The organism is Marinobacter sp., assembly GCF_033722195.1.
Lineage (GTDB): Bacteria > Pseudomonadota > Gammaproteobacteria > Pseudomonadales > Oleiphilaceae > Marinobacter.
Genome location: NZ_JAWVZL010000014.1, coordinates 1 through 53,469, shown reverse-complemented (window position 1 = coordinate 53,469; position 53,469 = coordinate 1). Strand labels below are relative to the sequence as shown.

At 63.4% G+C, this 53,469-nt stretch carries 48 protein-coding genes; 25 read left to right on the top strand and 23 right to left on the bottom strand.

Annotated features, from left to right (window positions below; all coding sequences use genetic code 11):
• The first annotated feature begins 157 nt into the window (after positions 1 to 157).
• Positions 158 to 874 carry a tRNA (guanosine(18)-2'-O)-methyltransferase TrmH gene (gene trmH / locus R3280_RS04570; RefSeq protein ID WP_318997397.1) on the top strand — a complete coding sequence of 239 codons (717 nt, stop codon included), beginning with the start codon at positions 158 to 160 and terminating at the stop codon, positions 872 to 874.
• A gap of 28 nt (positions 875 to 902) precedes the next feature.
• On the opposite strand, the gene R3280_RS04565 is transcribed toward trmH, so the two are convergent.
• From R3280_RS04565 to R3280_RS04540, 6 genes are all read right to left on the bottom strand, one after another.
• Positions 903 to 1,922 (bottom strand): nucleoid-associated protein, encoded by a 1,020-nt coding sequence (locus R3280_RS04565; protein WP_318997396.1) that lies wholly within the window; start codon positions 1,920 to 1,922, stop codon positions 903 to 905.
• A 3-nt stretch (positions 1,923 to 1,925) separates the two neighbouring features.
• The gene (gene cysN, locus R3280_RS04560) at positions 1,926 to 3,587 is read right to left on the bottom strand and encodes a sulfate adenylyltransferase subunit CysN (protein ID WP_318997395.1); all 1,662 of its coding nucleotides are present in this window, start codon (positions 3,585 to 3,587) and stop codon (positions 1,926 to 1,928) included.
• A gap of 105 nt (positions 3,588 to 3,692) precedes the next feature.
• Complete coding sequence (gene cysD / locus R3280_RS04555) at positions 3,693 to 4,601, bottom strand: sulfate adenylyltransferase subunit CysD (RefSeq protein WP_318997394.1); 909 nt, start codon at positions 4,599 to 4,601, stop codon at positions 3,693 to 3,695.
• Positions 4,602 to 4,794: 193 nt separating this feature from the next.
• A complete protein-coding gene (locus tag R3280_RS04550) occupies positions 4,795 to 5,196 on the bottom strand; it encodes a PilZ domain-containing protein (RefSeq protein WP_318997393.1) in 402 nt (133 codons plus the stop codon).
• Positions 5,197 to 5,542: 346 nt separating this feature from the next.
• Positions 5,543 to 7,933 (bottom strand): EAL domain-containing protein, encoded by a 2,391-nt coding sequence (locus R3280_RS04545; RefSeq protein WP_318997392.1) that lies wholly within the window; start codon positions 7,931 to 7,933, stop codon positions 5,543 to 5,545.
• A 58-nt stretch (positions 7,934 to 7,991) separates the two neighbouring features.
• The gene (locus R3280_RS04540; protein WP_318997391.1) at positions 7,992 to 9,545 is read right to left on the bottom strand and encodes a PAS domain-containing methyl-accepting chemotaxis protein; all 1,554 of its coding nucleotides are present in this window, start codon (positions 9,543 to 9,545) and stop codon (positions 7,992 to 7,994) included.
• Positions 9,546 to 9,984: 439 nt separating this feature from the next.
• Between R3280_RS04540 and rimO the strand changes: the two genes are divergently transcribed.
• On the top strand, positions 9,985 to 11,331 hold the full coding sequence (gene rimO / locus R3280_RS04535) for a 30S ribosomal protein S12 methylthiotransferase RimO (protein ID WP_318997390.1): 1,347 nt from the start codon (positions 9,985 to 9,987) through the stop codon (positions 11,329 to 11,331).
• Between the two features lie 443 nt (positions 11,332 to 11,774).
• Here the strand turns inward: rimO and gatB are convergent, their stop codons facing one another.
• The 3 genes from gatB to gatC all read right to left on the bottom strand — a co-directional run bounded on the left by gatB (position 11,775) and on the right by gatC (position 15,071).
• A complete protein-coding gene (gene gatB / locus R3280_RS04530) occupies positions 11,775 to 13,223 on the bottom strand; it encodes an Asp-tRNA(Asn)/Glu-tRNA(Gln) amidotransferase subunit GatB (protein ID WP_318997389.1) in 1,449 nt (482 codons plus the stop codon).
• A gap of 66 nt (positions 13,224 to 13,289) precedes the next feature.
• The gene (gene gatA / locus R3280_RS04525) at positions 13,290 to 14,738 is read right to left on the bottom strand and encodes an Asp-tRNA(Asn)/Glu-tRNA(Gln) amidotransferase subunit GatA (RefSeq protein WP_318997388.1); all 1,449 of its coding nucleotides are present in this window, start codon (positions 14,736 to 14,738) and stop codon (positions 13,290 to 13,292) included.
• A 45-nt stretch (positions 14,739 to 14,783) separates the two neighbouring features.
• Complete coding sequence (gatC, locus tag R3280_RS04520; RefSeq protein WP_318997387.1) at positions 14,784 to 15,071, bottom strand: Asp-tRNA(Asn)/Glu-tRNA(Gln) amidotransferase subunit GatC; 288 nt, start codon at positions 15,069 to 15,071, stop codon at positions 14,784 to 14,786.
• A gap of 259 nt (positions 15,072 to 15,330) precedes the next feature.
• Between gatC and R3280_RS04515 the strand changes: the two genes are divergently transcribed.
• The 7 genes from R3280_RS04515 to R3280_RS04485 all read left to right on the top strand — a co-directional run bounded on the left by R3280_RS04515 (position 15,331) and on the right by R3280_RS04485 (position 24,748).
• The gene (locus R3280_RS04515; RefSeq protein WP_318997386.1) at positions 15,331 to 16,374 is read left to right on the top strand and encodes a rod shape-determining protein; all 1,044 of its coding nucleotides are present in this window, start codon (positions 15,331 to 15,333) and stop codon (positions 16,372 to 16,374) included.
• A 132-nt stretch (positions 16,375 to 16,506) separates the two neighbouring features.
• On the top strand, positions 16,507 to 17,376 hold the full coding sequence (gene mreC, locus R3280_RS04510) for a rod shape-determining protein MreC (protein WP_318997399.1): 870 nt from the start codon (positions 16,507 to 16,509) through the stop codon (positions 17,374 to 17,376).
• Positions 17,376 to 17,852, top strand: coding sequence for a rod shape-determining protein MreD (gene mreD / locus R3280_RS04505; protein ID WP_318997385.1), 477 nt, complete (start codon positions 17,376 to 17,378; stop codon positions 17,850 to 17,852). The genes mreC and mreD overlap by 1 nt, the downstream gene beginning before the upstream one ends.
• An 8-nt stretch (positions 17,853 to 17,860) precedes the next feature.
• Positions 17,861 to 18,475, top strand: coding sequence for a nucleoside triphosphate pyrophosphatase (locus R3280_RS04500; RefSeq protein ID WP_318997384.1), 615 nt, complete (start codon positions 17,861 to 17,863; stop codon positions 18,473 to 18,475).
• Positions 18,468 to 19,949: a ribonuclease G gene (gene rng / locus R3280_RS04495; RefSeq protein ID WP_318997383.1), complete on the top strand. Its 1,482-nt coding sequence runs from the start codon at positions 18,468 to 18,470 to the stop codon at positions 19,947 to 19,949. Before R3280_RS04500 ends, rng begins: the two co-directional genes overlap by 8 nt.
• Positions 19,950 to 20,006: 57 nt before the next feature.
• Complete coding sequence (locus R3280_RS04490; protein ID WP_318997382.1) at positions 20,007 to 23,861, top strand: YhdP family protein; 3,855 nt, start codon at positions 20,007 to 20,009, stop codon at positions 23,859 to 23,861.
• Between the two features lie 47 nt (positions 23,862 to 23,908).
• Entirely contained in the window at positions 23,909 to 24,748 is an 840-nt protein-coding gene (locus R3280_RS04485) for a carbon-nitrogen hydrolase family protein (RefSeq protein ID WP_318997381.1), read from the top strand.
• 154 nt (positions 24,749 to 24,902) lie between these two features.
• On the opposite strand, the gene yjgA is transcribed toward R3280_RS04485, so the two are convergent.
• From yjgA to R3280_RS04420, 13 genes are all read right to left on the bottom strand, one after another.
• On the bottom strand, positions 24,903 to 25,427 hold the full coding sequence (gene yjgA / locus R3280_RS04480; RefSeq protein ID WP_318997380.1) for a ribosome biogenesis factor YjgA: 525 nt from the start codon (positions 25,425 to 25,427) through the stop codon (positions 24,903 to 24,905).
• Positions 25,428 to 25,470: 43 nt separating this feature from the next.
• Complete coding sequence (gene mgtE, locus R3280_RS04475; RefSeq protein WP_318997379.1) at positions 25,471 to 26,832, bottom strand: magnesium transporter; 1,362 nt, start codon at positions 26,830 to 26,832, stop codon at positions 25,471 to 25,473.
• A 184-nt stretch (positions 26,833 to 27,016) separates the two neighbouring features.
• Entirely contained in the window at positions 27,017 to 27,286 is a 270-nt protein-coding gene (locus R3280_RS04470; RefSeq protein WP_318997378.1) for an HPr family phosphocarrier protein, read from the bottom strand.
• A gap of 8 nt (positions 27,287 to 27,294) precedes the next feature.
• Positions 27,295 to 28,176: an RNase adapter RapZ gene (gene rapZ, locus R3280_RS04465; RefSeq protein WP_318997377.1), complete on the bottom strand. Its 882-nt coding sequence runs from the start codon at positions 28,174 to 28,176 to the stop codon at positions 27,295 to 27,297.
• Between the two features lie 54 nt (positions 28,177 to 28,230).
• Complete coding sequence (gene ptsN / locus R3280_RS04460; RefSeq protein WP_318997376.1) at positions 28,231 to 28,698, bottom strand: PTS IIA-like nitrogen regulatory protein PtsN; 468 nt, start codon at positions 28,696 to 28,698, stop codon at positions 28,231 to 28,233.
• An 81-nt stretch (positions 28,699 to 28,779) separates the two neighbouring features.
• Positions 28,780 to 29,088 (bottom strand): ribosome hibernation promoting factor, encoded by a 309-nt coding sequence (gene hpf, locus R3280_RS04455; RefSeq protein ID WP_318997375.1) that lies wholly within the window; start codon positions 29,086 to 29,088, stop codon positions 28,780 to 28,782.
• 141 nt (positions 29,089 to 29,229) lie between these two features.
• Positions 29,230 to 30,750 carry an RNA polymerase factor sigma-54 gene (locus tag R3280_RS04450; protein ID WP_318997374.1) on the bottom strand — a complete coding sequence of 507 codons (1,521 nt, stop codon included), beginning with the start codon at positions 30,748 to 30,750 and terminating at the stop codon, positions 29,230 to 29,232.
• Positions 30,751 to 30,889: 139 nt separating this feature from the next.
• Entirely contained in the window at positions 30,890 to 31,615 is a 726-nt protein-coding gene (gene lptB / locus R3280_RS04445) for an LPS export ABC transporter ATP-binding protein (RefSeq protein ID WP_318997373.1), read from the bottom strand.
• Positions 31,615 to 32,136, bottom strand: a complete 522-nt coding sequence (lptA, locus tag R3280_RS04440) for a lipopolysaccharide transport periplasmic protein LptA (RefSeq protein WP_318997372.1) — start codon at positions 32,134 to 32,136, stop codon at positions 31,615 to 31,617. The genes lptB and lptA overlap by 1 nt, the downstream gene beginning before the upstream one ends.
• Before the next feature lie 4 nt (positions 32,137 to 32,140).
• A complete protein-coding gene (gene lptC / locus R3280_RS04435) occupies positions 32,141 to 32,743 on the bottom strand; it encodes an LPS export ABC transporter periplasmic protein LptC (RefSeq protein WP_318997371.1) in 603 nt (200 codons plus the stop codon).
• A complete protein-coding gene (locus R3280_RS04430; RefSeq protein WP_318997370.1) occupies positions 32,740 to 33,321 on the bottom strand; it encodes a KdsC family phosphatase in 582 nt (193 codons plus the stop codon). Before R3280_RS04430 ends, lptC begins: the two co-directional genes overlap by 4 nt.
• Before the next feature lie 12 nt (positions 33,322 to 33,333).
• Positions 33,334 to 34,302, bottom strand: a complete 969-nt coding sequence (locus tag R3280_RS04425; protein ID WP_318997369.1) for a KpsF/GutQ family sugar-phosphate isomerase — start codon at positions 34,300 to 34,302, stop codon at positions 33,334 to 33,336.
• Positions 34,303 to 34,346: 44 nt separating this feature from the next.
• The gene (locus R3280_RS04420; protein ID WP_318997368.1) at positions 34,347 to 35,309 is read right to left on the bottom strand and encodes a calcium/sodium antiporter; all 963 of its coding nucleotides are present in this window, start codon (positions 35,307 to 35,309) and stop codon (positions 34,347 to 34,349) included.
• Positions 35,310 to 35,511: 202 nt separating this feature from the next.
• Here R3280_RS04420 and R3280_RS04415 point away from each other — a divergent pair, with 202 nt between their 5' ends.
• The 11 genes from R3280_RS04415 to R3280_RS04365 all read left to right on the top strand — a co-directional run bounded on the left by R3280_RS04415 (position 35,512) and on the right by R3280_RS04365 (position 44,174).
• The gene (locus tag R3280_RS04415; RefSeq protein ID WP_318997367.1) at positions 35,512 to 36,324 is read left to right on the top strand and encodes an ABC transporter ATP-binding protein; all 813 of its coding nucleotides are present in this window, start codon (positions 35,512 to 35,514) and stop codon (positions 36,322 to 36,324) included.
• Positions 36,321 to 37,115 (top strand): lipid asymmetry maintenance ABC transporter permease subunit MlaE, encoded by a 795-nt coding sequence (gene mlaE / locus R3280_RS04410; RefSeq protein ID WP_318997366.1) that lies wholly within the window; start codon positions 36,321 to 36,323, stop codon positions 37,113 to 37,115. The genes R3280_RS04415 and mlaE overlap by 4 nt, the downstream gene beginning before the upstream one ends.
• A 2-nt stretch (positions 37,116 to 37,117) precedes the next feature.
• Positions 37,118 to 37,567, top strand: coding sequence for an outer membrane lipid asymmetry maintenance protein MlaD (mlaD, locus tag R3280_RS04405; RefSeq protein ID WP_318997365.1), 450 nt, complete (start codon positions 37,118 to 37,120; stop codon positions 37,565 to 37,567).
• A 70-nt stretch (positions 37,568 to 37,637) separates the two neighbouring features.
• The gene (locus R3280_RS04400) at positions 37,638 to 38,294 is read left to right on the top strand and encodes an ABC transporter substrate-binding protein (RefSeq protein WP_318997364.1); all 657 of its coding nucleotides are present in this window, start codon (positions 37,638 to 37,640) and stop codon (positions 38,292 to 38,294) included.
• On the top strand, positions 38,291 to 38,620 hold the full coding sequence (locus R3280_RS04395) for a lipid asymmetry maintenance protein MlaB (RefSeq protein ID WP_318997363.1): 330 nt from the start codon (positions 38,291 to 38,293) through the stop codon (positions 38,618 to 38,620). Before R3280_RS04400 ends, R3280_RS04395 begins: the two co-directional genes overlap by 4 nt.
• Before the next feature lie 73 nt (positions 38,621 to 38,693).
• Positions 38,694 to 38,939, top strand: coding sequence for a BolA family protein (locus R3280_RS04390; RefSeq protein WP_318997362.1), 246 nt, complete (start codon positions 38,694 to 38,696; stop codon positions 38,937 to 38,939).
• A gap of 66 nt (positions 38,940 to 39,005) precedes the next feature.
• Positions 39,006 to 40,268 carry a UDP-N-acetylglucosamine 1-carboxyvinyltransferase gene (gene murA, locus R3280_RS04385; protein WP_318997361.1) on the top strand — a complete coding sequence of 421 codons (1,263 nt, stop codon included), beginning with the start codon at positions 39,006 to 39,008 and terminating at the stop codon, positions 40,266 to 40,268.
• A gap of 14 nt (positions 40,269 to 40,282) precedes the next feature.
• Positions 40,283 to 40,921 carry an ATP phosphoribosyltransferase gene (hisG, locus tag R3280_RS04380; RefSeq protein ID WP_318997360.1) on the top strand — a complete coding sequence of 213 codons (639 nt, stop codon included), beginning with the start codon at positions 40,283 to 40,285 and terminating at the stop codon, positions 40,919 to 40,921.
• Positions 40,922 to 40,993: 72 nt separating this feature from the next.
• Entirely contained in the window at positions 40,994 to 42,313 is a 1,320-nt protein-coding gene (gene hisD, locus R3280_RS04375) for a histidinol dehydrogenase (protein WP_318997359.1), read from the top strand.
• A complete protein-coding gene (hisC, locus tag R3280_RS04370) occupies positions 42,310 to 43,371 on the top strand; it encodes a histidinol-phosphate transaminase (RefSeq protein WP_318997358.1) in 1,062 nt (353 codons plus the stop codon). The genes hisD and hisC overlap by 4 nt, the downstream gene beginning before the upstream one ends.
• A gap of 59 nt (positions 43,372 to 43,430) precedes the next feature.
• Positions 43,431 to 44,174: a Nif3-like dinuclear metal center hexameric protein gene (locus tag R3280_RS04365; protein WP_318997398.1), complete on the top strand. Its 744-nt coding sequence runs from the start codon at positions 43,431 to 43,433 to the stop codon at positions 44,172 to 44,174.
• Positions 44,175 to 44,243: 69 nt separating this feature from the next.
• Here the strand turns inward: R3280_RS04365 and R3280_RS04360 are convergent, their stop codons facing one another.
• Positions 44,244 to 44,681, bottom strand: a complete 438-nt coding sequence (locus R3280_RS04360) for a YhcB family protein (RefSeq protein ID WP_318997357.1) — start codon at positions 44,679 to 44,681, stop codon at positions 44,244 to 44,246.
• Positions 44,682 to 44,876: 195 nt separating this feature from the next.
• Between R3280_RS04360 and zapE the strand changes: the two genes are divergently transcribed.
• The 5 genes from zapE to R3280_RS04335 all read left to right on the top strand — a co-directional run.
• Complete coding sequence (zapE, locus tag R3280_RS04355; RefSeq protein ID WP_318997356.1) at positions 44,877 to 45,974, top strand: cell division protein ZapE; 1,098 nt, start codon at positions 44,877 to 44,879, stop codon at positions 45,972 to 45,974.
• A 67-nt stretch (positions 45,975 to 46,041) separates the two neighbouring features.
• A complete protein-coding gene (locus tag R3280_RS04350; protein WP_318997355.1) occupies positions 46,042 to 47,226 on the top strand; it encodes a thiolase family protein in 1,185 nt (394 codons plus the stop codon).
• A 320-nt stretch (positions 47,227 to 47,546) separates the two neighbouring features.
• A complete protein-coding gene (locus R3280_RS04345) occupies positions 47,547 to 49,448 on the top strand; it encodes a DUF1302 domain-containing protein (protein WP_318997354.1) in 1,902 nt (633 codons plus the stop codon).
• 34 nt (positions 49,449 to 49,482) lie between these two features.
• Positions 49,483 to 50,844 (top strand): DUF1329 domain-containing protein, encoded by a 1,362-nt coding sequence (locus R3280_RS04340; protein WP_318997353.1) that lies wholly within the window; start codon positions 49,483 to 49,485, stop codon positions 50,842 to 50,844.
• A 276-nt stretch (positions 50,845 to 51,120) separates the two neighbouring features.
• The coding region (locus R3280_RS04335) for a helix-turn-helix transcriptional regulator (protein WP_318997352.1) at positions 51,121 to 53,469 on the top strand (2,349 nt) is incomplete at its 3' end.

Genomic DNA, 53,469 nt, shown 5'->3' with positions numbered 1-53,469 from the left:
GGTGTGGGATAGGCCTTCCAAAACACGCCCGTAAATACGTCCATGTAGGGCTCGATTCGCGCCGTCCATGGCGCTCAACGGTTTTGGAAGGCCTATCCCACACCCTTTGCAATCATCGGTGCCAGCCTCCGTTAGCTTTCGATTTCCAGTGACGTTTATGACCCCAGAACGCCTTGCCCGTATCAAGCAGACCCTGGATCGCCGTCAGCCGGACCTGTCCGTGCTGACCGACCAGGTTCACAAGCCCCGCAATCTGTCCGCCATCCTGCGCTCCTGTGACGCCTTCGGCCTGGCTCATATGCACGTGGTCTGGCCCCGGGAGGGCTTCCGGGCCTTTCGCAAGACCGCCGGCGGCAGCTACAACTGGGTCACCACCCACACCCATCGCACCATGACTGAGGCCACTACCGCGCTGAAAGCGCAGGGCCACAAGCTCTATGCCGCCCAGCTTTCGGAACGGGCCATCGATTACCGGGACGCGGACTTTACGGCGCCCTGCACGGTGATTCTGGGCAACGAGGTGGACGGGGTGAGTCCTGAGGCGGCGGCCGAGGCGGATGAGCACATCGTGATTCCGATGATGGGGATGGTGGAGTCGCTGAACGTCTCGGCGGCCTGTGCGATCATTCTCTCGGAGGCCCAGCGCCAGCGCTCGGAGGCAGGTCTCTACGATCAGCGGCGGTTGCCGGATGAGGATTACCAGCGGCTGCTGTTCTGCTGGTGCAACCCCCAGATCAAGCGCTACTGCGATGACCGAAGGCTGCCGTACCCGCCCTTTGATCCGGAGACCGGGGAGCTGATCGATGGGGTGGCCTGGATGGAGTCGGTGCGACGCCTGCGGCATCCCGATGCCAACTTTGATTTCAGCGACTGAGTGATTTCCGCCGCTGGGTCCCGCGACGCTATTCGCTGTCGCGGGTTTCCAGGTAGCGCTGCAGCTGTTCCCGCAGGGCCTTGGGCAGGCGGGTGATGGTGAGGGCGTCCTTGTCCCGGTCGTAATAGATCGCCTGGTTCACCAGGTCCGAGGAGAAGGAGACGCTCATGCCACCCCCGGAGCCGGCGATGCGTACGAGTTTCTTGACCTTACGGTGGTCCGGGTGCAGGACGGTGTCCTCGGGCAATTCCTGGTGCTGGGCGGCGAACTGCTTGAAGCGCTCGGGCCGGTCTTCATCCAGATACCCCGAGAGCGCTTCCAGGGCCACCGGTTCCCCCAGGGCATGCTGTTCCTTGCAGAATTCGTAGGCGCGGTGGCGGACCTTGCCGGCGTCCTCCGGTTCGGAGGTCTTGGCGAAGGCCTCGACGGCGTCCAGGAAGGTGAGGGTTTCCTTTTCCACGTCCACCTGGTTGGTGAAGCCGGCCAGCTTGATGAACAGCTCACCGATTTCGCCGGTACCGCGGGCATGCACTAGGGTCAGGTAGTTCTGCGCCGGGGTGTCTCCCAGCCAGTCGTCCAGCTCCACCCTCAAAGCCAGGTTCAGCCGTGACAGGCTGAGGACGTCGGTGGCGTCCAGGGCCTGATCCTGGTCGAAGCGCAGGGCACTGTCGCTCTCAAGGATCAGCAGATAGACCACGTCGCTGTCGGCCAGGGCTTCGTGTACCAGCATCAGGTGGCCCTGGTGCTCTTCCTGGCTGGCATTGAGCAGCTCCTGCCACTGGCCGAACACCCGCTCGGTCAGGGAGGCGAAACTCTGCCGGTCCGCCAGGTAGTCCTTCAGCCAGGCGCTGAAAGGCTGCTCTCCGATGTCTTCGGAGAAGCGGCCGTATTTCTTGCCGGGCTTGGCGTTGAACAGGCGCTTCATCTGTTTGTGGAGCGCCTCGTAGTCGCCGCCGGGCTCCGCCAGGGCGGCGCCGGCTTTGACCCGGGCCGGCTGGCCCGGTTGCATCTGGCTGGCGAACAGCGTCCGCAGTTGCTTTATGGCCATGGTTTAGATGCGCTTGTCCCGGTTCAGGGTCTGGACCAGATCGTGAGCGATCTTGACGACGTCCTGCTCGGCGTTCGCCTCGGCATTGGCGCTGGCCACGTCGGAGCCGATGTTGACGGCGATGGCAATCAGGCCGTGGGCCGTCAGCAGCTGGGCGGCGCGGCGGCGGTCATCGGCCTGGCCGGCATTGTCCTCATTGAGCACCACTGACGTTTTGCCCAGGTCGAACAGCGCGCGCTCCAGGGCGACCGCCAATTCTTCAGCACCCGTACCGGTGCAGCCGATAATCAGCGGCTTCTGCGCCAGCCGGCGGCTGCGTTCTTCGCTGGAGACCGGCTCCAGGGTGTCCTTGCCGGCGTCCGCCAGGCCGCTGATCATGCCCGCGCCCACGGTCACGTTGGTGAGCCGGTCGATGACGATGAAGCCCCCGGTGGCGCGGTTGCGCGGGTAGGGGTCAAAGGCCACCGGCTGGCTCAGGGTGAGTTCGCACAGGCCGATCTCATTGAGCTGCAGGGCACTGACGTCGGCCTGCTGTTCCAGGGTGTTGACGTCGGTGCGGTAGGCGATGCGGCGCACCGAGCCCGAGGTGAAGGTGGGGCCCAGCTTGATGTCGTACAGCCGGCCGGTTTCCAGCGGCTTGTCGGTCATCCACACCACGTTGGCGTTGAAACGGTTGCTGACCAGCGGCTCGTCCTCGGGCTTGACCAGCATGTCGCCGCGGCTGACGTCGATCTCGTCGTTCAGGGTCAGGGTGACGGCCTGGTCGATGTAGGCCTCTTCCAGCTTGCCTTCAAAAGTGACGATTTCCTTGACCGTGCTGGTACGCCGGGACGGCAGCGCCATCACCGCGTCGCCCGGGCGGATCACGCCGGAGGCAATGGTGCCGCAGAAGCCCCGGAAATTCAGGTTGGGGCGGTTGACGTACTGCACCGGGAAGCGGAAATGCTCCAGGTTCTTGTCCCGCGCCACTTCCACGGTTTCCAGGATTTCCATCATGGGCTGGCCGGTGAACCAGGGGGTGTTCTCGCTCCGGTTCACCACGTTGTCGCCTTCCAGTGCCGAGATGGGCACGAAACGGATGTCCCGCAGCCCCAGCTTGTCGGCAAACGCCAGGTAATCCTTCTTGATCTGCTCGAAGCGCTCCTCGCTGAAGTCCACCAGGTCCATCTTGTTGATCGCCACGATAACGTGGCGGATGCCCAGCAGGGAGGCAATGAACGAATGCCGGCGGGTCTGGGTCAGCACGCCGTGGCGGGCATCGATCATCATTATGGCCAGCTGCGCGGTGGAGGCGCCGGTGGCCATGTTGCGGGTGTACTGCTCGTGGCCCGGGGTGTCGGCGATGATGAACTTACGCTTGTCGGTGGAGAAGTAGCGGTAGGCCACATCAATGGTGATGCCCTGTTCCCGCTCCGCCTGCAGGCCGTCCACCAGCAGCGCCAGGTCCAGCTTCTCACCGGTGGTGCCCAGCTTGGCGCTGTCGGTCTTGAGGCTGGCCATGTGATCTTCGTAGATCATCTTGGTGTCGTGCAGCAGGCGCCCGATCAGGGTGCTCTTGCCATCGTCGACGCTGCCACAGGTCAGCAGGCGCAGCAGTTCCTTGTCCTCATGCTGCTTGAGGTAGGCGGTAATATCTTCGGCAATCAGGTCTGACTGGTGAGACATCTTTGCAACCCTTGCGAAATCGGGGTCAGAGGAAAACGTCGTCTGGCCCCGTTAAAACGGTAAAGTCAGAGTCGGAAGAGGTTCTCTCCCGACCCCAGGTTCAGATCAGAAGTACCCTTCGCGCTTCTTCTGCTCCATGGAGCCGGCGGAATCGTGGTCGATGACCCGGCCCTGGCGCTCGGAGCTCTTTGCCAGCAGCATCTCCTGGATGATGTCGGTGAGGGTGTCGGCCTCGGACTCGATGGCGCCGGTGAGCGGATAGCAGCCCAGGGTCCGGAAGCGCACCGATTTCATCATCGGCTTCTCGCCTTCTTTCAGGGGCATGCGGTCGTCGTCCACCATGATCAGGGTGCCGTCCCGCTCAACCACCGGGCGCTTGGCGGCGTAGTACAGCGGCACGATCTCGATGTTCTCCAGGTAGATGTATTGCCAGATGTCCAGTTCGGTCCAGTTGGACAGCGGGAATACCCGGATGCTCTCGCCCTTGTTGATCTTGCCGTTGTAGGTGTTCCAGAGCTCCGGACGCTGGTTCTTGGGATCCCAGCGGTGATACTGGTCCCGGAAGGAGTAGACCCGTTCCTTGGCGCGGGACTTCTCCTCGTCGCGGCGGGCGCCCCCGAAGGCGGCATCGAACTTGTACTTGTTCAGGGCCTGCTTGAGGGACTGGGTCTTCATGATGTCGGTGTGCTTGGCGCTGCCGTGGGTGAACGGCCCCACGCCCTGGTCAACACCTTCCTGATTGATGTGCACCAGCAGATCCAGGCCGTATTTCTTGGCCGTCTCTTCCCGGAACTTGATCATTTCCTTGAATTTCCAGGTGGTGTCCACGTGCAGCAGCGGGAACGGCAGCTTACCCGGGTAGAAGGCCTTGCGGGCCAGGTGCAGCATCACCGAGGAGTCCTTGCCGATGGAGTAGAGCATCACCGGGTTGTCGAACTCGGCCGCCACTTCCCGGATGATGTGGATGCTTTCCGCTTCCAGCTGTTTGAGGTGCGTCAGGTTATAGGTGGTCATCGTATCCTGTTACCGCTTGCCATGTGCCCGTGGTCTGGCGTCAGAAGGGGCGGCCCCGGTCAGGGGCGTGATACCGACTTCGGACGAATTTGAGGTGAGCTACTATAACAGAGGGGCGGAGTGCATAAGAAGGCGATGCGCTAGAGTTTGGCGCTATAACAATATGCCAACCCCACCCGGGAGGCGGGGTGAATCAGAAGGAGCGGCCCAGCTGTCGGCTGACGTACTGGTTGACGTAGTCGTGGCCGTTGTCCGCGAAGCGGCTGAACCGGATGCCCACGTGGAAGGTGTCCCGGGAGACCCGGCGCAGGTGCACAACCAGCCCCTCGGCATAGACATCAACATTCTGGGACGCCACCACGGGCAGGGAGAAGTCGGTGGCCACCTCGATGAACTCGCCGGGCGCCGGCGAGCGCAGGCCGGGGACCAGGTCCTTCACGGTGGCGCTGTCGCAGGCCACCATCATGCCCGCGCGGGACAGGTTGGTGCACTGGCAGGTGATGTCCGGCCCATCGGGGCGGCTGACGGTGACCTCAAGGGCGGCTTCCACCCGCTGTTGGTCCCGAAGATTCGGTTTCGAGGACACTGGTTTCATGGTCACCCACCGTGGTCCGGAGGACGCAGTGTTATGAGTCGGTTGCCGGGGGGCCGTGTCAGCCTTGAGCATCGTCAGAGCAGCCTTGCTGGTGGTGCGGGTTTTCCCGGAAATTGCTTTACCCATAATCAACTCAATGTTTACCGCGGGAGCCCCGTTCCTGGCGCGTTGCAGTACGCCCGAAAGCGTGGCACCGGCGTCGAAGGCTCTCCTAAAGGGGCGTCATTTTACAGACAGTTTACAGTCTGTCGCTAACCGACTGAAAGCTTAGCTGTTTGTTAAATGAACAGCAAGAAACCTGTCGCCCGGACAGGCGGGTTTGTGGTTTTGGTCCCAGTTTCGGGGGTTAGACGGGTTGATCGAACCTTTGTGCGGGTGGCTCCGGTCGCTTGCCGGCATGCCACGTACGTGCCCATTCCAGGGCGACCTCCACCGGTGCCGGCTTCATATAGTGATAGCCCTGGCCCAAATCGCATCCCAGGCAGATTAGGTCAGCGGCCAGTTCCTCTGATTCTATTCCCTCCGCCACAACCCTTCGCCCGAAGCCTTGGGCCATATTGATGATGGAGGACACCAGCCGGCGGTCCTCTATGGTGCTGAGCATGTCGGTCACGAAGGTTCGATCGATCTTTATTTCTTCCACCGGCAGCTTGCGAAAATAACTTAATGAAGAAAAGCCAGTGCCGAAATCATCGAGAGAGAAGGAAACCCCCAGCTTCTTCACGTCTTCAATGATATTTACTGCCCGACAGAGATCGTCAATAGCGGTGGACTCGACGATCTCGAGGATCAGGTTGCGCCGGACCCTGTTCGAGCAGGGAGTAAGCTGTTTGGTCAGAGTGACCACAAAACTGTCCGACAAAAAATGGCGAGGTGAGATGTTGATACTCAGGCAGTAATCCAGTCCCTGCGCCTCAAACGTTTGCAGAATGATAATGGCCTGGCCAAGAACATACTCGCCCAGCCAGGTCTCATCCTCCAGGGTGTCGAGAGCGGGAAGGAACTGGTCTGGAGTCAGGAGGCCGCGCAGTGGATGGTGCCAGCGGATCAGGGCCTCGAAGCCTTCGACTTTCCGGTTACAGAGCTGTACTTTTGGTTGCAGGAAAAGTTCAAGCTGCTGTGTTTTGAGGCCGGCTCGAAGCTCGTCCAGTATTTGTAATCGCTCTTGCCGGGAGTGGTGCATGGCGAGATCGAAAATTACATAACAGTTTCGCCCGGCCTCTTTCGCGGCGTACATTGCCTGATCCGCGTGCCTGATCAGAATGTCGCGGTCTGAGTGGTCCTGTGGAAACCGGGTGACGCCCATGCTGCCTGAGAGCCTCAACAGCCTGCCCTCGTGACTTATGGGTCTGGCGAGTGCGTCCACGAGGCGCTGATAGACCCGGTCTGACTCCACATTCCTGAGCACTGCAATGAATTCGTCGCCGCTCAGCCTGGCAATGATGTCGCCTTCGCGAACGAGTCTTCCAAGCCTTCGCCCGATATGCGCCAGTACCGCATCCCCGACGGTGTGACCATAGCGGTCGTTAACCTCTTTGAATCCGTCGAGGTCAATGAAGCAGATGGAAAGCTGATGGCCGAGGCACTCGGCTTCCTGCAATGCTCTGTCCAGCAGATCGTTGAGCAGCCGCCGATTGGGTAACTCGGTGAGGCTGTCATAGTTGGCCGCGTGCTCTATGACAGCTCTTGTCTGGGCGCGCTCAAGATGGAGGCGTTGACGCTCCATCAACACACCCACGGTCCGGCACAGTGGTTCAAGGCTGCGGCCGAACGCTTCACTGTATCCGCCCGCCCGGTTTGCCAGGCCGATGATGCCCACAATGTCGGTGCCGACAACGACTGGCATACCCAGATAGGTTCGAAGTGGGGGATGACCCTCAGGCGTGCCCCCGCTGCGTGGGTCTGCGCCCAGATCGTTTGACACCACAACCCCGCTCGAGAGGATCGTCTGGCCGAGAAGGTTATCCAGGTCTTCGAAGATCATGCCGTCGCCGTCGTTCTGGCGATATCTGTCGTCGGTTTCCTTGTTCCAGGCCAGATTTGTGATGGCCCGCATCCGAAGAAACGGGCGCCCGTCAGGCTGGTGCTTGAGTTCGCCGATCAGGCCAAATGGGCTCTCTGTGAGTTTCAGCAGATCTTCCAGCAAAACGGTGAAAGCGGCGCGGTCGCTTTCGGTAGTCAGAAAGATATTCTGGGCGCGAGCGATCGTCTGGCTGAGTGATGCCACGTCCACACCGTCCTCAGGCGCCCGCAAGCGGCGGTCGCTCTCTAGCTCCCGCTCCACCATCTCTGCCATCAGTTTGAGGGCGTCCAGTTCCTCGGGGCTAAACGGCCGGGGCTCGTCATGGAGGAGGCAGAGTGCGCCGACCTTGAATCCGGTAGGTTCTCTAATCGGATAGCCGGCGTAGAAACGAATGCCAGGGTCGGCCGTAACCAGCGGATTGTCGGCAAATCGAAGGTCTGTGGAGAGGTCATTCACTACCAGCGCATCATCCTGGCGGATGGTGTGGTCACAGAAGGCCCAGCGTCGGTCTATATCCTCGACGTCTGCTCCGCAGCAGGACTTGCACCATAGCCGATGCTCGTCAATAAAGTTTAGCAGTGCCGCTTCCACGCCAAAGTGGAGCTTTGCCAGCCGGGTAATGCGGTCGAAACGGGGCTCGACCGGCGAGCCCAGTATTTCCATCTCATACAATGCATTGAGGCGAAGCGCCTCGTAATTACGACTCTGTGACATGCTGATCAACCAACCCCATGCGGGGCCCGTGGCCGATTAAACGCCTGCCGCAGCAGGCTTATTTGAACCTGACAACGAGTTCGTGCATGTCCTTTGCAGTCTGTCCCAACCTTTGTACGCTATCGGCCGACTCCTGGCCTTTGCCGAGATTCTTCTGGGCAAGCATCGAGATGGTTTCCACCTGTTCGTTGATCTGGTCGGACACCTGAGCCTGCTCTTCCACCGCCGCAGCCATCTGCATGGCCATCTCGGCAATATTAGCCACAGCATCAGTGATACTGGCAAGGGTTTCTTCCGCTTCGAACACTTTACCCAAACCCTGCTCGGCCTCTTTGGCGCCGGCCTGGGCCACCGCAACCGATTCCCGGGAGCGGCTGGTCAGGGCGTCCACGATCTCGTGGATCTGGCCGGTGGACTCCTGGGTCCGGCGCGCCAGGGAGCGTACCTCCTCGGCCACCACGGCGAAGCCGCGGCCATGTTCGCCGGCCCGGGCCGCTTCAATGGCCGCGTTCAGCGCCAGCAGGTTGGTCTGGTCGGCAATCTGGGTGATGGTTTCCGCCGCCGAAGCAATGCGCTGGGTCTGCTCGGACACCACGCTGACGGTCTTGCTGATCTGGTCCACCGTGCCCTTGAGCTGCTCGATGGCCTTGCGGGTTGAAGAGATAACGGCCTTTCCGTTGATGGAAAGCTGCCGGCTCTCATCGGCCTGATCCGCGGTCACCTGAACATTTTTTGCCACTTCACCAATGGTGGTGGACATTTCATGCACCGCCGCCGCCACCTGCTCGATTTCGCCCTGCTGCTTGACCAGTGACTGCTGGGCCTCGTGGGTGATATTGAGGCCATTCATGGATTCGGTGGCCACGTCGGAGGCCGAATCCTCGAGCCGGGTCAGCACCGTATCCAGATGAGAGTGTTGGGCCATAATGGCCACTTTGATACGACCGAGTTCGAGATCGTCGTCGGTGTAGGTTTTTGCAGCCAGGTCTGAGGAAAAGTTGTTTTCCAGAAGTTTGCTGATGGAAATTAGTACATGCTTGTGAGCAAGCTGGGTCCAGACGGCATAGGTCAGGATACTGGCCACCAGGATGACTTTTGACACACCCGGAAAGCCGGTCAGAAACAGGCCGCCGGCGACCAAGAGCGCGATCGCCAGAAAAACGTTTCGCCAGGAGAGCAAGTCGGTCAACTTGCGTCCAGTCTTGCCTGCGTTCACCTGTCGGTAATAGCGGTCCGCCCGCGCCACATCCTCCCGGGAAGGGCAGGAACGCACGGACTCATAGCCGACCACGTGGCCCTGCTCGGTGATGGGCGTCACATAGGCATTGACCCAGTAGTAATCCCCGGTTTTGGTGCGGTTCTTTACCAGGCCCATCCAGGGCTTGCCGGCCTTGAGATGATTCCACATGGACTCGTAGGCGGCCGGCGGCATGTCCGGATGGCGGACGATGTTGTGGGGCTGGCCCAGCAGCTCTTCACGGGTGAAACCACTGATTTCAACAAAGGCATCGTTGCAGTGTTTGATCTTGCCTTTGAGGTCGGTGGAGGAAATCAGTTTCTGGTGTGGCGGAAACGTACGTTCGTGGTCGGTGACTGGAAGGTTCTTGCGCATGAATTCAGCTCGCCTTAGAGCAAAGGGCCGGTAACTGCGTGCCTCTTTTTTTGTTCAGTAAGGCTTTGCAGACACTGCCGGATTTTAACAAGCTCTCTCTCCCGGCAATGCTGAACCACAATGCCGGAAGTACTAAGGCGAAGAGTAAATCAGCACCCTGGAATAGGACAGGGGCTGCAAATAGGTAGAAATCGCACATTTTTAAAATATGCTTTAAAAACAGTTTTTAAGCATGTAATAAGCATCTTATTAAATTGTGAATAATCGTAACCAGTCAGTGTCTTATGGGCGCCGCGCGCGGTTTCTTGTCAGCTTGGGCCATCAAGCGAGATGTATAGCAGATATTACTGAGGCATCTTGCCGGGCGGCCCACTGCTCATGGCCTGCCCGAGCATGGTAGACTGCGCGCTTTCTAGAGCCTTGCGCGGAATCGAAGACCATGACAGAAACCAAATCCTCCACCGTCAGCCAGTCATCAGGGCGCGTCGGCATGATCAGCCTGGGCTGCCCCAAGGCCCTGGTAGACTCGGAGCGAATCCTCACCCAGCTTCGCCTGGACGGCTACGAGGTGGTGCCCACTTACACCGACGCGGACGTGGTGGTGGTCAATACCTGTGGTTTCATCGATGCCGCCAAGCAGGAGTCCCTGGACGCCATCGGCGAGGCCCTGTCTGAGAATGGCCGGGTCATCGTTACCGGCTGCATGGGCGTCGAAGCGGACCGTATCCGCGAGACCCATCCCGGCGTGCTGGCGGTGTCCGGCCCCCATGCCTATGAGGAAGTGGTTGGTGCGGTGCACCAGCATGTTCCGCCGAAGAAAAGCCACGATCCCTTTATCGACCTGGTGCCGCCCCAGGGCATCAAACTGACTCCCCGGCACTATGCCTACCTGAAGATATCCGAGGGCTGCAATCACCGCTGCACTTTCTGCATCATTCCCTCCATGCGGGGCGACCTGGTAAGCCGCCCGGTAGGCGATGTCATGGACGAGGCCCAGCGCCTGGTGGATGCCGGCGTCAAGGAGTTGCTGGTGATCTCCCAGGACACCAGCGCCTACGGTGTCGACGTGAAATACCGCACCGGCTTCTGGCAGGGCCGTCCGCTCAAGACAAAAATGCAGGCGCTTTGCGAGGCGCTGGGGTCGCTGGGGGTGTGGGTCCGGCTGCACTACGTCTACCCCTATCCCCACGTGGATGACGTGATTCCGCTGATGGCAGAAGGCAAGGTCCTGCCCTACCTGGACATTCCCTTCCAGCACGCCAGCCCGCGGGTTCTCAAGGCCATGAAGCGGCCAGCCCACGACAGCAAGACCCTCGAGAGGATCCGTCGCTGGCGGGAGATCTGCCCGGAGCTGACTATTCGTTCCACCTTTATTGTGGGTTTCCCCGGCGAGACCGAGGAAGATTTCCAGTACCTGCTGGACTGGCTCGATGAGGCCCAGCTGGACCGTGTCGGTGCCTTCAAGTACAGCGCGGTCGAGGGTGCCCGTGCCAATGAGCTGGAAGGTGCGGTGCCGGAGGAAATGAAAGAGGAGCGCCTGGCGCGGTTTATGGCGAAACAGGCGGAGATCAGCGCGGCGCGGCTGCAGGCCAAGATCGGCAAGACCATCGAGGTGTTGATTGATGAAGTCGACGAGGAGGGGGCCATCGGCCGCTCCAAGGCGGATGCGCCTGAGATCGACGGCATGGTTTATCTGAATGACGAAACCGACCTGGTGCCGGGGCAGATCGTGACGGTGGTGGTGGAGCATGCCGATGAGCATGATCTTTGGGCGGTTCTGGCCTAGTACCGACTGTTACCCCGGGGCAGTGCTGCGGCGTGGTACGGTTTAGAAAAAAACTGCGGGAAACTTCGGGTCTCGTGGAGGCCTGAGGTGGGGACCCCCTTCCAAAACACGCTCCTTGCGGCACATCCCTGTGACGCTTGGGCTCCGCCATCCCTGGCTCCGCACAGTTTTGGAAGGGGGTCCCCACCCCAGGCCTGCCCAGCCTGGGAGTTATGCCAAGCAAAAACAGCCGATCAGATGTGGATCGTTGCGTCGGCGATCTCTCCGTAAGTTCGTGCGATGTGGTGGGGTACCCCTTCCCAAAAACGTAGAGCGCCAGGGATGGCGCGACCGAGCCCTACATGGACGTATTTACGGGCGTTTTTTGGGAAGGGGTACCCCATTGCAGCGCCGGCTCCCAATTTCCAGGCTGGGCATCAGCCCGAGCCGAGGCCACTCCTAAGTCAGCCTTCCAGCTTCTTCTTCAATAATTCGTTGAACACCTTCGGGTTGCCCTGGCCTCTGGAGGCCTTCATCAGGGGCCCCATGAAGCCGCCCATCAGTTTCTTGCGCTTCTTCTCGTCGGCTTCCTGGTACTGGGCGATCTGCTCGCCCATGCCAGCAAGAACCTCATCCACGATTTGCTCCAGGGCCGCGGTATCGGAGACCTGCTTCAGGCCCTTGGTCTCGATGAGGGCGTCCACGTCGTCGCCTTCGCCTTCCCAAAGGCCCTCGAAGACCTTCTTCGCCCCGGTGGAGGAAATGGTGCCGTCGCTGATGCGCAGGATCAGGGCGCCCAGCTGGCGACCGGTCACCGGGCAATCGGTAATGTTCCTGCCCTCGGCGTTCAGGCGCGCGGTGAGTTCGCCCAGGATCCAGTTGGCTGCCAATTTGGCGTCCTTGCCGTGTTCGACGGTTTCCTCGAACAGCCAGGCCATCTGGGAATTGCTGGCCAGCTGGCTGGCGTCGTAGTCGGTGAGGCCGTAGTCGGACTGGAAGCGGGCCTTGCGGGCGTCCGGCAGCTCCGGCAGGCTGCGGCGTACTTCCTCGATGAAGTCGTCGGCGATCACCACCGGCAGCAGGTCCGGGCAGGGGAAGTAACGGTAGTCGTTGGCTTCCTCCTTGGTGCGCATGGAGCGGGAGGTGTTGGTGTCGCCGTTGTAGAGCCGGGTCTCCTGCACGATGGTGCCGCCGTCCATCAGCACGTCGATCTGACGATCCACCTCCTGGTGGATGGCCTGCTCCATGAACCGGAAGGAATTCAGGTTCTTGGTCTCGGTCCGGGTGCCCAGCTTTTCCTCGCCCATGGGACGCACCGACACGTTGACGTCAAAGCGCATGGAGCCCTGGGACATGTCGCCGTCGCAGATGCCCAGGGAGGTGACGATGCCGTGCAGTTTGCGGGCGAAGGCCACGGCTTCTTCCGAGCTGCGCATGTCCGGCTCGGTGACGATCTCGATCAGCGGCGTGCCGGCCCGATTGAGGTCGATGCCGGACATGCCATGGTAGTCCTCGTGCAGGGACTTGCCGGCGTCCTCTTCCAGATGGGCGTGGTGGATGCGCACCCGCTTGCTGGTGCCGTCTTCCAGCTCGATGTCCACATGGCCGCGGCCGACGATGGGCTGGGCCAGCTGGGTGGTCTGGTAGCCCTTGGGCAGGTCCGGGTAGAAGTAGTTCTTGCGCTCGAACACCGAGCGCCGGGCGATTTCGGCATCGATCGCCAGGCCAAACATCACCGCGTAGCGGAAGGCCTGCTCGTTGGCCACCGGCAGAGTACCCGGCATGGCCAGGTCGACGGCGCTGGCCTGGGTGTTGGGCTCAGCGCCGTAGGCGGTGCTGGTGCCGGAGAAGATCTTGGTCTGGGTGGCGAGCTGAACATGGATTTCCAGCCCGATCACAACGTCCCATTGCATGCTCTGTATCCTCCTGGTGGGGCGAGCGGCTAGCCGGCCGCCCCGATGAACCGGTTGTGAACTGCCTCAGCCTTCGGGTGCCAGCCTGTGCCAGTCGGTGGCCTGCTGGAACTGGTGGGCGGCGTTGAGCAGCCGGGCCTCGTCAAAGTAGTTGCCGATGATCTGCAGCCCCACCGGCATGCCGTCCACCTGGCCGGCGGGCAGCGACATGGCCGGCAGGCCCGCCAGGTTGGTGGAGATGGTGAAGATGTCTTCCAGGTACATGGTGACCGGGTCGTCGGTCTTCTCGCCCTTGACGAACGCTGGTGATGGCGTGGTGGGGCTCATGATGACGTCCACTTCCCTGAAGGCATCGATGAAGTCCTGCTGGATCAGCCGGCGCACTTTCTGGGCCTTGAGGTAATAGGCGTCGTAGTAGCCGGCGGAGAGGGCGTAGGTGCCCACCAGTATGCGGCGCTTCACCTCGCTGCCAAAACCTTCGGCCCGGGTGCGGGTGTACATGTCCAGCAGGTCCTTGGGGTTATCGCAGCGGTAGCCGTAACGCACGCCGTCGAACCGGGACAGGTTGGCGGAGGCCTCCGCCGGGGCAATCACGTAATAAGCGGCAATGGCCAGGTTGGCGTGGGGCAGGGAGATGTCCTTCACCGTGGCGCCCAGGGCCTCGTATTCCCTGATCGCATCCCGGACCGCTTTCTCCATGGCCGGGTCCAGCTGCTCGGTGAAGTACTCCTTCGGCAGGCCGATGCGCAGGCCTTTCAACGGCTCGTTCAGGCTGGCGGTGTAGTCCGGCACTTCCCGGTCGAGGCTGGTGGAATCTCTGGGGTCGAAGCCGGCCATGACGTTGAGCATCAGGGCGTTGTCCTCGGCGCTGCGGGCCATGGTGCCGCCCTGGTCCAGGCTGGAGGCGAAGGCGATCATGCCGTAGCGGGACACCCGGCCGTAGGTGGGCTTGAGGCCGGTGATGCCGCACATGGCCGCCGGCTGGCGGATGGAGCCGCCGGTGTCGGTGGCGGTGGCGGCCGGCACCAGGCGGGCGGCCACGGCGGCGGCGGAACCGCCGGAGGAGCCGCCCGGTACCCGGTTCTCACCCCACGGATTGGTGGTGGCGCCGAAGTAGCTGGACTCGGTGGAGGAGCCCATGGCGAACTCATCCATGTTGGTCTTGCCCAGGCAGACCGCGCCGGCATCCCGGAAACGCTGACTCACGGTGGCGTTATAGGGCGGTACGAAGTTCTCCAGCATCCGCGAGCCGCAGGTGGTGCGGACACCCTCGGTGCAGAAGATGTCCTTGTGGGCAAAGGGGATGCCGGTCCAGGGGGTGGCGTCACCGCGCTGGCGGCGCTCGTCGGCAGCCCGGGCATCGGCGAGGGCCTGGTCGGCGGTCACGGTAATGAAACTGTTGAGCTCGCCGTCCCGGGCTTCGATCCGGTCGAGGAAATGCTGGGTCAGCTCTACGCTGGACACCCGGCCCTCGGCCAGGTCGCGGGACAGTTCGGCTACGGTCTTGTCGTGCATGGAGGGCTTCCTGGAAAGTGTCCTGAATGCTGAAAAGGGATCGCGTTACTCGATCACCCTGGGGACCAGGTAAAGGCCATCTTCGGTGGCCGGGGCGATGGCCTGGAAGGCCTCCCGCTGGCTGGTCTCGGTGATGGTGTCCGGGCGCAGCCGCTGGACCGCGTCCAGCGGATGGGCCATGGGCTCGGTCTGACTGGTGTCGGCAACCTGGAGCTGGTCCACCAGCAGCAGGATATTGCCCAGGTCCTTTTCCAGCGCGGTCACCTGTTCATCATCAACGCGGATTCGCGCAAGAACGGCGACTTTTTCGATGTCATCACGGGAAATTGCCACGACTTGCCTCCCAGATATATGAAATAACCGTAACCGCCGGAGTCATGGCCGACCCCGGCGTGGCGGTGACTCGGGCCACCGGCTCCACGGATGGTACGAAAGCAGGCCGGTATGGTAACAGATTCACCTCTGTTCGGGAGGGGTAATCGCCTGATCTGGCAGCGGTCGGGGCCTGATCGTGCCTTGCCTGTGGGGGTGCTCGCTGCTAAAGTTGCCGCAACCATTCCCCGACTGCTTTTCTCAGGTTGAAATAACACGAATGTTCATCAAACGAATCCGAGGTCTTTTCTCCAGCGATCTGTCTATCGATCTGGGTACGGCAAACACGCTGATCTATGTCCGGGGCCGTGGCATTGTCCTGAACGAGCCGTCCGTGGTGGCGATCCGTTCCACCAATTCCCAGAAGACCGTAGCCGCCGTGGGTGGGGAAGCCAAGCGGATGCTGGGTCGTACGCCCGGTAACATCACCGCGATCCGCCCCCTGAAGGACGGCGTGATTGCGGACTTCGTGGTCACCGAGAAAATGCTCCAGCACTTTATTCACAAGGTGCATGAGAACAGCTTCATTACCCCCAGCCCCCGGGTGCTGGTGTGTGTGCCCAGCAAATCCACCCAGGTGGAGCGCAAGGCCATCCGGGAATCGGCCCTGGGTGCCGGTGCCCGCGAGGTGTTCCTGATCGAGGAGCCCATGGCCGCGGCCATCGGTGCCGGTCTGCCGGTGGAGGAGGCCAGCGGCTCGATGATTGTTGATATCGGTGGCGGTACCACCGAGATTGCCATCATCTCCCTGAACGGTATTGTCTATGCCGAGTCGGTGCGGGTTGGCGGTGACAAGTTCGACGAGGCCATCGTCACCTACGTGCGCCGCAACTACGGCAGCCTGATCGGTGACTCCACCGCCGAGCGCATCAAGCACGAAATCGGCTGCGCCTATGAGGGCGTGGAGATCCGCGAGATAGACGTTCGTGGTCGCAACCTGGCCGAGGGCGTGCCCCGGGCCTTCACCCTGAACAGCGAAGAGATTCTCGACGCCCTGCAGGAATCCCTCGCGCAGATCGTCCAGACCGTCAAGAGCGCGCTGGAGCAGTCACCGCCGGAGCTGGCGTCCGACATCGCCGAGCGCGGCATCGTGCTGACCGGTGGTGGCGCCCTGCTGCGGGGTCTCGACAAGCTGCTGAGCGAAGAGACCGGCCTGCCGGTCATCATTGCTGAAGATCCGCTCACCTGCGTTGCGCGCGGGGGTGGTAAAGCCCTGGAAGTCATCGACCGCGGTGGCATTGGTATGTTTTCCCAGGAGGGCTGAGTGTGGTGGCAACACCGGCCAGCCTGATGTTTGACCGGAGACAACCGCCGCCTGTGGCCAGGAACCCGATAGGGACCCTGGGTCGCGGCGGCGGTTTTTGCTTGCGGTGCCCGGAGGTGGGCCATTAAGACCATCTTCGTCCAGGGCCCAATCCCTGCCTTTCGACTGATCCTGGTGATTTTGCTGTCGGCGGCTCTGATCGTGGCGGATGCCCGTTTCCAGAAGCTCGAGAATGTCCGCAGTGTGCTGGGCACCGGCCTGGCGCCGGTGGTCTGGTTGGGCAACGCCCCGGACCAGCTCGGCGACTGGATTGCCAGCCTGTTCACCTCCCGTGACGACCTGCAGGAAATCAATGAAGAGCTGGAGGCCCGGCTTCTGATCCTCGAACGCCGGGCGCTGAAATATGCGGCCCTGGCCCAGGAGAACAACGAACTGCGCCGCCGGCTCAATGCGGCGGCCGCGGTGGACGACCGGGTGATCCTGGCGGAAATCGTCGGGGTGTCGCCGGATCCTTTCTCCCACGAGGTCATCATCAACAAGGGCAGCCGTCACGGCGTCACCGTGGGCCAGGCAATCCTGGATGCGGACGGTCTGATGGGCCAGGTGCGCCACACCAGCAGCTTCACCTCCCGGGTGCTGCTGGTGTCCGACAGCAGTCACGCGGTGCCGGTGGAGGTCAACCGCAACGGCCTGCGGGCAGTGCTGCTGGGCAACGGCAAGACCGATCGCCTGGAGTTGGTGCACGTGCCAGACACCGCCGATATCCGCGAAGGCGACATGCTCATCAGTTCCGGCCTGGGCGGCCGCTTTCCCCGGGGCTATCCGGTGGCGGAGGTGGTGTCCATTACCAAGGAGCCAGGGGAGCCGTTCATGCAGATCGAGGCCAGACCGCTGGCGCGACTGAACCGCAGCCACATGGTGCTGGTGGTGTTCCAGGGCGCGCAGGAGCCGCTTGAGGACGAGGCCGTCGAGACCCCGCCGGACACCGGGGAGGCGCCCTGATGCTGTCGGTCATCAGCTATCCGGTCTTTGCCCTCAGCATCCTGCTGTCGCTTGTGCTCAGCATTTCACTGTTTCCGGTCAATTACCTGGAGTTCCGGCCCGAGTGGCTGGGCCTGATGGTGTTCTACTGGACCTTCCGGGCGCCGGCGCAGTTTGGCATCCTGCTGGCCTGGTGCCTGGGTCTGCTGCTGGATGTGCTGGAAGCAACGCCGCTGGGGGTCAACGCCCTTGCCATGGCGCTGGTGGCCTTCCTGGTACTGACCATCCACCAGCGCCTGCGGATGTTCCCGCTGCCGCAGCAGTGCCTGATGGTGTTTTTGCTGCTGGGTATCAACCAGATGCTGGTGCACTTCATCAAGCAGCTGCTGGGGGCGGACAACGCCGGCTTCGGTTATCTCTGGCCGGCCCTCACCAGCGCCCTGATCTGGCCGGTGGTCTGTGTGCTGCTGGACAACCTGAACCGGAAACTGGGGTAGGATAGCCCGTGCGACCCATCATCCTTGCCTCCGCTTCGCCGCGCCGGGCCGAACTGCTCAGCCAGATCGGCCTGCCGTTTACCGTGGCGCCGGTGGATATCGACGAAACACCCGGTGCCGACGAGCTGCCGGCGCATTATGTGGAGCGCCTGGCCCGGCAGAAGGCCGCCGCCGGTCTGGCGCACGCCGCCAGCCCCGACAGCCTGGTGCTGGGCTCGGACACGACCGTGGTGTGCGACGAGCGCATTCTGGCCAAGCCCGCCACTGTGGAGGAGGCGGCCGCCATGCTGGCGTCCCTCTCCGGCCGCAGTCACCGGGTGATGACCGCGGTTGCCCTGGCCGGAGAGCACGGCTGTTACGCCCGCCTGGTCATCACCGAGGTGCGCTTCCGGAATCTGGAGGAGGCGGAAATCCTGGCCTATTGCGCCACCGGCGAGCCCATGGACAAGGCCGGTGGTTACGGCATCCAGGGTCGGGGTGGCCTGTTCGTGGCGGGGCTTTGGGGCAGTTACAGTGCCGTGGTGGGCTTGCCCCTGGAGGAGACCGGTCAGCTGCTGGCCGAGGCCGGACAGCCGGTCTGGAGTTACTGGAACCGGCCCAAGGAGACCCGCCGAGATGAGTGAAGAAATCCTGATCAACGTGACGCCGGTGGAAACCCGCGTGGCTCTGGTTGAGAACGGCATGCTCCAGGAGGCCTACATCGAGCGCACCAGCCGCAAGGGCATCGTCGGCAACATCTACAAGGGCAAGGTGGTGCGGGTGCTGCCGGGTATGGAGGCCGCCTTCGTTGATATCGGCCTGGAGCGGGCCGCTTTTATCCACGCTTCCGATGTGGTCAACGGCAACAGCCAGGCGGAGGACCGGAGCGAGGCCCCGAAGTCGGTACCGGATATCCGCTCACTGCTGCGGGAGGGCCAGTCACTGGTGGTGCAGGTCACCAAGGATCCCATCGGCACCAAGGGCGCCCGGCTGACCACCCAGCTGTCCATCCCTTCCCGCTACCTGGTGTTCATGCCGGAGGTCCCCCATGTCGGCATCTCCCAGCGCATCGAGGACGAAGCCGAGCGGGCGCGGCTGAAGGAGATCGTGGAGCGGGGCGCGGCGGAACTGGGTGACGACGGCTTCGGCTACATCATCCGCACCGCCGCCGAGGCCGCCTCCGCGGAGGATCTGCTGGCGGATATGGCCTACCTGCACCGGCTCAACCAGTCCATCCACGAGCGCATCAACAACGCTCCGCTGCCTTCGGTGATCTACCAGGATCTGCCCCTGTTCATCCGCACCATCCGGGACCTGATCCGGCCTGCAACCGAGAAGGTGAGGATCGATTCCCGGGAGAGCTACCAGCGGGTCATCGAGTTTGTCAGCGAGTTCGTGGCGGAGTTCTCCGACAAGGTCGAGTACTACCCCGGTGAGCGCCCCATCTTCGATCTCTACAGTGTCGAGGACGAGATCCAGAAAGCCTTGAGCCGCAAGGTGCAGCTCAAGTCCGGTGGTTACGTGATCATTGACCAGACCGAGGCGATGACCACCATTGACATCAACACCGGGGCGTTTGTTGGCCACCGCAACCTGGAAGAGACCATCTTCAAGACCAACCTGGAAGCGGCCCGGGCCATCAGCCGCCAACTTCGGCTGCGCAACCTGGGCGGCATCATCATCATCGACTTCATCGACATGGAGGACCCGGAGCACCAGCGCCAGGTTCACCGCATGCTGGAGAAGATGCTGGAGCGGGATCACGCCAAGACCAAGATCACCGGTGTGTCCGAGCTGGGCCTGGTGGAAATGACCCGCAAACGCACCACCGAGAGCCTGGGCCAGATCCTCTGTGAGCCCTGTCCCATCTGCGATGGCCGCGGCTTCCTCAAAACCAGCGAGACGGTGTGCTACGAGATCTTCCGGGAGATCCTGCGGGTCAACCGGGCCTATGACGCCGAGAGCTACCTGGTAATGGCCTCCCAGAGCGTGGTGGACCGGCTGCTGGATGAGGAGTCCGACAACGTGGCCGATCTTGAGACCTTTATCGGTAAATCCATCAAGTTCCAGGTTGAGGCCTTTTACAGCCAGGAACAGTATGATGTGGTATTACTCTGATCGGCGCTGAGCCAATACAGCGCTGAACGTTCATCATGACCGGGGTTCGTGTCTTCCATGCCAAACCCACCAGCCGAGTCCGGGGCGGGGCGTCCATTTTCCCGGGTACTGCTGCGCATCGCCAATCTGGTCTGGTGGCTTGTACTGGTGGTGCTGGTATTGCTGGCACTCTACGCCGGTATCGGCCGGCAACTGACCCAGAACATCGACAGCCACCGCCAGGACATTGAGCAGATCCTCAGCCGCGAGCTTGGCCGGCCGGTGGCCATCGAAAGCCTCCAGGCCAGCTGGCAGTGGCTCGACCCGGTGCTGCAGGCCAGCGGCCTGAGGGTTCACCACCAGGACGACCCCGACCGCATCATTGCCGAACTGCAACACCTGCGTATCCGGCTCGACAGCCTGTCCTCGCTGCTGCGCCTGCGCATCGTATTCCGGGAGTTCGTGGCGGACGGTCTCGACCTGACCGTGACCCGGTCCGAATCCGGCACTGTTGGGGTCGGCGGGCTTAAAGTGATGGAGCGGGCCGAGACCGCTAACTGGTTCGAACGGGCCGGACGGCTGCTGTCAGATCCCTACGTCCGCCTCACCCGCATCAACCTGGGCCTGAACATGCCCGGCGAGCCCACCCGGCATGTGGATATTCCCCAGCTGGACCTGATCTACGAGCGCGGCGTCTTCACCGCCACCGGCCGCGCCATGCGCTCAGGCACCACCGAACAGATCGCCAGTTTCAGCCTGCAGGGCCAGCATTTCTTCCGCGGCGGTTTTGACGGCCAGCTATACCTGGACCTGGATTCCGGCCGGCTCTTTGACGGCCTGGTCCGCGGCCTGTCCTGGCAGGGGCTCGACCTGCAGGCCTTTGACCTCAAGGGCCAGGGCTGGCTCACTTTCCGGGGCGGCGAGCTGGTGCAGGGCACAGGCCGGGTGCGGCTGCCGTACCTGCTGCTGGCCACCGAGCACCAGACCCTGGCCCCTGTGGAAGGCCTCAGCGCCCGGGTGGGCTGGCGTCAGGGCCAGGGTCAGGGCGGCAGTGGCGGCGAGATTCATCTGAGAAATCTGCGCTGGCGCTGGAATGGTGTCGGTCTGCCGCCGTTCGATCTGCGCCTGTCCCGGGAGGCCGGGCAGGACCTGGTGATTGCCGATGGTGTCTCGGTGGCGCCGCTGCGACGCCTGGCGGACGCCCTGCAGCTGCTGCCGGAGAGCGCCGGCCGCGCCCTGGCCGGCTACAGCCCGGCCGGCCAGCTGAACGGCCTGCGGCTGGTGCTGCCCCATGACGACCTGTCCGCTTTCGAGATCAGCACCTCCCTGCAGAATGTCGAGGTGGCCGCCTACGGTGGCGCCCCCTCCGCTAGTGGCGTCAGCGGACGCTTGTGGGCGCGGGCGGACACCGGCTGGGTCGAAGTGGACAGTGGGGGAGTCAATCTGGGCTTTCCCGAGCTGTTCCTGTCGTCCTGGCCGCTCAACCGGCTCCAGGCTCGGGTCAACTGGCTGATCGAGGACCCGGTCATCCGTGTGTTCTCCGACGACATCCGCATGGATTATCAGACCAATACCGAATTCACCGGGGCCTTCGATCTCAAGCTGGTGTCGGGCGGTGACGACACCCTGGGGCTGCAGGTGCAGCTTCGCAATGGCGATGCCGGCATGCTGGCGGACTTTGTGCCGGCCAAAGTGGTGAGCGAGGAGCTCTACAGCTGGCTCACCACCGCGGTAGAGTCCGCCGCTATCCCCGAAGGCGAGTTTTACGGCCATGGCAGCATCTCGGCAAACGCGCCGGAGAATTCCTTCTCAACCGCCATGCGTTACCGCTTCCAGGATGCCACCGTTCGCTATGACGCGGACTGGCCGGAAGTCACCGGGGCTGTCGGCACGGTATTGGTGCATGACGCCGCCGCCAGGGTGGAACTGGAGCAGGGCGAGAGCCGGGGTATCGATCTGGCCGGCGCCACCGTCGAGGTGAACTCCGGCCCGGTGGTCTCGGTGGCCGCCGAGACCGCGCTCACCGGCGCCACTGCCCAGCAGTGGCTGACCGGCACGCCGCTGCAGGCCATGACCGGTGACCTGGGCAGTGCCCTGGCGTTTGCCGGAGATTACCGGCTGGGGCTGGACCTGGCCATACCCCTGAGTGAGGGCGGCGAGGTGAGTGTGGATGCCCGGCTGGCAACGGATGGGGGCAGCGTCCGCTTTGCCGACGCGGGCCTGGCTTGGCAGCAGATCGCCGGCGAGCTGCGTTACCGGTCTGACCAGGGCTTCTCCCAGGAGCCCCTGACAGCGCGCTTCCTCGACCAGCCGGTTTCGGTCCGGTTCGCCCGACCGGACAGCGGCAAGGGTATCCGGATCACCCAGCGTGGCCGGCTCACAGTGGCGGACCTGTTCAACGGCTTTGACATTGGTCTTGGCCCGGACCCGGGGCTGCGGGGGGCCTTCAACTATCATGCGGATCTGGACCTGGCCCCCGATGAGGCCATCCTGCTGGCGGTGGAATCCAGTCTCCAGGGCGTCGCGGTGGACTGGCCGGAGCCTCTGGCCAAGCCGGCGGACGCCGCCGCACCGCTCAAGCTCTGGGTGGAGTGGCAGAACAATGAAATCCTGCTTTCCGGCAACTGGCAGCAGCGCCTGGGGGCCCGGATGCAGTGGCTCCAGGGGGAGCTGCAACGGGGTGAGCTGGCACTGGGTTCAGGCAGCGCCTCCCTGCCCAAGGCCGAGGGCCTTCGCATTGTGGGGGAACTGGCCCGCCTGGATGTGAGTACCTGGCAACAGCGCCTCGAAACCGCGCTGGTGACAGCGGATACCAGAGTCACCGAGCAGCCCGGCAGCTGGCTCAGTGGCGTGGACCTGCAGGCCGATATCCTGACCGTGGCCGGGGAAACCTTCGAGGCCATCCAGGTCACGGCAACGCCCCGCGCCGGACAGTGGGACCTGGCGCTGGAATCCGACCAGATTGCCGGCGAAATCATCATACCCGAGGCGGACAGCGAGCCGGTAATCGTGCGCCTGCAGGAGCTGGTGCTGGATGAAGCGGAGGAAACCGAGGCCGGCCCCGAGGGCGGCAACCGTTTCCAGTCCTGGCAGGTGGCCCAGTGGCCGCCCGTGGACGTGCGCATCGACAGTCTCAAGCGGGGTGAGCGGGTTCTTGGCGCCTGGTCGTTCCAGCTGCAGCCCTCTGCGGACGCCCTGCGGGTGGCAGACCTTCAGGGTCAGATGAACGATCTCACCTTCGACGGCGAGCTGAACTGGCGGGCCGGTGGAGCCGGTCAGGCCCGCACACAACTGACCGGTGAGCTCAGCGGCGGCAGCCTGGAAGGGCTGTCCGGGGTCTTCAGCGGCCAGGTGCCGTTTCGTAATGCCAACAGCGAGGTCATCCTGGACCTGGCCTGGCCGGGGTCGCCGGACCAGGTCAGCGCCGGCGCCATGGATGGCCAGATCAGCATGCGCTTTGACGACGGCGTGATCCTGGAGAGCAACAACACCGCCCAGCTGTTCCGTGTCTTTAACCTGCTCAACTCCGATACCCTTTGGCGGCGGCTGCGGCTGGACTTTTCCGATCTCTACGAGGCCGGCGTGTCGTTCGACGCCATTTCCGGCAAGGCCCTGCTGGACAACGGGGTGCTGACCTGGGATCCGGAGCTGCAGATCGTCGGTCCTTCCGGCGCGTTCAAGCTTTCCGGCAGCAGCGATCTGCAGCGGGAAACCCTGGATATGCGGCTGGTGGTGGTGCTGCCGCTGACCCAGAACCTGCCCCTGGCGGCCTTGCTGATGGGGGCCTCGGCGCCCATCGGCGGCGCCCTGTTCGTGCTGGACAAAGTGTTGGGGGACCCGTTGAGCAAACTCACCAGCGCCACCTATAGTGTAGGGGGCACCTGGGATAATCCCGAGGTAAGCCTGCGGAACGTATTCGACACCGGTCAGTAGGCGGCCAAAGGCTCCCCGGCCCGGAAGTAGCCAAAAGGAGATGGAGTATGGCAGAGCACAAAAGCGGCATAGTCGCGGCCATTCAGATGGTCAGCGGCCACGATATCAAGGCCAATCTGGATGAGGCTGCCAGGCTGCTGAAGTCGGCCGCCAAGGCCGGTGCACGGGTGGCGGTCCTGCCGGAAAACTTTGCTGTGCTCAGCACCGAAATGATGCTGGAACAGGGCCAGGAGGAAATCGACAACAAAGGCCGCATCCGTCGTTTCCTGGCGGAACAGGCGGCCCTGCTGGGAATCTGGATTGTGGGCGGCTCCCTGCCCATCGCGGCCCGGCCGGAAGGCCAGAAGATCAAGGACAGGGTCCGCGCCAGTTGCCTGGTTTTTGACAACGGCGGCCGGCAGGTGGCTCGTTACGACAAGATTCACCTGTTCGATGCCATGGTGGAGGACGCCCACGGCCAGTATCGGGAGTCGGACACCTTCGAGCCCGGCAGTGCGGTGGTGACGGTGGACACTCCGGTTGGCGTACTGGGCCTGGCGATCTGCTATGACCTGCGCTTCCCGGAGCTGTTCCGGGCACTGCGGGCCAAGGGCGCGGAATGGATAGCGCTCCCCAGCGCCTTCACCTACAACACTGGAGAGGCCCATTGGCAGGCATTAATGCGGGCTCGCGCCATCGAGAACCAGGTCTGGATGGTGGGGCCGGGGCAGGGCGGTCAGAACAGCCCGAGGCGGCGCACCTACGGCCACTCCATGATCTGCGACCCCTGGGGCCGGATCGTGACCGAGATGGGCGAAGGGCCGGGGCTGGTGACCGGCGAACTGGACCAGCAGCGCCTCAGCGAGATCCGCGACCGCATGCCGGTCTGGACCCACCGGCGCCTCTGAAGTAGCCCCCCTCTCCCCAACCCTTCTTCCGCCAGGGGAGAGGGGCTCAAGAGGGGGCACCTGAATCCCGAGATCTCCCGCCCGACTCCTCGCTGCGGGTTATTTTACTCCCCTCTCCCCTGGTGGGAGAGGGGGCGGGGGAGAGGGGGGATGATCAGCTCACCTCGTCGATGCACTCCCGAAGATACCGGAACAGCTTGCGGAAATGGCCGGTGTTGACGTCTTTGGCAGCGTCCCGGCGGGCATTGCGTACCAGGTTGCGCAGGTGCTGGACTTCGGCGCCCGGGCAGTATTCCAGGAACTCGGTGACAGCGTCGTCGCCCTCGCTGATCAGCCGGTCACGCCAGCGCTCCGCCAGGTGCAGGCGGCGGGTGTGCTCCTCGCTGCCGGCATCGAAGGCCGCCACTGCCCGGGTCAGCTCCTCCAGCTGTTCTTCCTGCCGAATCACCTTGCCGATGTACTGCAGGTGCCGGCGCCGGGCCTCGTGCTGGCGTATACGGCGGGATTCCTCGATCGCCGTGCGCAGGGTGTCGCTCATGGGCAGGCCGGCCAGCTGATCCGGCCGCAGGTCCATCAGGTGCTTGCCCACATCCTGCAGGGCGTGCATCTCGCGCTTGAGCTGGGACTTGCTCTTGAGCAGCTCGTCGTCGTTGTAATCGTGTTCGTTGTCGTCGCTCATCGGATGTTTCGCATGCCGGAGCCCGGGCTGGCGTTGGCCGGCCTCAGGCGTAGAAGATGGTTGCCAGTCCCAGGAAGGCCATGAAGCCCACCACGTCGGTGACTGTGGTCAGGATAACACCGCCGGCCAGGGCCGGGTCGATGTTGCGGGATTTCAGGAATATGGGCAGCACCGTGCCCACCAGGGCGGCGGCGATCAGGTTGATGATCAGCGCGGCGGCAATCACCACGCCGATCAGCGGGTCCCTGAACCAGGCCGTGGCCGCCACCGACACCACCAGGGCCCAGAGCAGGCCGTTCATGGCGCCGGCCAGGAACTCACGATTCAGCAGCCAGCCCACGTTTGCGCCGCTGATCTGGCCCACCGCCATGCCGCGGATCACAAGGGTCAGGGTCTGGCTGCCGGCGATGCCCCCCATGCTGGCCACGATGGGCATGAGAACCGCCAGCGCCACCACTTTCTCGATGGTGCCCTCGAAAATGCCGATCACCGCCGAGGCGATGAACGCGGTGATCAGGTTGATGCCCAGCCAGACCGCCCGCCGCCGCGTGGTTTTCATCACCGGCGCAAAGGTGTCCTCGTCCTCGTCCAGACCCGCCATGCTCATCAGGGAGTGGTCGGCGTCGTCCCGGATAACGTCCACCACGTCGTCGATGGTGATACGGCCCAGCAGCTTGCGGCCCTCGCCCACCACCGGCGCCGAGATCAGGTCATAGCGCTCGAACAGGGTAGCCACCTGGGTGTCCGCCATGGTGACCGGTATGGGCTCGATGTCGGTGTCCATGACCTCCCGCACGGTGGCCGCGGGGTTGGACACCAGCATCTTGGTGATGCCCAGCACGCCAATGTACTCGTCGCGCCGGCTCACCACGATCAGGCTGTCGGTCATGGGCGGCAGGCTGCGGTGGCGGCGCAGGTAGCGCAATACCACGTCGATGGTCAGGTCCGGACGCACCGTGATGGTGTCGGTGTTCATCAGACCACCGGCGGTGTCCTCCGGGTAGGAGAGCACTTCCTCCACCCGCTGCCGGTCCTGCTCGTCCATGGTGTCGAGCACTTCCTGGATGACCGTATCCGGCAGCTGCTGCAGCAGGTCTGCCAGGTCGTCCGACTCGAAGTCCTCGATGATGCTGGCCAGTTCCTGGGCGTTGAGCTTGCTCAGGAAGTAGCCCCGGATGTCGTCGTTCAGGTACTGGAGAACCTCGCCCTCGAGGTTCTTGTCCACCAGGTTCCACAGCAGGGCACGCTGGCGCGGCGGTGACGATTCCAGCAGGTGGGCAATGTCGCTGGGGCTCAGGCCGCCATTGAGAATGCGGGAAACCTGCTGAAGGGCGCCACTGTCGAGAGCTTCGCTGAGGGAGCGCAGGCGTTGCCGGGCCTGGCTCTTTTCCAGTATTTCTGCCATGGGTCACCTGGGTATTGAACGACAATCAGCGCACCGGGACCTGGATCCGTTCCGGTGGCTCGTGCCAGTGTGAATCAGCAAGCGCAGGGCTCGCACGGACCGTACGGATCCGTCGATAGATTAAAACTGGCTGATTATAGCGGAGTTAGGGCTTAAAGGTGAGGCGCGGAAGTAGGTGAATGTGCTATTCACCCTCGCCGAAGTAGTCGCCGATCAGGTCGGTGAGGGCGTCCCGGGCCTCGGTTTCGTCCGGGCCGTCGATGATCAGCTCGATCTCGGTGCCCTTGCTGGCCGCCAGCATCATCACCGCCATGATGCTCTTGCCGTCGACGGTACGGCCCTCCTTGCTCACCTGGACGCTGCTTTCATAACGACTGGCGGTGCCCACCAGTTTGGCGGCGGCGCGGGCATGCAGGCCCAGTTTGTTGACGATGGTGACGGGCTGGCGAATCATGGAGCGGTTCAGGACTCTGTCGGCTTGATGTGGGGCAGTTCGGTGTGGCGAATCTGCACGTTGTTGTATTGGCTGGCGAAGTGCCGGCCCAGGCGCTCGCTGATGTAGACCGAGCGGTGCTGGCCGCCGGTGCAGCCGATGGAGATGGTCATGTAGCTGCGGTTGCTCTTGCCGAAGGCCGGCAGCCAGGCGTCCAGCATGGCGGTCAGGTCACTGATCATCCTGCCGGTCATTTCCTCCTTCTCGAGGAAGTCGATCACCGGCTGGTCGAGCCCGGTAAACTGGCGCAGGCTGGTGTCCCAGTAGGGGTTGGGCAGGCAGCGCACGTCGAAGACGTAGTCCGAATCCACCGGCACCCCGTGCTTGTAGCCGAAGGACTGGAACAGAAGCGCCATCTCCTGCTCCTTGCGGCCGACAATGCGTTGCTTGACCATGTCCCGCAGCTCGTACATCGACAGCCCGGTGGTGTCGATGTGCAGGTCCGCCAGTTTGGCCAGCGGCTCCAGCAGGGATTTCTCGTGGCTGATGGCCTCCCGCAGGGAGCGTTTGTCGCTGCTCAGCGGATGCTTGCGGCGGGTGGCGTGGAAGCGCTGCAGCAGGGACTGGTCGCTGGCGTCCAGATAGAGGATCTCGAGGGTCAGGCCGGTGTCGGTCAGACGCTCGTAGATGCTCTCGAAATGGGCGATCTCGTCCGACAGGTTGCGGGCGTCGATACTGACGGCAATCTTGTTGAGGCGGTCCGGCGCGGCGTGGGTGGTGGCTTCCCGTGTCAGCGGGAAGAGCAGGCCGATGGGCAGGTTGTCGATGCAGTAGTAGCCCAGGTCTTCCAGCACATGCAGGGCGGTACTCTTGCCGGAACCGGAACGACCGCTGACGATAATCAGTTTCATAGCCCGTGGGACCTCACTTCGCACTTTCGCGGGGAACACAGCGCCCGAGCCGGCTCAGGCTTCTCCGATCATACGACGGTACAGGCTTTCGCTATCAGTGCACTGACGCAGATGGTCGCAGAAGCTCCGCTCGTTGAATTTCTCCGCCAGCTGGCTGAGCAGCTCCAGGTGCTCGCTGGTGGCTTCCTTGGGAACGATGAGCGCAAACAGGATATCCACCGGCTGGTTGTCGATGGCGTCGAAGGACACGCCTTCTTCCAGGGTCACCAGAGTGCCCACCACCCGGTTGCAGTTTTCCAGCCGACAGTGAGGGATGGCGATGCCCTGGCCGATGCCGGTACTGCCGAGCCGTTCCCGTGCCACCAGGTTGTTGAAGGTCTGGCTCTCGCTGAGCTCGGGGAAGCGCCGGGCCACCTGTTCGGCGATGAACTCCAGGATCCGCTTCTTGCTGCTGCCGCTGACACGACAGTGGGTCAGGTCCGGGCTCAGTATGTTTTCGATTGTAAGAGATGTGTCCGTCATGGATAGACAGTGTTTCCGTAAAAAAGCTGCGGCACGTCCGAGGTGCCGCAGCGGGAATCAGCCGTATGCAGATGGGCTGCCCTAGCGGGCGGCGGCACCGTGCATACGATCAACGGTTTTTTCCTTGTGCTTGAGGATCTGACGATCCAGCTTGTCCACAAGGGCATCAATGGCCGCGTACATATCGCTGTTTTCAGCCTTTGCGTGAATCTCGCCTCCGATCACATGCATTGTCGCCTCCGCCTTCTGGCGCAGCTTTTCCACTTCCAGGGTCACCTGGCAATTGCTGATATGGTCAAAATGGCGCTCAAGGCGCTCGAATTTTTCCTGGACATAATCTTTCAGTGCGGGCGTGAGATCGACGTGGTGACCTGAAATATTGAGTTGCATAGGCTTCTCCTGTTGTCGTCATGCCGGGCGCTCCACGCACCCGGCGTACTGCCCGGCCCGAAGGACCGGCACAAACGCATCTGACGAAGGGCCCTGTCGGTGGCGCGTCGGGTCATCGACCTGGTGCCCGCCATGTTGCCCCTATACCAGTCTCTTCCGCTCGTTGGAGGGCGGAATCTGCATGGCTTCCCGGTACTTGGCCACGGTTCGCCGGGCTACGTTGATGCCCTGGTCGCCAAGCACGGTGGCGATCTTGCTGTCACTCAGGGGTTTCTTCGGGGTCTCGCCCGCAATCAGTTTTTTGATCATGGCACGGATTGCGGTCGAGGAACACTCCCCACCTTCTTCGGTACTGACGTGGCTGGAGAAAAAGTACTTCAGCTCGAAAATACCCCTGGGTGTGTGCATGTATTTCTGGGTGGTGACCCGGGAAATCGTGGACTCGTGCATCTCTACAGCCTGGGCGATGTCCGACAGGATCAGGGGCTTCATGGCCTCCTCTCCCTGGTCCAGAAAGCCCTGCTGGTGTTCCACGATCCGGGTGGCCACTTTCAGCAGGGTCTCGTTGCGGCTCTGCAGGCTCTTGATGAACCACTTGGCCTCCTGCAGCTGGTCCCGCAGGTAGGTGTTGTCGGCACTGCTGTCCGCACGCCTGATAAGTGAAGCATAGCTGGCATTGACGCGAATGCGCGGTGCGATTTCCGGATTCAGTTCCACCCGCCAGCGACCGCTGACCTTGCGCACGATCACGTCCGGGATGACGTAGTCCGGCTCGGCCCGGTCGATGCTGTCGCCGGGGCGGGGGTTGAGGCTGGTAATCAGTCCCAGCACTTCCCGCAGCTGGTCTTCCTTGAGGCGGCTGCGGCGCAGCAACTGGGCATAGTCCCGGTTGCCCAGCAGGTTGATGTAGTGGGTGATCACCAGGCGCGCCTGGGGCAGCCAGGGGGTATCCGGCGGCAGCTGGTTGAGCTGGATCAGCAGGCAGTCCTGCAGGTCCCGGGCGAAGACGCCGGCGGGGTCGAAATGCTGCAGGCGCCGCAGTACCGCCATGACCTCGTCCAGCTCCAGCGGGTCTTCCTCGCTCTCATCCACCAGGCCGGCGTGGATGTCCTCCAGGCTGCTGGTGAGGTAGCCGCGCTCGTCCACCGCATCCAGCAGGGCGTGGGCGATGGCCCGGTCCCGTTCGCTCATGGGCGTCAGGTTGAGCTGCCACTCCAGGTGGTCCTGCAGGGTTTCGGCGGGGGAGTTGCGGGTCTCGAAATCGTTGTCGTTGTCGTCGTCATTGCGGGCGGCGGAGCTGGGTGCGGACTGGTAGACGTCGTCCCAGGCGGTGTCCACCGGCAGGTCCTCGGGGATGTTCTCGCTCTCGGTGGACCAGTCCGGGCCGGCCTCGGATTCGTCCCAGCCGGTTTCCACCGGTTCCGCCTCGCCGGCGCTTTCCTGGTATTCCGGGGCCGGGGTGTCGGCGTCCTGCTCGGCATCCGGGCTGTTGTCCGGCAGGTCGTCGTCTTCAGGGGCTTCCAGCATGGGATTGGACTCCAGCGCCTGCTGGATTTCCTGCTGGAGATCGAGGGTGGACAGCTGCAGAAGCCGGATCGCCTGTTGCAGCTGGGGCGTCATGGTCAGACTTTGGCCCAGCTTTAACTGAAGAGAGGCTTTCATAACCATCGTTTGAGTTCCGTCACCCTTTGACTGCTACGGCCGTAAAAAAAACCCGTTGCTTGTTGGCCACTTGCCAGGACAAGCAAATTCTTTGCCGAGTGTACTTCCTTGACGGGTGTCTAGACAACGGATCTTCAAGCTAGAGTCTGAACTCATTGCCCAGATAGACTTCCTTGACCTGCTGGTTGGCCATGATGTCGTCGGCGTGGCCGGACGCGATGATGTGGCCGCCACTGACAATGTACGCATTTTCGCAGATATCCAGGGTCTCACGCACGTTATGATCTGTAATCAGGACGCCGATGCCCTTGTCCCGCAGGTGGCGGATGATCTGTTTGATATCGCTCACCGAGATGGGGTCGACACCGGCAAAGGGTTCGTCCAGCAGGATGAAGGCCGGCTCAATGGCCAGGGCCCGGGCGATCTCAACCCGCCGCCGCTCGCCCCCGGACAGCGCCATGCCCAGGCTGTCCCGGATGTGGGTGATGTGGAACTCTTCCAGCAGGGTCTGCAGTTTGTGCTCGCGCTCGTCACGGCTGAGGCCCTTGCGGGTCTCCAGGATCGCCATGATGTTGTCCCGCACGGTGAGCTTGCGGAACACCGAGGCCTCCTGGGGCAAGTAGCCGATGCCCTGGCGGGCCCGGCCGTGCATGGGCAGGGGCGTGATGTCGCGCTCGTCGATGGTGATTCGGCCGTTGTCCGCCGGCACCAGTCCCACGATCATGTAGAAGCAGGTGGTCTTGCCAGCGCCGTTGGGTCCGAGCAGACCGACGATCTCGCCACTGCGGATCTCCAGGGAAACGTCGATCACCACTTTCTTCTGCTTGTAGCTCTTGGCCAGATTGCTCGCTCTGAGTACCGCCATCAGGGCTGGTTTCCTGTGCCGGAGGGTGCGTTTGGCTGGATGATCATCTCGACACGGCCCGGGCTGCCGTCACCGGTCTGGCCGCCTTCGGCGGTCACCACGCGCTCGGCGGTGTCGTAGAGGATGTGTTCGCCGCGGAACAGGTTAGCGCCCTGTTCGATCACCGCCTGCTCCTTGAAGGTGATCTCGCTGTCGCGAGCGGCATAGATGATGGTCCGGGCGCGGGCACGGGTCTCGGCCTGCTCGGCGGTGGCCGGCTGCCGGTAGCGGGCCGGCTCGCCATACGCCTCGATCCGCTTCAGGCCCTCGGCATCCCGGTAGAGTACAACCCGGTCGGCGGCGAGCTGGGTCTGGTTCTGGGTGACCACCACGTCGCCGGTATAGGTGGCGACACCCTTGGCATCATCGAGCCGGGCGTTGTCGGCGCTGACGGCAATGGGCGCATCGGACTGCAGATCGAATGCGGCCAGCGGCAGGCTGGCAAACAGCCCGATCAGGGTCCACGGGAGCCAGCGGCTCATGGTTCTACTCCTGGTTTGCGTTGTCGGGTTCATAGACGCTCTCCACCTGGGATCGCAGTTCCAGGATGCGGTCATCGATCCAGGCCTTCATGCCCACCGCTTCGGTGATGCTGAACTGGTCGGTCAGGATCACCGGTGCATCGGTGTGGACGATCCGCTGATTGTTGTCCAGGGTCAGCCTGTCGGTCATCAGGGTGCCCTCCCGGCCGCTGGCCAGGGTACGGCGCACCACCACATCCTGCTCCAGCCGCAGGATGCTGCGGTTCTGCAGAAACTCGCCGGTGGCGGCAGTGAGGGTCCAGGGGGTGCCGGATTCCTCATCATACAGCGTCGCCGTGGGCGCTATCATAGTAGCGGTTTGGCGGGATTCAAACTGCTCGATGCGGGGACTCTCGATAACGGCCGTGCGCTGCCCGCGCTCGTTGAAGGAGAGGTAGCGGCCGTTGACCACAAAGCTGTCGGGCTCGGTGGGTCCGCGCAGGTCCCGCACATCCTCGGGCTGGCGTGGCTCGTCACTCTGCCAGAGCAGGGACGCCAGCACCAGCAGGCTGGCCAGCAGGGCCAGGGCCCGTAACCAGGGCCGCGCGAACAGACTGGGCAGGCTCACGAGTGGCTCTCGGGCTCAAGGAGGTACTGCTGCAGTGCGCCGCAGAGCAGCCCCTGGGCGTCCAGCAGCAAATCCGCCAGCTCCCGCACGGCGCCGGCGCCACCCTCGGCATGGGTGCAGTAGTCGGCTCGCTGGCGCACGAACCAGTGGCCATTGGGCACCGTGACTCCAAGCCCGGCCATCTGGATGGCGGAAAGATCCGGCAGGTCATCCCCCATGTAGGCCAGGGCGTCGGGTTCGAGCTGGCATTCCCGGGCCAGTTCCAGCAGTGCCACCCGCTTGTCTTCGCGGCCCTGGAGAATCCGCTTGATGCCCAGGTCGGCGGCCCGACGGGCGGTCAGCGGAGAGTTGCGACCGGTAATGATGGCCACCTCGATACCGGCCGCCATCAGTTGCTTGATGCCGTGGCCATCGAGGATGTTGAAGGCCTTGAGCTCGTCGCCCTGGGCGCTGAACAATAGCTTGCCATCCGTCATCACGCCGTCCACATCCAGCGCCAGCAGGCGGATGCCGGCGGCCAGCTGGCGGATGTGGTCCGGCGCGGCTGCGGGATTGGAAGCGGTGAGGGTGTCGGTCATGCCGGGTCTCCGTCAGATCACGCCGGCGCGCAGCAGGTCGTGCATGTTAATGGCGCCGGTGAGCTCGCCGTCGCGGTTGGTCACCGGCAACGCGTTGATCTTGAGCTCCTCCATGATGTTCAGAGCTTCCGCCGCCAACTGGTCCTCATGGATGGTGCGGCCGTTGCGGGTCATCACATCCCGGATCGGCGTGGCGTGGATATCCAGGGGCCGGTCCAGGGTGCGGCGCAGGTCGCCGTCGGTAAAGATGCCTGCCAGGCGGCCGTTGTCGTCCACCACCGTGGTCATGCCCAGGCCCTTGAGGGAAATTTCCAGCAGGGCGCCGCTCAGGGTGGTGTCGGGGCTGACCCGGGGAATGCGGTCGCCGGTATGCATGATGTCTGACACCCGCAGAAGCAGGCGCCGGCCCAGGCTGCCGCCGGGATGGGAGAAGGCAAAATCCTCGGCGCTGAAGCCCCGGGCCTCCAGCAGCGCCACCGCCAGGGCGTCCCCCATCACCAGGGTCGCGGTGGTGCTGGATGTGGGCGCCAGGTTGAGGGGGCAGGCCTCGATGGCCACACTGACGTCCAGGTTGGCCACCGCCTCACGGGCCAGGATGGAGTCCGGGTTGCCGGTCATGCTGATCAGGGGCGCGCCCATGCGCTTGATCAGCGGCAGGATGGTCAGTACCTCGGCGGTATTGCCGGAGTTGGAAATCGCCAGCACCACGTCCTGGCCGGTAATCATGCCCAGGTCACCGTGGCTGGCCTCGCCGGGATGCACAAAGAAAGAGGGTGTGCCGGTGCTGGCCAGGGTGGCGGCGACCTTGTTGCCGATGTGGCCGGACTTGCCCATGCCGGTAACCACGACGCGGCCTCGGCATGCCATCATGACCTCGCAGGCCCGGACGAATTCGTCGCCGATGCGACCGGCCAGGGCGTCGATGGCGTCCCGTTCGATGGTGATGGCCCGCAATGCGGCGTCTTTGAAGTCTTTGCTCATACCGGTCCTGTGTCCGTTGCTTGCGCGGGGAGCTGATACCGCCGTCAGCGGGCGGTAACCGCCAGCCAACCGATGTAGCCCAGGTAAATGGCCAAGAGTATACCACCTTCGAGCCGGGCCAGTTTTCCCTTTCGCTGCATGCCGTAGGCAAACGCCGCCAGCAACAGGGTCAGGCCCGCCATGGTGCCGTAGTCCCGCAGGACACTATCGCGACCCAGGGCCAGCGGGCTGAGCAGGGCCGGCATGGCCAGTACCGCCAGCAGGTTGAACAGGTTGGACCCTACGATGTTGCCCAGCGCCATCTCATGGTGGCCCTTGAGTGCGGCGGTGAGGGAGGCGGCAAGTTCGGGCAGGCTGGTACCCAGGGCCACCATGGTGAGGCCCACGATCATCGGCTCCACCCCCAGCAACAGCGCCAGCTCGGACGCCGCCCACACCAGCAGCCGGGCGCTGGCCACCAGGATCAGCAGGCCCGTGCTGAACTGCCACAGGGCGCGCCCCAGGGACAGGCTGGCGTCCACGTCCGGCACCTCGAGGCTGGCCGGGCCCTTGCCGGATTTCGCCCGCCACATCAGGTAGCCCATTGCCGCCACCAGCATCAGCAGAAACAGCACGCCGTCCAGGGGCGACAGCTCCCGGTCCCAGATCATCAGCCAGGCAATGGCGGTGGCCGCCAGCAGGATCGGCAGCTCCCGGAACAGTACCGAGCGCTGCAGGGGCAGGGGGGCGATCAGGGTGGTCAGGCCCAGCACCAGGCCGACATTCGCGATGTTGGAGCCCAGGGCGTTACCGACTGCCAGTTCCGGCTCGCCGGTGAGGGCCGCCAGTACCGACACCATGATTTCCGGCGCCGAGGTGCCGAACGCCACCAGCAGCAGGCCCGCCACCATGGGTGGCAGGTGCAGGCCGCTGGCCAGGCCGGCGGCGCCATTGATGAAGCGGTCGGCGCTCCAGGTCAGGGCCGCCAGGCCGATCACCAGTGCGACCAGATAGAGTAGAAAGAGCATCTTCCTCCGTATGGCCGGTAGCGCGCTGCCGCCGCCGGACCCTGTTCCGGTTAACGGGTTGGCCCTTGTTCAGATTAACTGAAGGTTGCAATCAGGATAATTCGGGTTGCCGTCATTGAGCTTGCCGGGAACTTAGCATACTGTAGCGCCAACTTGAGAATTACCCTGTTCAAATCGAGTTCACCGGGGACACTGCGACGCCATGCCAGCCGAGGCTTTCATCACCCTTGATAACGTCGTGTTCAGTCGGGGCCGCCGGCGCATCTTCGACGGGGTCAGCCTCGCGGTTCCACGGGGCCGGATCACCGCCATCATGGGCCCCAGCGGCACCGGCAAGACTACCCTGCTGAGGCTGATCGGCGGCCAGTTGCGACCCGACAGCGGCCGGGTCCTGGTGGACGGCCAGAGCGTGCCCGAGCTGCGCCGGGCCGACCTTTACCGTCTTCGCACCCGCATGGGCATGCTGTTCCAGAGCGGCGCGCTGTTCACCGACCTGTCGGTCTTCGAGAATGTTGCCTTCCCGCTGCGGGTTCACACCAAGCTGCCCGAGGACATGATCCGGGACATCGTGCTGATGAAGCTGGAGGCCGTGGGCCTGCGGGGCGCCCGTGACCTGATGCCGGCGGAACTCTCGGGCGGCATGACCCGGCGCGTGGCACTGGCCCGTAGCATCGCCATGGATCCGGAGCTGATCCTCTACGACGAGCCCTTCGCCGGCCAGGACCCGATCGCCATGGGGGTGCTGGTCAAGCTGATTCGCGCCCTCAATACCGCCATGGGCCTGACCAGCGTGCTGGTGTCCCACGACGTGCCGGAGTCCCTCAGTATCTGCCATCACGCCTGCATCATTGCGGGCGGGCGTATTATCGGCGAAGGCACACCCGAGGAGCTGCGCCAGCACCCCTCCGAGCTGGTGCAGCAGTTCCTGCGGGGCCAGCCAGACGGCCCGGTGCCCTTCCATTATCCGGCCGAAAGACCGGCCAGTGACTGGGGCCTGGAGGAGGTCGGATCATGATCGCCCGTACGCTTGACTGGCTCGCCGGGCTGGGCCATAGCGGACTGTCGGTGGTGGCTTCGCTGGGCCGCTCCGGGGTGTTTCTGTGGCGCGCCCTGGTGGGCGTGCCCCGGCCGTCGGTGGGTTTTCCGCTGCTGGTGCGCCAGCTCTACTCCGTCGGTGTGCTGTCGTTGGCCATCGTGGTGGTGTCCGGGCTGTTCATCGGCATGGTTCTGGGCCTGCAGGGCTACACCATTCTCAGTGATTATGGCTCCGAGCAGGCTATCGGCCAGATGGTGGCGCTGACCCTGGTGCGGGAGCTGGGTCCGGTGGTGACGGCGCTGCTGTTTGCCGGCCGGGCCGGGTCCGCCCTGACCGCCGAGATTGGCCTGATGAAGGCCACCGAGCAGCTCTCCAGCATGGAGATGATGGGCGTGGACCCGCTGCGCCGGGTGATTGCGCCCCGGTTCTGGGCCGGCTTCATCGCCCTGCCGCTGCTGGCGGTGATCTTCTCGGTGGTGGGTATCTGGGGCGGCATGCTGGTGGCGGTGGAGTGGCTCGGGGTGTTCGAGGGCGCCTTCTGGAGCAACATGCAGTCGGCGGTGGCGTTCACCAACGACGTCATCAACGGCGTCATCAAGAGTGTGGTATTCGGGTTTGTCTGTACCTGGATCGCGGTCTACCAGGGGTATGATTGTGTACCAACCTCGGCGGGCATCAGTTCGGCCACGACGAAAACGGTTGTGTACTCTTCGCTAGCGGTGCTGGGGCTGGATTTCGTCCTTACCGCCGTCATGTTTGGGGGCTTCTAGCAATGACACAACGTACGACGGAGATCCTGGTGGGTCTGTTCATGGTGGCCGGCTTCGCCGCGCTGCTGATGCTGGCCCTCAAGGTCAGCGGGCTGTCGCTGGAGCCGGCCGGCAACACCTACACCCTTTACGCCAATTTCAATGACGCCGGCAGCCTGGCGCCTCGCGGCAAGGTCTCCATGGCGGGGGTGACCGTGGGCCGGATCCGGGATGTCAGCCTGAACCAGGAAACCTTCCAGGCCCGGGTCGCCATCGAGATCGACGCCGAAGTGGACAGCATTCCCAAGGACAGCATGGCGGTGATCCGCACCTCGGGGCTGCTGGGAGAACAGTACATCGATATTTCCGTGGGGGGCTCCATGGAGTCATTGTCGGACGGGGATCGTTTCTACGAGACCCAGTCCGCAATGAACCTGGAGCGGATGATCAGCAATTTTGCATCGGGGCGCTAGTTTGCGTCGTATCGCCCATCGGCAGCCGGCCAAAGGCTGCACGGGGGACTTGTCACAAAAGGAGACAGTTATGTTGATTCACTGGCACCGACTGCCGGTTCTGGCCCTGCTAATGGTGACCCTGCTGGGGTCCGCTCAGGCCAGCGCCAGCGAGGAGGCCCTGCGGGAATACGTTGAGCGCAACACCGAGCAGCTGGTGCAAAAGCTCAATGAAGAGCGGGAGCTCTACAAGAACGACCCAGAGGCCTTCTACCAGAGCATGGACCAGGCCCTCAGTGACTTCGTCGATTTCCGCCGTATCGCCGCCCGGGTCATGGGCCGCTACGCCCGCCAGGCCACGCCTGAGCAGCGCGACGAGTTTGTCCGGGTGTTCAAGCGCAGCCTGTTTGATTCCTACGCCCAGGCGCTGGTCGACAGCGAGGACTTCACCATCCGGGTGACCGACGCCACCATCGACCCCAACAACGGTGACAGGGCGCTGGTGAACATGGAGGTGGAAACCGCGTCCGGCAACAAGTACCCGGTTACCTATTCCATGTACCGCAATGACCAGGACAAGTGGTTGATGGAAAACGTCATCGTGGAGGGGGTCAATATCGGCCTGGCCTTCCGTGACCGCTTCGCCCAGGACATGGAAGCCAACCGCGGCAACATCGACAAGGTCATCGCAGGCTGGAGCGATGCGGTGGAAGCCATCGACATCGATGGTGATGGTAACAACCAGTGACCGGCACTGACACCACCCCCGCCCGCATCGTCGTGGGTGACCAGGGCCGCCTTACGCTGGCCGGCGAGGTCACCGCCGACTCGGCACTGGCCCTGAGGGCCGACGGCGAGGCCCGCATTCGGGCCGCCCGGAGCACTGGCCAGACCGAACTGGTGATGGACCTGGCCGGGCTGGCCACGGCCAGCAGCATCGTGCTGTCGCTGCTGCTGTGCTGGCAGCGTCTGGCCCGCTCGGAAGGTCTGGCGTTGACGTTCATCGGCACCGGCGAGCGCCTGCGCTCGCTGGCCGGCCTGAGCAGCCTCGAAGCCGGCCTGCTGGACCACTGAGCGGCTTGTTTAGCCTTGCCCCGGAATTAGGTACAATTCCGCTCCTGATTTGAAACCACGCCGAGGACGCCTTATGGAAGCCCAACAAGTAGCCGAACTGGTGAAGAAGGAATTGCCCGATTGCGAGATCGAAGTGCGCAACGAGGGTAATCATTACCTGGTAATCGCCATCGGTGACCGGTTCGAGGGCATGAGTCCTGTCAAGAAGCAGCAACTGGTCTACGGAGCCCTCAACACCCAGCTCGCCGAAGGTACCATCCACGCCCTCACCATCAAGGCCTTTACGCCGGCCCAATGGCAAGCTCGCCAGGCTCAGTAAGCAGCCTGCCAATCAATTTCCGGTACCGCGACGGGTCCGGCACAAGACCAAAACAGGATATTGACTGTGGACAAACTTCTGATTCGTGGCCGCAAGCCGTTGGACGGCGAAATCCGGATCTCCGGTGCCAAGAACTCGGCGCTGCCCATTCTGGCGTCCACTCTGCTGGCGGATGAGCCGGTGACGGTCGGCAACCTGCCGCACCTGAACGACATCACCACCATGATCGAGCTGCTCGGGCGCATGGGCGTCGAGCTGATGATCGACGAGAAGATGAGTGTCGAGGTCCACGCCAACACCATCAAGCATTTCCACGCCCCCTACGAGCTGGTCAAGACCATGCGGGCCTCCATCCTGGTGCTGGGACCGCTGGTGGCCCACTTCGGCGAAGCCGAGGTCTCCCTGCCCGGTGGCTGCGCCATTGGCAGTCGCCCGGTGAACCTGCACATCCATGGCCTCGAGATGATGGGGGCCGAGATCAAGGTCGAGAACGGCTACATCAAGGCCAAGTCCAACGGACGGCTCAAGGGCGCTCACATTTTCCTGGACACGGTCACCGTGACCGGCACCGAGAACCTGATGATGGCGGCGGCCCTTGCCGAGGGCAAAACCATCCTGGAGAACGCCGCCCGGGAACCGGAAGTGGTGGACCTGGCGGAGTGCCTGATCGCCATGGGCGCGGACATTCGCGGCCATGGTACCGCCACCATCGAGATTCACGGTGTCGAGCGCCTGCATGGCTGCCACTATGACGTTCTGCCGGACCGGGTGGAAACCGGCACCTATCTGGTGGCGGCGGCGGCCACCGGTGGCCGGGTGAAGCTGAAGGACACCCGCGAGGACCTGCTGGAGGCGGTGCTGCTGAAGCTGCACGAAGCCGGCGCCAACATCAGCACCGGCAAGGACTGGATCGAGCTCAACATGAAGGGCAACCGGCCCCGTTCGGTGAGCCTGCGGACCGCGCCCTATCCGGCCTTTCCCACCGATATGCAGGCCCAGTTCGCGGCTCTGAACACGGTGGCCGAAGGCACCGGTACCATCGTAGAGACGGTGTTCGAGAACCGTTTCATGCACATCCAGGAGCTGATCCGCATGGGCGCGGACATCACACTGGAGGGCAACGCCTGCATCATCAAGGGCGTTGACCACCTGACCGGCGCGCCGGTGATGGCCACCGACCTGCGGGCCTCCGCCAGTCTGGTGATCGCCGGCCTGGTGGCAGACGGTGACACCATCGTGGACCGCATCTACCACATCGATCGCGGCTACGAGTGCATCGAGGAGAAGCTTCAGCTGCTGGGTGCCAGCATCCGCCGGCTGCCGGCCTGACCACGGGAAGGACCATGACCGATAGCATTACCATCGCCCTGTCGAAGGGCCGGATCCTCAAGGAAACCCTGCCGCTGCTGAAAGAGGCGGGCATCGAGCTGCTGGATGACGTCGAAAAATCCCGCAAGCTCGTATTTCCCACCACCGACCCGGCAGTGCGGGTGCTGATCCTGCGGGCCACCGACGTGCCCACTTACGTCCAGTACGGCGGCGCCGACCTGGGAGTGACTGGCAAGGATGTCCTCATGGAGCATGGTGGCGAGGGCCTCTACGAGCCGCTGGACCTGAACATCGCCCGCTGCCGGTTGATGACCGCGGGGCCGGTGGGCACCCCGGCGCCCCAGGGCCGGCTGCGGGTGGCCACCAAATTCGTCAACCTGGCCCGGCGCTACTACGCCTCCCAGGGTCGCCAGGCGGACATCATCAAGCTCTATGGTGCTATGGAGCTGGCGCCGATCCTGGGCCTGGCGGACGAGATCGTCGACATCGTGGACACCGGCAACACCCTCAAGGCCAATGGTCTGGAGGCCCGGGAGCTGATCGATCACATCAGCACTCGGCTGGTGGCCAATCGCGCCAGCATGAAGATGAAACACGCGCAACTGCACCCTATCATTGAGCAGATGGGTGCCGCCGTCGACAGGCGGCGCTGATTACCGGGCCTGCGGTCCCCGCTGGCCCCTGTTGAACGGGCCTTGGCCCACGAAAACCCTGAAGGAATGGATATGACCAAGCCTGAGATCAAACGCCTGTCCGCCGCCTCGGCCGATTTCGACGCCGAGCTATCCCGCCTGCTGGCCTGGGATGACAGTGTGGATCACCAGGTGAATGAGTCGGTGCGGCATATCCTGCACGAGGTAAAAAACCGTGGCGACGCCGCGGTACTGGACTTCACCCGCCAGTTTGATCATCTGGATGTGGCCAGCGTGGCCGAGCTGGAGATGTCACGGGAGCGCCTGCAGCAGGCCCTGGCGGCTATCCCGCAGGACCAGCGCCAGGCCCTGGAGCAGGCGGCCGAGCGCATACGTGACTATCACCAGCGCCAGCGTCAGGAGTCCTGGCAGTACCAGGATGCCGACGGGACCGTGCTGGGCCAGCAGGTGACCCCGCTGGACCGGGCCGGGCTCTATGTACCTGGTGGCAAGGCCGCCTATCCGTCGTCGGTGCTGATGAACGCCATTCCCGCCAAGGTGGCCGGAGTGGGGGAGGTCATCATGGTGGTGCCCACTCCCAAGGGCCTGGTCAACGACATGGTGCTGGCGGCGGCCGCCATTGCCGGTGTCGATCGGGTGTTCACCCTGGGCGGGGCCCAGGCGGTGGCGGCCCTGGCCTACGGCACCGAGACGGTGCCGCCGGTGGACAAGATTGTCGGCCCGGGCAACATCTATGTGGCCACCGCCAAGCGTGAGGTCTTCGGGGTGGTGGGTATCGACATGATCGCCGGACCCTCCGAGATCCTGGTGATCTGTGACGGCGCCACCGATCCGGACTGGATTGCCATGGACCTGTTTTCCCAGGCCGAGCACGACGAACAGGCCCAGTCCATCCTGATCAGTCCCGACGGCACCTTCCTGGACCGGGTCCAGGCCAGCATCAATAAACTGCTGCCCACCATGGAAAGGGCGGAGATCATTGCCGAGTCCCTTGCCAGCCGCGGTGCCTTTATTGAAGTGGCAGACCTGGAGGAAGCCGCCCGGGTCTCCAACCGCATCGCCCCTGAGCACTTGGAACTGTCCGTGGCCGAGCCCGAGGCCCTGATGGCCCGGATCAGGCATGCCGGCGCCATTTTCCTGGGCCGCTACACCGCCGAGGCGCTGGGTGACTACTGCGCCGGCCCCAACCACGTGCTGCCCACCTCCGGCACCGCGCGCTTTTCCTCGCCGCTGGGTGTCTACGACTTCCAGAAGCGCTCCTCCATCATCGGTTTTTCCGCCGCCGGCGCTGACCGCATGGGCCGGGTGGCCTCGGTGCTGGCCCGGGGCGAGGGTCTGACCGCTCACGCCCGCTCGGCGGAGTACCGCACCAGCGATGGGGACCTGTCATGAGCCGGTTCTGGAGCCCGCTGGTTCACGAGCTCAAGCCCTACGTGCCGGGCGAGCAGCCCAAGATCGCCAACCTGGTGAAGCTCAATACCAACGAGCACCCGTTCGGCCCCTCACCCCGGGTGATCGAGGCCATCCAGGCCGAGCTTGGTGACAACCTGCGGCTCTACCCGGATCCCACCGGCGAGCGCCTGCGGAAAACCCTGGCCAGCTATCACGGCGTGGCACCGGAGCAGGTGTTCCTGGGCAACGGTTCGGACGAAGTGCTGGCCCATATTTTCCAGGGCCTGTTCCAGCACGACCAGCCGCTGCTGTTCCCGGACATCTCCTACAGTTTCTACCCGGTCTATTGCGGGCTTTACGGCATCGAAGCCAGGCCGGTACCGCTGACCGAGAGCTTTGAGATCGACGTGGCGGACTATCGCCAGCCTAATGGCGGCGTGATCTTCCCCAACCCCAATGCCCCCACCGGCCGCTACCTGCCGCTGACGCAGGTGGAGGAGATCGTTCAGGCCAACCCGGAACGGGTCGTGGTGGTGGATGAAGCCTACGTGGATTTCGGTGGCCAGACCGCCATCGCCCTGGTGAACCGGTACGACAACCTGCTGGTCTGCCAGACCCTGTCCAAGGCCCGCTCCCTGGCTGGCCTGAGGGTGGGTTTTGCGATCGGCCACCGGGACCTGATCGAGGCCCTGGAACGTATCAAGGACAGCTTCAACTCCTACCCGCTGGATCGTCTGGCGCTGGCTGGCGCCATAGCGGCCTACGAAGACGAGGCCTATTTCGAGCAGGCCCGTCAGGCGGTCATCAGCGAGCGGGAGCGGCTGGCATCGGGGCTGGCAGAGCTGGGCTTCCGGGTCTTGCCGTCAAAGGCCAACTTCGTGTTTGCCAGCCACCCGGAGCACGGCGGCCAGGCGCTGGCCCAGGGTCTGAGGGAGCAGGGCATCATCGTTCGGCATTTTGCCAAACCCCGCATTGATCCGTTCCTGCGCATCACCGTCGGCCGGCCGGACCAGAACGACGCCCTGCTGAACGCGTTGCCCGCCCTGTTGGGGCGCTGAACCGACCGAGCGGGGCCGACCGGCCCCGCAAAAGCTGCCAGGAGACCGCTATGAGCACCATGGCCCGTCGCCAGGACATCATGACCACCCTGGATGAATGGCTTCAGCCGGAACGTTTCCAGGACTATTGCCCCAACGGCCTTCAGGTGGAGGGCCGCCAGCAGGTCCGCCGTATCGTCAGCGGTGTCACGGCCTCCCAGGCCCTGATTGACGCCGCCATCGAGGAGGGCGCGGACCTGATCCTGGTACACCACGGTTATTTCTGGAAGGGCGAGGACCAGCGCATCACCGGCATGAAGCGCCGTCGGCTGCAGGCCCTGCTGGCCGGGGAGATCAACCTGGTGGCTTACCACTTGCCGCTGGACGATCACCCACTCTATGGCAACAACCAGCAGTTGGCGCGAATCCTGGGCATCGAACAGGCGGAACCGCTGGACGGGCTGGTGTGGCATGGGTTTTTGCCAGAGCCGCTGTCACCCGCGGCACTGGCCGATCATCTGGCGGAGAGGCTGGGTCGGCGACCGCTGCATGTGGGCAATGGCCAGGCCGACATCCGCCGCCTGGCCTGGTGCACGGGTGCGGCCCAGGGATTTATCGGCAAGGCCCTGGCGGGCGGCGCGGACGCCTTCATCAGTGGGGAGATTTCCGAACCCACCACCCACAGCGCGCGGGAGGAGGGCATTCACTATTACGCCGCCGGCCACCACGCCACCGAACGCTACGGCGTTCAGGCCCTGGGGCAGGCGCTGGCGGAAACATTCGGCGTGGAACACCGGTTCATCGATTGCGACAATCCGGTCTGAGGCTTGTCGGGGGAGGTCTGGTCCGGGGTCAGATGAAGGCTTTCATCTGACCCCAGGCTCACGCCAGCCTCAGGCCCGCTCTTTCTGATCTTTTCTGAGGCCAAAATCCTCGGCCAGGGTGCCCTTGTCTTCCGGGCTGCTCTTGGGTGCGTAGTCCCGCGGCGGCTCGTAGCCGTCGTCGGTCTTGCCGGTCAGGCGGGCTTTCTCCGATGATTTTTCCACTTCCTCCAGCCAGTCCTCGTCGTTGGCCAGGCGGTTGGCGCCACGGGCCATGTGCTGGTTGACGTCACGGTAGGCGTCATTGAACCGGCGCAGCAGATGGGCAGACTCCATGAAGTGTTCGTTGACCTGGGCCTGGTAGCGGGTGTACTCGCTCCTGAGTTCATCGATCTGCTGTTCTGCACGGCGGCGGCGCAGACTGGTGCCTGCATTGGAGCGGCCCAGCAGCAGGCCGATCACAAGGCCGACAACGAGAGCGGCGACAGCAATCAGGATCAGGTTCGTCATAAGTCAGTTCATCCTGTGGGTAACGAATCGAATTCCATCTGTGGACAGTATAACGTCTGGCCAACCGTGAGCCCATGGCAGGGGTTTGAGCCAATCGTCTAAGCCGTCGGGCTCCGCCATCGCCAAATGGCGAAATTCACCGAAATCAGCGACAATACGCCGCCTGAAATGACACCAGCCGCGAGACCGCTTTTGATGACACCCTGGGAACGCTACCAGCACGATCTCGCCCGCGAGGGCTTTCACAAGGATCCCGCGCAGGAAGACGCCATCCGACGACTGCAGTCACTTTACGACAAACTGGTCGAGGCCGAAAGCCAGCGCAAGAAAACCCTGGTGAAATTCCGCCTGGCCCTGAAGAAGGGGCGGGAAGAGCCGGTGAAGGGTCTTTATTTCTGGGGCGGCGTAGGCCGCGGCAAGACCTACCTGATGGACACCTTCTACGAGGCCCTGCCGTTCGAGCGCAAGATGCGGGTGCACTTCCACCGCTTCATGCAGCGGGTCCACAACGAGCTGAAGCTGCTCAAGGGTCAGAAGAACCCCCTGGATCATGTCGCCAAGCGCTTTGCCGACGAGGCCCGGGTGATCTGCTTCGACGAGTTCTTTGTCTCGGACATTGGCGATGCCATGATCCTGGCGACGCTGCTGGACGGCCTCTTCAGCCGTGGCGTCACGCTAGTGTGTACCTCCAATATCGTACCGGACGGGCTCTACAAGGATGGCCTGCAACGGGCCCGGTTCCTGCCGGCCATCGAGCTGGTGAAGCGCCACACCGAAGTGGTCAATGTAGACGGGGGTGTGGACTACCGCCTGCGCAGCCTGGAACAGGCCGAGCTCTACCATTACCCCCTCGACGAAGGTGCCGACGAGAGCCTGGCGGAGAGCTACAACAGCCTGGCCCTGGAATCCGGATGCCACACCCGGGAGCTGGAGATCAACGGCCGCAAGCTGACCGCCAGATGCCACTCCGACGATGTGGTCTGGTTCGAGTTCCGGGAGCTCTGTGACGGGCCCCGGAGCCAGAACGACTACATCGAACTAGCGCGGGAGTTCCACGCCGTCATCATCAGCAACGTGCCGGTGCTGGGGGGCGACAAGGAGGACCAGGCGCGGCGCTTCGTCAACATGATCGACGAATTCTACGACCGCAACGTCAAGGTCATCATGTCGGCGGCCGCCCCCATCACCGAGCTGTATGCCGGCGGGCGGCTGGCCTTCGAGTTCGAGCGTACCGAATCACGGCTGCTGGAGATGCAGTCGCAGGAGTATCTGGAGGCTCCGCACAAACCCTGAGGCCGTAACGGTCCCGGGTCAGAAACAGAAGCCGACCACGGCTCTTTTTACGCATGAGGAAGAAAGCATGAGTTTGGACAATGTTGTGATTGTCAGCGGCGTTCGCACGCCCATGGGGGGATTTCAGGGCAGCCTGAGCAGTGTCAGCGCCCCTGAGCTGGGTGCCCTGACCATCGCCGAGGCCGTTCGCCGGGCCGGTATCGACGCCGCCGATGTGCAGGAAGTGATCATGGGCAATGTGCTGCCCGCCGGCCTCAAGCAGGGTCCGGCCCGTCAGGCGATGCGCCAGGCGGGACTGCCCGACAGCACCGGTGCCACTACCATCAACAAGCTCTGCGGCTCCGGCATGAAGGCCGCCATGCTGGCCTGCGACCTGATTCGCGCCGGCAGCAACGACGTCATGGTGGCCGGCGGTATGGAAAGCATGTCCAACGCCCCCTACCTGCTGCTCAACGCCCGCAAGGGCTACCGCATGGGCCCCGGCGACGCGCCCCAGGACCACATGTTCCTGGACGGCCTGGAAGACGCCGAGACCGGCCGCCTGATGGGCGCTTTCGCCCAGGACATGGCGGACCAGAAGGGCTTCACCCGTGAGGACATGGACAACTACGCCATCAATTCCCTCAAGCGGGCCCAGCGCGCCATCAAGGAAGGCCTGCTGAAAGAGGAAATCATTCCGGTCACCGTCAAGACCCGCCAGGGTGAAGTGGTGGTGGAAGACGATGAGCAGCCGCTGACAGCCAATCTTGACAAGATCCCGACCCTGCGTCCGGCCTTCAAGAAAGACGGTACGGTCACCGCCGCCAACGCCTCCTCCATCTCTGATGGTGCCTCGGCGCTGGTACTGATGCGTGAGAGCGAAGCCGAGCAGCGCGGCCTCAAGCCCATGGCGCGGATCGTCGCCCACGCCACCCATTCCCAGCATCCGTCGGAGTTCACCTGCGCACCGGTGGGGGCCATCAAGACCCTGTTCGAGAAGGCCGGCTGGAGTCGGGACGAGGTGGACCTGTTCGAAATCAACGAAGCTTTCGCCATGGTGGCGATGATGCCCATCCGCGAACTGGGTCTGGACCCCGACAAGGTCAACATTCACGGCGGCGCCTGCGCACAGGGTCACCCGGTGGGTTCCACCGGTTCCCGGCTGCTGGTCACCCTGATGCATGCGCTCCGGCGCCAGGGTGGCAAGCGCGGCGTGGCGGCCCTGTGCATCGGTGGCGGCGAAGCCACCGCCATGGCCATCGAGATGCTTTGAGCGATAGCCTTCCCCCTCGCCCCTGGTGGGAGAGGGGGAAGGCAGCGTATCTGTGCACTTTTGCCTCACTGGTTGCCTCGTTAATTTGTGTCTATAGTGAGGCAAGGCAATGGGGACCGGGCGGGGTGTCGGGCCTTTGTCCTGCCGGTATGAGTGCAAAATCATACTTTTGACTGATCAAGCGTCCTACCGGCTTAGCTATAGTGCCACTATCACAGAGGAGTCTGTGCGAGCACCAGCACTGTGTGCGAGAAGCCTCCAGCATCGTGAAGACCAATAACTAGAGCAGCGACTCAGAACAACAACGGAGTAGCCTTCCAATGACAAGAAAAACCCACCCGTGGCAGCAATGGGCAAAACTGCCCCTGGCTGCGGCTATTGCAGCTGGCATTTCCGGTCAGGCGTCAGCGTTTTCTTTCTATGTCGGGGATGTAGAAGCCTCACTGGACACCACCCTGTCGGCCGGTGCCACATGGCGTGTGGAAGATCGGGACAAGCGCCTGATCGGTCAGGGTAACCTGGGTCCTGAATACACCCCTGGTCAGCCTCTCGCCAATATCGGCGCCTCCACCAACAACTACGACGACGGCAACCTGAACTTTGAGAGCGGCGAGACCGTCTCCAAGGTGGTGCAGGGCCGTACCGATCTCTACCTGAACTACAACACCGACAACGACTACCTTACCCGCGTCGGTGGTTTTGTCCGTGGTCGTTATTACTACGACTTCGAGCTGAAAGACGAGAACCGCGCAGTGGATTTCGTTGGCCAGCAGCGCGAACTGAACGAGGAAGCCAAGGACAACGCCTCCGGCGCCGATCTGCTGGACGCTTACATCTTTACCGACTGGTATCTGGGCGAGACGCCGCTGAGCGTCCGTTACGGCAAGCAGGTGGTGAGCTGGGGTGAGAGCACCTTCATCCAGGGTGGCATCAACACCATCAATCCCATCGACGTACCGGCTTTCCGTGCGCCGGGCTCCGAACTGAAGGACGCCCTGCTGCCAGTGGAAATGCTGTACATGTCCGCTGGCATCCTGCCGGACCTGACCCTGGAAGCCTTTGTCCAGACCGACTGGGAGCCGGTCAAGCCGGATGATTGCGGCACCTTCTTCTCCACCAACGACTTCGCCGCCGACGGCTGTGGACCTGTTCTGCTGGCCGGCGCCCTGCCGGACTCCCAGGCCTTCGCCCAGGGTTTCATCGCGCCCCGTATCGGCGACCGTCGCCCGGATGACAAGGACCAGTTCGGCGTGGCCCTGCGCTGGTACGTGCCGGCCCTGAACGACTCCGAGCTGGGCTTCTACTACATCAAGTACAACAGCCGTCTGCCCTACGTCAGTGGTCTGGTGAACAACCCGTCCAGCCCCAGCGGCACTCAGCAGAACGACCCGAGCCTGCCGTTCTCCAGCTTCCCGAGCTATTTCATCGAGTACCCGGAGAACATCAATCTTTATGGCATCAGTATCAACACCACCACTCCCGGTGGCTGGTCGCTGGGCGCGGAATACAGTTTCCGTGACAACATGCCGCTGCAGTGGAACGCGTTCGAGCTGATCTTCGGCGGCCTGCAGCAGCGTGGCCCCAATGGCGAGACTCTGAGTGACTTGGAACGCCAGCGTAGAGAAGAGAACCCGGGTGCCAACCTCGCGGGCAAGCCGGTTGACGGTTACGACCGGTTCAACGTGTCCCAGGCCCAGTTCACCCTGATCAAGTTCTTTGACCAGGTAATGGGCGCCAGCCGCCTGTCGTTTATCGCCGAAGTGGGTGGTACCTACGTACACGACCTGCCAGACTACGACGAGGCCCGTTACGGCCGTTCCGGTACCTTCGGTATTGGTACACTCCCTTTGGATGGAGCCAACTTCACGGGTGACTTCTGTGTGGCAGGCGCCAATATCAATACCAACTACTGTAATAACGAAGGCTTTACCACTGACTTCTCCTGGGGTTACCGTGCCCGCTTTGTGTGGGATTACCCCAACGCCTTTGCCGGTGTAAACCTGCAGCCGCAGTTGGCCTGGTCCCACGACGTGAAGGGCTATTCGCCCCAGCCCGGGGGCGCCTTCAACGAGGGCAGCAAGTCGGTTGGCCTGTCGCTGGCAGGTGTCTACCAGAACCAGTACTCTGCAGAAATCGGCTACACAAACTTTTTCGGCGGCAAGCCGTATAACGAGTTGACCGACCGCGACTTCGTCAGCGCGAGCGTGTCCTACTCGTTCTGATCGGGCCCCGAATTCGTTTAACGAGGAATTTTCGATGAAACTGAACAAGAAACTGATTGCCTCGGGTGTCCTCGCGGCATCCCTGTTCGCCGGTAACGCCTTCGCAGCGGTGTCTGCGGAGGAGGCCGCGAAGCTGGGCAATTCCCTGACCCCCATGGGTGCGGAGAAGGCCGGCAACGGCAACGAGATCCCGGCCTGGGACGGCGGTCTGACCACCATTCCGGCCGGCTATAAGGGCGACGGTATCTACGTCAACCCGTTCAAGGACGAGCAGCCGCTGTTCGTCATTGACCAGAGCAACGTGGACCAGTACGCCGACAAGCTCTCACCGGGCCAGGTGGCGATGATCAACAAGTACAGCGACTACAAGATGCCGGTGTACAAGACTCATCGGACCTCCACCTATCCCCAGGAGATCATGAACGAGACCATGCAGAATGCCACCAAGGTGGAGCTGGTCGCCGGTGGTAACGGTCTGCAGAACTACCAGAACGCCACCCCGTTCCCGATCCCGCAGAACGGTCTCGAGGCCATCTGGAACCATATCACTCGTTACCGGGGTGGTTCGGTCAGCCGAAACGTGGGGCAGGTTACGCCCACGGCCGACGGCAGCTACAGCGTGGTCAAGTTCCAGGACGAGCTGACCTGGCGTGCGTTCCTGACCGACTATGACCCGAACGAAGACGCCAACGTGCTGTTCTACTTCAAGCAGGCCATCACTGCGCCGTCCCGTCTTGCCGGTAACGTCCTGCTGGTCCACGAGACCATCAACCAGGTCCAGGAACCCCGCCGTGCGTGGGTATACAACGCCGGTCAGCGCCGCGTTCGCCGTGCGCCCCAGGTGGCCTACGACGGACCGGGTACCGCAGCCGACGGCATGCGTACCTCAGACAACTTCGACATGTACAACGGTGCACCTGACCGCTACAACTGGGAGTTGCTGGGCAAGAAGGAAATGTACATCCCGTACAACTCCTACAAGCGGACCGATCGTGACCTGACCTACGACCAGATCGTCAAGGCCGGCCACATCAACCAGGACTACACCCGCTACGAGCTGCATCGGGTATGGCACGTGCGCGCCACCCTGAAGCCGGACGCGCGCCACATCTACGCCCAGCGTGACTTCTACATCGACGAGGACAGCTGGCAGGCCTCCGTGATCGACCACTACGACGGTCGCGGCGAACTCTGGCGTGTGGCGGAAGCCCACAACATGTTCTTCTACGATCAGCAGGTACCCTGGTACGCCCTGGAGACCCTCAACGACCTGCTCTCCGGCCGTTACCTGGCCCTGGGTCTGACCAACGAAGAACCCGAGCCCTACAGCTTTGGTGTCGAGCGGTCCTCCCGCGACTACACCCCGGCTGCCCTGCGTCGCGCAGGTACCCGGTAAGACCAGGTTGAGATCAAAAACCGGCGCCTTGTGCGCCGGTTTTTTTATGCCTCACAGCAGCCCTTTGCGCCTGAAATTCGCCGCCGAAATCATTTTTTACCGTCAGCGTTTTGCGCCCCACCCATGGTTTGGTTTAACCTTTAGTCGATAAGACCAACGGCTACTCTCTGGAGGTTGCCGGGGCCTCTCCATACTCGACGTATCAGGTTTCATTTCAGGGCAGGTTTCGGACGTTCATGGGTTTGAACGCTGCCAGTGACTCTGACGGGGCATCGATTGAAACAATTTGACGAAGGCTCTGCGGCCAACGACGAGTACCTGTCGCTGGCCGGTGGCGGGCAGGCCGGAGAGCTGATCTGGGACCTGCTTCAGCATCGTATCAAAAGGCCACGGCGGCTAGCGCCGGCCATCGAACTTTCACGGATTCGCGAGCGGTTTGGCGGTGCCCTGCAACGGGACGGCGTGCTGCACCTGGAGGCGCCGGCCGGTTTCGGCAAGACCCAGGCCCTCAATCACGCCCTGGGAGACCGGGACGAGGATTCAGTGAGCTGGGTCAACCTGACCGCCCACGACAACGATCCCTCACGCCTGCTGGCCCTGCTCATGCTGGCGTTCAAGCGGCCGGAGCTGCGGCACCAGTCACTGTCCAAACCGGTATCCGGCTCCCTTACCGACGCCCTGACCCTGCTGCTGACCCGCTTCCGGCCCGAGAGTCACCCGGACAACTGCCTCACACTGGTGTTGGACGGTGTCGACCTGCTGGTGACTTCACCGGCCCTGGCCATCCTCGAGCACCTGATCCAGGAGCTGCCGCCCGGGCTGCGGCTGGTGCTGATCTCACGTCAGCCCCTGCCCATTGAAACCCATCGCTACGCCCTCGAGGGCCGCTTCCAGCGCATCACCTCCGAGCACCTGGAGCTGACCCGCCCGGACACCCTGGCGTTCTTTGAGGATGCCATGGCCACCGGCCTGCTGACCCTCAATGCGGTGGAGCACATCTATACCCTCAGTGAGGGCTGGCTGACGCCCCTGGCGCTGTACCGCAAGGAGCTGGAGAGCAACGAGCAGGAGCGGCTGCCGATCCAGGAGGCCCAGAGCGTCACCCGCTTCATGCACGACGCCCTGTTTGGCCGTCTCACCCCTGGCCAGCAGCGGTCCCTTTGCCTGATGGCGGAGTTTGACGCCATCTGCGATGACCTGTTCATGCACATCGCCGACCCTACCAGTGACCCGGGTTTCTGTCCTTCGGTGGCGGCCGGCCGAGGCCTACCGATCCGCTCGGTGCCGGGCCGCGGGCGCTGGTTTCGCTTCAACCCGCTGGCCCGGGACTGGCTGCTGGCCCGCGGTGTACCCGGCGCCCAGGCCCGGGCGCGGATCGCCAGCGGCTGGTTCGAATCCCGGGGCGACTATTCCGAGGCACTGCGCTATGCCCTGATCAGTCACGACACTGAACTGGCTTTGACCATGGCCTCGGCCGGCTCGGAGGCCCTGCTGGTGAGCCAGGACACCGCCTCGCTGCTTCGCCTGCGGCGTTCCCTGCCGGCAGACCTGATCCAGAAGAGCCCGCGCCTGCGGGTGGTCTACGGCTGGGTGCACGCCATCGGTGGCCAGTTCCGCGAGGCCCGCAAGCTGGTGGAGTCCCTGGATGCCAGCGAGGAAGGCCTGCTGGAGGGCCGAGTGGCCGCCCTGCGGGCCTTTATCCTGCGGGGTGAGGGCGACATCGACCACTCCCTGTCGGAGGCCGACAGGGCGCTAACGGAAACCGGTCTTACCACCCACGCCCGCTTCATGTCGCTGCTGGTGCGCTCCAGTGCCCTCTGTGCCCGGGGCCGGTTTGGCGAGGCCCGCAGTGCCAATCGCAGCGCCTCCCGCCTGGCCCGTGAAATTGGCGACGCCGGCTGCGAGATGCTGGCGGTGTACGATCATGCCCGCATTGAACTGGGCAAGGGCTACCTCAAGCGGGCGGAGCAACTGTTCCGGCACGGCCTGGACACCGGACTGAGCGATCCCACCCGGCCGCCCCGGATCGGCGAGGGCAGGCTGCAGCTGGGGCTGGCGCTGGTGCTCTGGCATCAGGGCCGCAACACCGAGGCGGCCCGGGTCCTGGTGCATTACGCCCGTTACGCGGAACAGACCCGGGACCTGGCGTTCCTGGCGATCATGGCCTTGCGGGCACTGATTGCCAAGGCTGAGGGCGACATCGACCAGGCCTTTTCCTGGATCGGCCAGGCGGAGCGCACCATGCAGTTGTGGCACGTGGACGACGCCGTCTACGAGCCGGTACTGGAGACGCTGAAAGTCACCTGCTGGCTGGGCCAGCAGCAGTACGACAGTGCCGGCGCCGCCCTGGACAAGCTCCGGCCCTACCGCAGCGAAGGCCGGGTGCCGGACCTGTTCCCCATGCTGCCGGGCCTGCTGGACACCCTGCAGATTCGCTACGCCCTGTCCCAGGGCCGCGGCGAGTCCGCCCGCAGCGAGATCGAAAGCCTCAAGGGCAACCGTGCCCAGCCTTTCGGCCTGCAGCTCTACGGTGGCCTGCTGGAAGCGCTGGCGAACCTGCACAGCGGCCACCGGGATAAAGCCCTGGCGGGTCTGGCCGAGACCATCGACAAGGCCGCCGAGGCC

Coding starts and splice junctions, on each gene's coding strand:
- R3280_RS04470 (WP_318997378.1), bottom strand. CDS start 27,286: ATGATTCGCCAGCCCGTCACCATCGTCAACAAACTGGGCCTGCATGCC.
- R3280_RS04490 (WP_318997382.1), top strand. CDS start 20,007: ATGCCAAACCCACCAGCCGAGTCCGGGGCGGGGCGTCCATTTTCCCGG.
- R3280_RS04430 (WP_318997370.1), bottom strand. CDS start 33,321: ATGACCGACACCCTCACCGCTTCCAATCCCGCAGCCGCGCCGGACCAC.
- rapZ (WP_318997377.1), bottom strand. CDS start 28,176: ATGAAACTGATTATCGTCAGCGGTCGTTCCGGTTCCGGCAAGAGTACC.
- lptA (WP_318997372.1), bottom strand. CDS start 32,136: ATGAGCCGCTGGCTCCCGTGGACCCTGATCGGGCTGTTTGCCAGCCTG.
- mgtE (WP_318997379.1), bottom strand. CDS start 26,832: ATGGCAGAAATACTGGAAAAGAGCCAGGCCCGGCAACGCCTGCGCTCC.
- R3280_RS04415 (WP_318997367.1), top strand. CDS start 35,512: ATGCCAGCCGAGGCTTTCATCACCCTTGATAACGTCGTGTTCAGTCGG.
- R3280_RS04400 (WP_318997364.1), top strand. CDS start 37,638: ATGTTGATTCACTGGCACCGACTGCCGGTTCTGGCCCTGCTAATGGTG.
- R3280_RS04345 (WP_318997354.1), top strand. CDS start 47,547: ATGACAAGAAAAACCCACCCGTGGCAGCAATGGGCAAAACTGCCCCTG.
- R3280_RS04450 (WP_318997374.1), bottom strand. CDS start 30,750: ATGAAAGCCTCTCTTCAGTTAAAGCTGGGCCAAAGTCTGACCATGACG.
- hisD (WP_318997359.1), top strand. CDS start 40,994: ATGACCAAGCCTGAGATCAAACGCCTGTCCGCCGCCTCGGCCGATTTC.
- R3280_RS04515 (WP_318997386.1), top strand. CDS start 15,331: ATGTTCATCAAACGAATCCGAGGTCTTTTCTCCAGCGATCTGTCTATC.
- rng (WP_318997383.1), top strand. CDS start 18,468: ATGAGTGAAGAAATCCTGATCAACGTGACGCCGGTGGAAACCCGCGTG.
- gatA (WP_318997388.1), bottom strand. CDS start 14,738: ATGCACGACAAGACCGTAGCCGAACTGTCCCGCGACCTGGCCGAGGGC.
- hisC (WP_318997358.1), top strand. CDS start 42,310: ATGAGCCGGTTCTGGAGCCCGCTGGTTCACGAGCTCAAGCCCTACGTG.
- R3280_RS04340 (WP_318997353.1), top strand. CDS start 49,483: ATGAAACTGAACAAGAAACTGATTGCCTCGGGTGTCCTCGCGGCATCC.
- R3280_RS04550 (WP_318997393.1), bottom strand. CDS start 5,196: ATGAAACCAGTGTCCTCGAAACCGAATCTTCGGGACCAACAGCGGGTG.
- R3280_RS04420 (WP_318997368.1), bottom strand. CDS start 35,309: ATGCTCTTTCTACTCTATCTGGTCGCACTGGTGATCGGCCTGGCGGCC.
- R3280_RS04485 (WP_318997381.1), top strand. CDS start 23,909: ATGGCAGAGCACAAAAGCGGCATAGTCGCGGCCATTCAGATGGTCAGC.
- R3280_RS04350 (WP_318997355.1), top strand. CDS start 46,042: ATGAGTTTGGACAATGTTGTGATTGTCAGCGGCGTTCGCACGCCCATG.
- mreD (WP_318997385.1), top strand. CDS start 17,376: ATGCTGTCGGTCATCAGCTATCCGGTCTTTGCCCTCAGCATCCTGCTG.
- R3280_RS04360 (WP_318997357.1), bottom strand. CDS start 44,681: ATGACGAACCTGATCCTGATTGCTGTCGCCGCTCTCGTTGTCGGCCTT.
- hisG (WP_318997360.1), top strand. CDS start 40,283: ATGACCGATAGCATTACCATCGCCCTGTCGAAGGGCCGGATCCTCAAG.
- R3280_RS04565 (WP_318997396.1), bottom strand. CDS start 1,922: ATGGCCATAAAGCAACTGCGGACGCTGTTCGCCAGCCAGATGCAACCG.
- rimO (WP_318997390.1), top strand. CDS start 9,985: ATGACAGAAACCAAATCCTCCACCGTCAGCCAGTCATCAGGGCGCGTC.
- cysD (WP_318997394.1), bottom strand. CDS start 4,601: ATGACCACCTATAACCTGACGCACCTCAAACAGCTGGAAGCGGAAAGC.
- ptsN (WP_318997376.1), bottom strand. CDS start 28,698: ATGACGGACACATCTCTTACAATCGAAAACATACTGAGCCCGGACCTG.
- yjgA (WP_318997380.1), bottom strand. CDS start 25,427: ATGAGCGACGACAACGAACACGATTACAACGACGACGAGCTGCTCAAG.
- mlaE (WP_318997366.1), top strand. CDS start 36,321: ATGATCGCCCGTACGCTTGACTGGCTCGCCGGGCTGGGCCATAGCGGA.
- R3280_RS04425 (WP_318997369.1), bottom strand. CDS start 34,302: ATGAGCAAAGACTTCAAAGACGCCGCATTGCGGGCCATCACCATCGAA.
- lptB (WP_318997373.1), bottom strand. CDS start 31,615: ATGGCGGTACTCAGAGCGAGCAATCTGGCCAAGAGCTACAAGCAGAAG.
- trmH (WP_318997397.1), top strand. CDS start 158: ATGACCCCAGAACGCCTTGCCCGTATCAAGCAGACCCTGGATCGCCGT.
- cysN (WP_318997395.1), bottom strand. CDS start 3,587: ATGTCTCACCAGTCAGACCTGATTGCCGAAGATATTACCGCCTACCTC.
- mlaD (WP_318997365.1), top strand. CDS start 37,118: ATGACACAACGTACGACGGAGATCCTGGTGGGTCTGTTCATGGTGGCC.
- zapE (WP_318997356.1), top strand. CDS start 44,877: ATGACACCCTGGGAACGCTACCAGCACGATCTCGCCCGCGAGGGCTTT.
- hpf (WP_318997375.1), bottom strand. CDS start 29,088: ATGCAACTCAATATTTCAGGTCACCACGTCGATCTCACGCCCGCACTG.
- R3280_RS04365 (WP_318997398.1), top strand. CDS start 43,431: ATGGCCCGTCGCCAGGACATCATGACCACCCTGGATGAATGGCTTCAG.
- R3280_RS04545 (WP_318997392.1), bottom strand. CDS start 7,933: ATGTCACAGAGTCGTAATTACGAGGCGCTTCGCCTCAATGCATTGTAT.
- R3280_RS04390 (WP_318997362.1), top strand. CDS start 38,694: ATGGAAGCCCAACAAGTAGCCGAACTGGTGAAGAAGGAATTGCCCGAT.
- gatB (WP_318997389.1), bottom strand. CDS start 13,223: ATGCAATGGGACGTTGTGATCGGGCTGGAAATCCATGTTCAGCTCGCC.
- R3280_RS04540 (WP_318997391.1), bottom strand. CDS start 9,545: ATGCGCAAGAACCTTCCAGTCACCGACCACGAACGTACGTTTCCGCCA.